The organism is Paraburkholderia sp. BR10937, assembly GCF_040965695.1.
Classification (GTDB): domain Bacteria; phylum Pseudomonadota; class Gammaproteobacteria; order Burkholderiales; family Burkholderiaceae; genus Paraburkholderia.
On sequence record NZ_JBFRCL010000060.1, the window covers coordinates 1 to 52942 of the forward strand.

Annotated in this window: 46 protein-coding genes and 1 pseudogene; 31 read left to right on the forward strand and 16 right to left on the reverse strand. The window is 65.3% G+C overall.

Going from position 1 to position 52942, the window contains the following annotated elements:
- From gspL to gspG, 6 genes are all read right to left on the reverse strand, one after another.
- Positions 1-858: type II secretion system protein GspL (gene gspL, locus AB4Y44_RS34225; RefSeq protein ID WP_368702015.1), on the reverse strand; the 858-nt coding region annotated here is incomplete at its 3' end.
- A gap of 34 nt (positions 859-892) precedes the next feature.
- On the reverse strand, positions 893-2023 hold the full coding sequence (gene gspK / locus AB4Y44_RS34230) for a type II secretion system minor pseudopilin GspK (RefSeq protein WP_368702016.1): 1131 nt from the start codon (positions 2021-2023) through the stop codon (positions 893-895).
- A complete protein-coding gene (locus tag AB4Y44_RS34235) occupies positions 2020-2703 on the reverse strand; it encodes a prepilin-type N-terminal cleavage/methylation domain-containing protein (protein ID WP_342920281.1) in 684 nt (227 codons plus the stop codon). The genes gspK and AB4Y44_RS34235 overlap by 4 nt, the downstream gene beginning before the upstream one ends.
- A complete protein-coding gene (gene gspI, locus AB4Y44_RS34240) occupies positions 2681-3109 on the reverse strand; it encodes a type II secretion system minor pseudopilin GspI (RefSeq protein ID WP_342920282.1) in 429 nt (142 codons plus the stop codon). The genes AB4Y44_RS34235 and gspI overlap by 23 nt, the downstream gene beginning before the upstream one ends.
- A gap of 13 nt (positions 3110-3122) precedes the next feature.
- Positions 3123-3656 (reverse strand): GspH/FimT family pseudopilin, encoded by a 534-nt coding sequence (locus AB4Y44_RS34245; RefSeq protein WP_368702017.1) that lies wholly within the window; start codon positions 3654-3656, stop codon positions 3123-3125.
- 21 nt (positions 3657-3677) lie between these two features.
- The gene (gspG, locus tag AB4Y44_RS34250; RefSeq protein ID WP_342920284.1) at positions 3678-4142 is read right to left on the reverse strand and encodes a type II secretion system major pseudopilin GspG; all 465 of its coding nucleotides are present in this window, start codon (positions 4140-4142) and stop codon (positions 3678-3680) included.
- Positions 4143-4353: 211 nt separating this feature from the next.
- Between gspG and AB4Y44_RS34255 the strand changes: the two genes are divergently transcribed.
- Positions 4354-4767 (forward strand): hypothetical protein, encoded by a 414-nt coding sequence (locus AB4Y44_RS34255; RefSeq protein WP_342920285.1) that lies wholly within the window; start codon positions 4354-4356, stop codon positions 4765-4767.
- Positions 4768-4812: 45 nt separating this feature from the next.
- Here the strand turns inward: AB4Y44_RS34255 and gspF are convergent, their stop codons facing one another.
- The 3 genes from gspF to gspD are packed head-to-tail and all read right to left on the reverse strand — an operon-like array spanning position 4813 to position 9918.
- Positions 4813-6030, reverse strand: a complete 1218-nt coding sequence (gene gspF / locus AB4Y44_RS34260) for a type II secretion system inner membrane protein GspF (RefSeq protein WP_254319335.1) — start codon at positions 6028-6030, stop codon at positions 4813-4815.
- Positions 6031-6088: 58 nt separating this feature from the next.
- The gene (gene gspE, locus AB4Y44_RS34265; protein ID WP_368702018.1) at positions 6089-7585 is read right to left on the reverse strand and encodes a type II secretion system ATPase GspE; all 1497 of its coding nucleotides are present in this window, start codon (positions 7583-7585) and stop codon (positions 6089-6091) included.
- Positions 7582-9918, reverse strand: a complete 2337-nt coding sequence (gspD, locus tag AB4Y44_RS34270; protein ID WP_368702019.1) for a type II secretion system secretin GspD — start codon at positions 9916-9918, stop codon at positions 7582-7584. The genes gspE and gspD overlap by 4 nt, the downstream gene beginning before the upstream one ends.
- 542 nt (positions 9919-10460) lie before the next feature.
- Between gspD and AB4Y44_RS34275 the strand changes: the two genes are divergently transcribed.
- The gene (locus AB4Y44_RS34275; protein ID WP_342920288.1) at positions 10461-10910 is read left to right on the forward strand and encodes a lytic transglycosylase domain-containing protein; all 450 of its coding nucleotides are present in this window, start codon (positions 10461-10463) and stop codon (positions 10908-10910) included.
- 176 nt (positions 10911-11086) lie between these two features.
- The gene (locus tag AB4Y44_RS34280; protein ID WP_368702020.1) at positions 11087-12412 is read left to right on the forward strand and encodes a GTP-binding protein; all 1326 of its coding nucleotides are present in this window, start codon (positions 11087-11089) and stop codon (positions 12410-12412) included.
- Between the two features lie 133 nt (positions 12413-12545).
- On the opposite strand, the gene AB4Y44_RS34285 is transcribed toward AB4Y44_RS34280, so the two are convergent.
- Positions 12546-12824 carry an HU family DNA-binding protein gene (locus AB4Y44_RS34285; protein ID WP_027815965.1) on the reverse strand — a complete coding sequence of 93 codons (279 nt, stop codon included), beginning with the start codon at positions 12822-12824 and terminating at the stop codon, positions 12546-12548.
- A gap of 463 nt (positions 12825-13287) precedes the next feature.
- On the opposite strand from AB4Y44_RS34285, the gene mnmC reads away from it, so the two are divergent.
- The 7 genes from mnmC to AB4Y44_RS34320 all read left to right on the forward strand — a co-directional run bounded on the left by mnmC (position 13288) and on the right by AB4Y44_RS34320 (position 23029).
- Positions 13288-15270 carry a bifunctional tRNA (5-methylaminomethyl-2-thiouridine)(34)-methyltransferase MnmD/FAD-dependent 5-carboxymethylaminomethyl-2-thiouridine(34) oxidoreductase MnmC gene (mnmC, locus tag AB4Y44_RS34290; RefSeq protein WP_368702021.1) on the forward strand — a complete coding sequence of 661 codons (1983 nt, stop codon included), beginning with the start codon at positions 13288-13290 and terminating at the stop codon, positions 15268-15270.
- A 936-nt stretch (positions 15271-16206) separates the two neighbouring features.
- On the forward strand, positions 16207-17412 hold the full coding sequence (locus tag AB4Y44_RS34295; protein ID WP_342920291.1) for a cation:proton antiporter: 1206 nt from the start codon (positions 16207-16209) through the stop codon (positions 17410-17412).
- A gap of 54 nt (positions 17413-17466) precedes the next feature.
- On the forward strand, positions 17467-18582 hold the full coding sequence (locus tag AB4Y44_RS34300) for a YbdK family carboxylate-amine ligase (protein ID WP_368702022.1): 1116 nt from the start codon (positions 17467-17469) through the stop codon (positions 18580-18582).
- A gap of 765 nt (positions 18583-19347) precedes the next feature.
- Complete coding sequence (locus AB4Y44_RS34305; protein ID WP_321907216.1) at positions 19348-19986, forward strand: MarR family winged helix-turn-helix transcriptional regulator; 639 nt, start codon at positions 19348-19350, stop codon at positions 19984-19986.
- Positions 19987-20247: 261 nt separating this feature from the next.
- Complete coding sequence (locus tag AB4Y44_RS34310) at positions 20248-20976, forward strand: glutamine amidotransferase (protein ID WP_368702023.1); 729 nt, start codon at positions 20248-20250, stop codon at positions 20974-20976.
- A gap of 130 nt (positions 20977-21106) precedes the next feature.
- Positions 21107-22219: an NADH:flavin oxidoreductase/NADH oxidase gene (locus AB4Y44_RS34315; protein WP_342920294.1), complete on the forward strand. Its 1113-nt coding sequence runs from the start codon at positions 21107-21109 to the stop codon at positions 22217-22219.
- Positions 22220-22522: 303 nt separating this feature from the next.
- Complete coding sequence (locus tag AB4Y44_RS34320) at positions 22523-23029, forward strand: SET domain-containing protein (RefSeq protein WP_368689511.1); 507 nt, start codon at positions 22523-22525, stop codon at positions 23027-23029.
- A gap of 82 nt (positions 23030-23111) precedes the next feature.
- Here AB4Y44_RS34320 and AB4Y44_RS34325 read toward each other — a convergent pair whose 3' ends face one another.
- Positions 23112-24680: a sensor histidine kinase gene (locus tag AB4Y44_RS34325; protein WP_368702024.1), complete on the reverse strand. Its 1569-nt coding sequence runs from the start codon at positions 24678-24680 to the stop codon at positions 23112-23114.
- A 184-nt stretch (positions 24681-24864) separates the two neighbouring features.
- Positions 24865-25551, reverse strand: coding sequence for a response regulator transcription factor (locus AB4Y44_RS34330; RefSeq protein WP_027815974.1), 687 nt, complete (start codon positions 25549-25551; stop codon positions 24865-24867).
- Between the two features lie 106 nt (positions 25552-25657).
- Between AB4Y44_RS34330 and AB4Y44_RS34335 the strand changes: the two genes are divergently transcribed.
- Positions 25658-25888: a DUF3717 domain-containing protein gene (locus AB4Y44_RS34335; protein ID WP_069264749.1), complete on the forward strand. Its 231-nt coding sequence runs from the start codon at positions 25658-25660 to the stop codon at positions 25886-25888.
- A gap of 103 nt (positions 25889-25991) precedes the next feature.
- Here the strand turns inward: AB4Y44_RS34335 and AB4Y44_RS34340 are convergent.
- Together AB4Y44_RS34340 and phhA are read right to left on the reverse strand one after the other, a co-directional pair.
- Positions 25992-26300: pseudogene (locus tag AB4Y44_RS34340) on the reverse strand (4a-hydroxytetrahydrobiopterin dehydratase); the annotation flags it as partial.
- A 131-nt stretch (positions 26301-26431) separates the two neighbouring features.
- The gene (phhA, locus tag AB4Y44_RS34345; RefSeq protein ID WP_368702025.1) at positions 26432-27325 is read right to left on the reverse strand and encodes a phenylalanine 4-monooxygenase; all 894 of its coding nucleotides are present in this window, start codon (positions 27323-27325) and stop codon (positions 26432-26434) included.
- A 140-nt stretch (positions 27326-27465) separates the two neighbouring features.
- Between phhA and AB4Y44_RS34350 the strand changes: the two genes are divergently transcribed.
- Positions 27466-27957, forward strand: coding sequence for an Lrp/AsnC family transcriptional regulator (locus AB4Y44_RS34350; protein ID WP_028203286.1), 492 nt, complete (start codon positions 27466-27468; stop codon positions 27955-27957).
- 57 nt (positions 27958-28014) lie between these two features.
- On the opposite strand, the gene AB4Y44_RS34355 is transcribed toward AB4Y44_RS34350, so the two are convergent.
- Both AB4Y44_RS34355 and AB4Y44_RS34360 read right to left on the reverse strand, forming a co-directional pair.
- On the reverse strand, positions 28015-28539 hold the full coding sequence (locus AB4Y44_RS34355) for a class IV adenylate cyclase (protein ID WP_069264482.1): 525 nt from the start codon (positions 28537-28539) through the stop codon (positions 28015-28017).
- Between the two features lie 203 nt (positions 28540-28742).
- Positions 28743-29630, reverse strand: a complete 888-nt coding sequence (locus tag AB4Y44_RS34360; RefSeq protein WP_368702026.1) for a LysR family transcriptional regulator — start codon at positions 29628-29630, stop codon at positions 28743-28745.
- 112 nt (positions 29631-29742) lie between these two features.
- Here AB4Y44_RS34360 and AB4Y44_RS34365 point away from each other — a divergent pair, with 112 nt between their 5' ends.
- From AB4Y44_RS34365 to AB4Y44_RS34455, 19 genes are all read left to right on the forward strand, one after another.
- On the forward strand, positions 29743-31266 hold the full coding sequence (locus AB4Y44_RS34365; protein ID WP_342920299.1) for a CoA-acylating methylmalonate-semialdehyde dehydrogenase: 1524 nt from the start codon (positions 29743-29745) through the stop codon (positions 31264-31266).
- Positions 31267-31381: 115 nt separating this feature from the next.
- Positions 31382-33085 (forward strand): GMC family oxidoreductase, encoded by a 1704-nt coding sequence (locus AB4Y44_RS34370; RefSeq protein ID WP_368702027.1) that lies wholly within the window; start codon positions 31382-31384, stop codon positions 33083-33085.
- Positions 33086-33455: 370 nt separating this feature from the next.
- Entirely contained in the window at positions 33456-34235 is a 780-nt protein-coding gene (locus AB4Y44_RS34375; protein ID WP_028203291.1) for an ABC transporter ATP-binding protein, read from the forward strand.
- On the forward strand, positions 34232-35002 hold the full coding sequence (locus tag AB4Y44_RS34380) for an ABC transporter ATP-binding protein (RefSeq protein WP_368702028.1): 771 nt from the start codon (positions 34232-34234) through the stop codon (positions 35000-35002). Before AB4Y44_RS34375 ends, AB4Y44_RS34380 begins: the two co-directional genes overlap by 4 nt.
- Positions 35003-35168: 166 nt before the next feature.
- Positions 35169-36329, forward strand: coding sequence for an ABC transporter substrate-binding protein (locus AB4Y44_RS34385; RefSeq protein ID WP_342920432.1), 1161 nt, complete (start codon positions 35169-35171; stop codon positions 36327-36329).
- A gap of 109 nt (positions 36330-36438) precedes the next feature.
- Entirely contained in the window at positions 36439-37323 is an 885-nt protein-coding gene (locus tag AB4Y44_RS34390) for a branched-chain amino acid ABC transporter permease (protein WP_342920302.1), read from the forward strand.
- Positions 37323-38294, forward strand: coding sequence for a branched-chain amino acid ABC transporter permease (locus AB4Y44_RS34395; RefSeq protein WP_368702036.1), 972 nt, complete (start codon positions 37323-37325; stop codon positions 38292-38294). The genes AB4Y44_RS34390 and AB4Y44_RS34395 overlap by 1 nt, the downstream gene beginning before the upstream one ends.
- A 692-nt stretch (positions 38295-38986) precedes the next feature.
- Positions 38987-40153 (forward strand): ABC transporter substrate-binding protein, encoded by a 1167-nt coding sequence (locus tag AB4Y44_RS34400; protein WP_368702029.1) that lies wholly within the window; start codon positions 38987-38989, stop codon positions 40151-40153.
- 305 nt (positions 40154-40458) lie between these two features.
- A complete protein-coding gene (locus tag AB4Y44_RS34405) occupies positions 40459-41628 on the forward strand; it encodes an ABC transporter substrate-binding protein (RefSeq protein ID WP_368702030.1) in 1170 nt (389 codons plus the stop codon).
- A 246-nt stretch (positions 41629-41874) separates the two neighbouring features.
- Positions 41875-42930: a branched-chain amino acid ABC transporter permease gene (locus tag AB4Y44_RS34410; RefSeq protein WP_368702031.1), complete on the forward strand. Its 1056-nt coding sequence runs from the start codon at positions 41875-41877 to the stop codon at positions 42928-42930.
- A 4-nt stretch (positions 42931-42934) separates the two neighbouring features.
- Positions 42935-44722, forward strand: coding sequence for an ATP-binding cassette domain-containing protein (locus AB4Y44_RS34415; RefSeq protein ID WP_368702032.1), 1788 nt, complete (start codon positions 42935-42937; stop codon positions 44720-44722).
- Positions 44719-45468 carry an ABC transporter ATP-binding protein gene (locus AB4Y44_RS34420; protein ID WP_342920307.1) on the forward strand — a complete coding sequence of 250 codons (750 nt, stop codon included), beginning with the start codon at positions 44719-44721 and terminating at the stop codon, positions 45466-45468. The genes AB4Y44_RS34415 and AB4Y44_RS34420 overlap by 4 nt, the downstream gene beginning before the upstream one ends.
- A gap of 194 nt (positions 45469-45662) precedes the next feature.
- On the forward strand, positions 45663-47630 hold the full coding sequence (gene mnmG, locus AB4Y44_RS34425) for a tRNA uridine-5-carboxymethylaminomethyl(34) synthesis enzyme MnmG (RefSeq protein ID WP_368702033.1): 1968 nt from the start codon (positions 45663-45665) through the stop codon (positions 47628-47630).
- On the forward strand, positions 47627-48325 hold the full coding sequence (gene rsmG, locus AB4Y44_RS34430; protein ID WP_368702034.1) for a 16S rRNA (guanine(527)-N(7))-methyltransferase RsmG: 699 nt from the start codon (positions 47627-47629) through the stop codon (positions 48323-48325). Before mnmG ends, rsmG begins: the two co-directional genes overlap by 4 nt.
- A 97-nt stretch (positions 48326-48422) precedes the next feature.
- Entirely contained in the window at positions 48423-49193 is a 771-nt protein-coding gene (locus AB4Y44_RS34435; protein WP_069264452.1) for a ParA family protein, read from the forward strand.
- An 18-nt stretch (positions 49194-49211) separates the two neighbouring features.
- Complete coding sequence (locus AB4Y44_RS34440; RefSeq protein WP_042265990.1) at positions 49212-50099, forward strand: ParB/RepB/Spo0J family partition protein; 888 nt, start codon at positions 49212-49214, stop codon at positions 50097-50099.
- Positions 50100-50184: 85 nt separating this feature from the next.
- On the forward strand, positions 50185-51300 hold the full coding sequence (locus AB4Y44_RS34445; RefSeq protein ID WP_342920434.1) for an SLC13 family permease: 1116 nt from the start codon (positions 50185-50187) through the stop codon (positions 51298-51300).
- A 297-nt stretch (positions 51301-51597) separates the two neighbouring features.
- A complete protein-coding gene (locus AB4Y44_RS34450) occupies positions 51598-52191 on the forward strand; it encodes an ATP synthase subunit I (RefSeq protein ID WP_342920310.1) in 594 nt (197 codons plus the stop codon).
- A gap of 171 nt (positions 52192-52362) precedes the next feature.
- Positions 52363-52942: FoF1 ATP synthase subunit a (locus tag AB4Y44_RS34455; RefSeq protein WP_368702035.1), on the forward strand; the 580-nt coding region annotated here is incomplete at its 3' end.

The window sequence follows — 52942 nt, forward strand, 5'->3', positions numbered from 1 at the left end:
CGCGAGCGCCTCGAACGTGAGCGTCTGCGCACCCGGCAACGCGGCGGCCAGCGACGCGCGCGCGGCGGCGCTCACGGGCTCGCCCGGCAGATTGGTGAGCACGTAGCCGGAAACCGGCGCGCCGCCGGCGAGCGCCGTGACAGTGGCGGCGACGCTCGCGGCGGGCACCGCGAAGCCCTCGGCGAGGGCGCCGCGCACGATCGCGAGTTCGAGCGCCGCTTGCGCCGTGGCGGCCGCGGGCTCGAGCGCGACGCCGGGCAGCAGCGTGGGCGCGGTCGCGACGACATGGCCGAGCACGCACGCGGTCACGGGTTCGGGCGCGGGCGTGGCGGGAGCCGCGGCTTCAGGCGCTGCGCCCGGCTCTGCCGCCCCGGCAGGTTCCGTCACCGGAACCTCCTGAACCGCTTCCACTGCCTGCGCGGCCGGCAGGCAGCGCGCCACCGGCACGGCGCGCAGATTGCGGTGCCCCGCGGCGGTGAAGCCTTCCAGCAGAAAGCGGAACCAGCCGCGATCGATGGCCGCCACGACCTGGCGGCCGTCGGCCAGGCGCTTGGGATCGAGCGCCAGATGGCAGGTCTGCGCATCCTGGATCAGATGATCCTCGACCACGTTCGGCAGCGCCTGACGCAGCCGCGGCCCCTTGAGCGGCGGCACGGTGGCGGCGAGCGTGAGCAGGTCGCGCGCGGCGATCATCAGGATGGTGGCCGAGGCCTTCGGCAGCAGCCCCAGCGCCGAGCGGCCCGCGCGCTGCGTGTTGCCCGTCTTGTCGAGCAGCACGAACGGCAGCTCCGGCAGCTGCCATTCCTGCGAGTGGACCGCCGGGTCGCGGGGCGGCATGAGAACGATCAGCGTGCTCAAACGCACCTCTTTTCGATGTTGGTCGGGGACGGATTCATGGTTCGTCGCGAACGCGCACGATGCGCGTCGTATGAGTGAGCGGGTCGCGCCAGACTAGCGTCGTGCGGTCCACCTCGGCGCGCTCGTGCTGCACGCGCCCATGGACGAGAAAATAACTCGTGTTGACGTCGATCTGCGTGGTATCGATCGAGGCCTGCTTCACGCCCACGCCTTCGAGCGCGAGCTGCACGTCGCTCACGTTGCGGAAAAACACGCTCTGGCGGCGCGCGACGAGGGCCTGTGCATTCGACAGGCTCATGCCCGTTACGACGGAGGCGATCACCTCGGCGCTCGCCGTGTTCATGTTCACGGGCGTCACCGTGGGCAGGATCGTCACGAACGGGCGCAGCCGCGCGACGGCGTCGGGCGTGAAGCCGGGCACGTCGAGCAGCGAATCGACGCTCGTCATCAGGATCGGGGCGACGCCGCTGTTGCTGTCGGCATCCGAGAGGCCGGGGTTGTCGGTGTAGTTGCCGCCGCCGGTCGAACCGCCGCCTGCGAGCACCTCGGTTTGCGAGGTGCCGCTCGTCGTGGCGGTTTGCGTCTGAAAGCGCGTCGCCGAGTAGGCGAGGCCCGAGCGCAGATACACCGCAGTGTTCTTGGCGAGCTGCTGGTCGATGCCGAGAATCTGCAACAGGCGCGCGAACGCTTCGATCCCGGTCAGGTTCAGCTGCAGCGAGCCCGGCGCGCTGCTCGCCACGAGATCGCGCAGATTGAAGCGCGCCTGGGCGTCTTCGATCGAACCCGAGAGCCAGGTGTCCGCGCCCTGTTGCGCGTGCGCCTCGCCGATCTGGCCGAGAAAGTCGGACAGGCGCGTTCTCGCGAGCGGCACGCCCCACGCGCCGCCGAGATACGTGATGCCCGCCGACGTGTCCGCTTCGGAGCGCAGCACGAGGCGCGTCCAGTCGAGCGAGGCGCGCGCGATCCATTGCGCCTGCGCGAGCAGCCGCTGGTTCTCGATGCGGCGCAGCTGCACCTGCTGGCGCCACAACATGCCCGAGACGAGGATCGCCGACAGCGCCACGACGAGCAGCGCGCTGATGATGGCCGCGCCGCGCCGTGCGCGTGTAGCGCGGCTGGAACGTCGACATCGTCGGGCGGATGTTCGTTGTGTGCGCAACGTCATTCCCCCACCATGAATACGCGGGTCACCGGCCGCTCGAGCGAATGCGAACCCACGCTCACCTGTACGCCCGTCACCGCGCGCGGCAACGGCGCGTTGCCGAGCTGCGGTACCTTGAGATCGTTGTTGTAGCCGCTCACCTGCGAGCGCACGTCCTGCATGTTCGCCGTCCAGCCCGTCTTCGGCACGTACAGGCGCGCGTTGATGACGTCCACGCCGCTCATCATCGGCAACGCGCCCCAGTTGTCGCCTTCGCCGCCGCGCAGCGCGCGCCGCAGCTCACCGAGATTGGCGAGCGGGGGCGACGCATAGCGCACCACCTGGCCGCCCGACACGCGGTAACGCACCACCTGCAGGCGCGGCGCCGCGCCTGGCGGCACCGCGAACGCGCGCACGATCTGCAGCGCGCCGCCGTCGAGCGAGATGGCGACGCCGCCCGCCTCGTCATCGGAGGTCGCTTCGCGCAAGTCGATGCGCATCTGGTCGAACATCTGCGCGAACACACGTTCCTCCGCCATCGAGCGCGTGATGGTTTCGCGCCCGCGCACGATCTCGTCGAGGCCGCGCCAAGAGAGGATCGCCACCACGGCCATGATGGCGATCGCCACGAGCAACTCGATCAGCGTGAAGCCGCGCGCTGACGAGGCGGCGCGCGCGCGGTCACAACGAGCGGTTCGTCTCATTGGCGAGCACCGTGACGAGTTGCGCGAGATTGCCGGAACGGCCGGGCGTCGCCACCGACACCTCCACGCGCCGGAAGACGGGGTTGGGCGTCGTCGCGACATGCTGCGTGCAGGTCAGGCGCAGATTGCCCTGCGAGCAGTCGAACGTGCTCTCGCCGAGGTCCGGCCATGCGTGCGCGAGACGCAGTTGCGCAAGCGTGTTGTCCGCACTCCAGCCCGCGAGCAGGCGATCGTGCAGATCGCCCTCGCTTGCGGCGAGACTGCCGACAGCGCGCAGCGACGCGGCCAGCGCAATCGCAATGATTGCGAGCGCAACCAACACCTCGATCATCGTGAAGCCGCGCTCACGCACCTGACGAGCCGGACGAACCCCGCGAGCGCCGTAGCCGCGCCTTCTTCCACGCATCGAGAGCCGCATCTCAACGCACCTCGAAGCGGCCGGTGCCGGTGCCGACGATCGTCGCGCGGCCCGCTGCCGAGAAGAGCGTGACCTGCACCGGCACGTCCACGGCTTCCGTGCCGAAAATGAGCCGGTTGGCCTGCGTGTCGTCGCTGCCGGGGTAGGTGATCGCCACGCCGGTCACGCCGCCTTCCCAGTTGCGCGGACCGAGCAGATCGTCGCGCAGCGGACGCCAGCCGTCCTCGGTATGAACGTCGAAGCGGAACCCGCCCGCGAGGGGCTGCCATGCAATGGGCCGGGCACGCACCTGCGCCTCGTCGCCCGCCGATTCGAACAGCAGCGCGAGCCGTTGCGCTTCTTCGTTCAGGTCGGTGCGCGGATTGCGCGTGAGCGTGAGCGAAGCGAGCGAGATGAGAATCCCCGCGATCAGCAGCACCACGAGCATTTCGAGCAGCGTGAAGCCCGCCGCGCGCGAACGCATGCCCGCGCGAGAGGCGCGCGCGCTGCGTGGCGATCGGCGATCCCGGCAAGGGACAAGGCTGCTCGGTTGCATGGCTGCGGCGTGGCGGACGACTTACTGCCAGGACCCGACGTCGGCGTCGTTGCCTTCGCCGCCGGGTTTGCCATCGGCGCCGTAGCTGAATACGTCGATCTCGCCGTGCACGCCCGGATTCAGGTACTGGTACGCATTACCCCACGGGTCATTGGGCAGACGCTCCAGATAGCCGCCGTCCTTCCAGTTGTTCGGCACGGGGTCGGTCGTCGGCTTTTGCACGAGCGCCTGCAGCCCCTGGTCCTGGGTCGGATAGCGGCCGTTGTCGAGGCGATAGAGCTTCATCGCCTGCATGATCGTGCCGATGTCCTGGCGCGCGGCGACGCGGCGCGCTTCGTCGGGACGGCTCATGATCTTCGGCACGATCAACGCGGCCAGAATGCCGAGAATCGCGATCACGACCATGATTTCGATGAGCGTGAAGCCGCGTTGGCGGCGCGCGCGCATGACTTCGATTTCGGCACGGCGTTTGGCCCACATGGACATGAGTTCTTTCCTCCCTCGCTAGATATGGTTGCGGTGCACGCCTGTGCGCCGCGCTTCGTCCCGCCTGCAATCGAACCCGCCGCTCGATTCGGCCGGGTCCTCGCACGCATGACGGGTCATTGTAATGTCACACGATGACGCCTTTCCGACGCCTTGCGGGCATGGCAAACGCGTACATCAAAATTTTCATAAACCTTCGTACAATGAGCGCATGAACCCACTGCAAATCCGCCTTCTTTCCCTCGCCGCGTTTGCGGTGTTCTGCGCCACGGCCACGTGGTGGGGAATCACCCTGGCCACGAACCACGCAGCGCCGGTGCAGGCCGCCGCCGCCCGGGCGCCGGTTTCGCTCGACCAGGCCGGCACGCTGTTCGGCGGCAGGCTCGAGCGCAACCCCGTACAGGACATTCACCTCTTCGGCATCCTCTCGCTCGCGCAGGGCGCTGCGGCCATCGTCAGCGTGGGCGGTGAACCGCCGCGGGCGATCTCGCTCGGCGGCCCGATCGACCAGAACTCCAAGCTCTTCGAAGTGCGCCCCCGCTCGATCGTCATCGACCGCCACGGCGCGCACTCCGAAATCTTCCTGCCGCCCAACGCAGCCGGTCCCACCATCTACGTGCGCTGAGTCCCGCGCGCCCGGCTTCCCGCGACTTCGTGCGGTTCGTACGCCTTACTGCACGAGGTTGTTCAACTCGATGATCGGCAGCATCACCGCGAGCACGATCACGAGCACCACGCCCCCCATCGCCAGGATCAGCAGCGGTTCGAGCAGGCTCGTGAGGAACATCGTGCGCCGTTCGAGTTCGCGCGCCTCGCCTTCGGCCGCGCGGTCGAGCATGGTCGTCACGTCGCCGGTCGCCTCGCCCGAGCGGATCAGGTGCACGAGCACGGGCGGAAACGTCTTCGTGTTGCCAAGCGCCCGAGACAGCGAGGTGCCTTCGCGCACACGCACGATGGCTTCGTCGATGTTCGTGCGCATCGCCTTGTTCGAGAGCGTTTCGCCGGCCGCCTGCAGCGCGCGCAGGATCGGCACGCCTGCCGCACTCAGAATGCCGAGCGTGCTCGCGAAGCGCACGGTGTTGTAGCCGCGCACGAGCTTGCCCGCGAGCGGCGCGGTCAACATCCAGCGGTCGAATGCGAGACGCGGGCCGGGCCGGCGCAAGGTCGAGCGCACGATCCACGCCACCACGGCCACGGCGATCAGCACCGCCCACCACCACTGCCGCACGAAGCCCGAGAGCGCCATCATCACGATGGTGAGCAAGGGCAGTTGCTGCTTCGTGCTCGCGAACACGTTGACCACTTGCGGCACCACGTAGCTGAGCAGGAACGTGACGATGCCGAACGCGATGATCGTGACGATCGTCGGGTAGGTGAAGGCGAGCACGATCTTCTGCTTGAGCGCGTTGCGCTGCTCGATGTAGTCGGCCAGACGCGAGAGCACGATGCCGAGCTTGCCGGTGTGCTCGCCCGCGGCCACGAGCGCGCGATAGATATCTGGAAAGTCGCGCGGATGCTGCTCGAGCGCGCTGGCGAGCGAATGTCCGCCCAGCACTTCGGCGCGAATGGCCGCCATCAGCTCGCGGATGTAGTCGCGCTCGGACTGCTCGGTGAGCACGGCAAGCGCTTCGCCGAGCGGCAGGCCCGCAACGAGCAGGCTCGCGAGCTGGCGCGTGAGAATGGCCTGTTCGCGCTGCGAGAGCTTGCGTCCGAGCGCGAGCCGCTGCTGGCGCGCGCCGCGCGTGCGGCTCGCGGCGGGTTCGACCACGAGCGGCGTGAGGCCCTGGCCGCGCAGCAGCGCGCGCGCGCCGCGTGCGCTGTCCGCGTCGAGCACGCCTTTTTGCGGCTTGCCCGTGGCGTCGATGGCTTCAAAGCGAAATGCCGGCATGTTGCTGATCGCCCTCGCTTTTATTGAGCGTCCAACTGGGGGTTCATCGGGCGGCCCATCACGCGCCGCCCGTCACGCGCAGCACTTCCTCGAGCGAGGTCCTGCCCGCCTCGACCCAGCGCTCGCCGTCTTCACGCAGCGTGCGCATACCTTGTGCGCGGCCGGCCTCGAAGATCTCCGCATCGGCGGCGTTGCGGTGGATGAGCGCGCGAATCGGCTCGTCGATGAGCAGCAGCTCGTACACGCCGCGCCGCCCCGAATAGCCCGAATGGCCGCAACGATCGCAGCCCACGGGATGCCAGCGCTTCCTGCCGTCGTCTTCCTCGCGTTCTTCCTTGCACACGGGGCAGAGCTGGCGCACGAGGCGCTGCGCGAGCACGCCGAGCAGGGACGACGCGAGCAGATACGGCTCGACGCCCATGTCGGTCAGACGCGTCACCGCCGAGGCGGCGTCGTTGGTATGGAGCGTGGCGAGCACGAGGTGGCCCGTGAGCGACGCCTGCACGGCGATCTGCGCGGTTTCGAGGTCGCGGATTTCACCGATCATGATGATGTCCGGGTCCTGACGCAGGATCGAACGCAACGCACGCGCAAACGTCATGCCGATGCGCTCGTTCACCTGGGTCTGGCCGATGCCCGAAAGGTCGTACTCGATCGGGTCTTCCACGGTCATGATGTTGGTCGTGGCCGTTTCGAGCCGCGACATCGACGCGTAGAGCGTGGTCGTCTTGCCCGAGCCCGTCGGGCCGGTCACGAGCACGATGCCGTGCGGCTTCGCGATCAGCTGGTCGAACTTGCCGAGCGTGTCGCCGGCCATGCCGAGCGCTTCGAGGTTCAGGCGCTGCGCATCTTTCTCCAGCAGACGCAGCACCGCACGCTCGCCGTGGCCCGTGGGCAGCGTGGAGACGCGCACGTCCACCGGACGCCCGCCCACGCGCAGCGTGATGCGGCCGTCCTGCGGCAGGCGTTTCTCGGCGATGTCGAGCTGCGCCATGATCTTGATACGCGAGATCAGCGCGCCATGCAGCGCCTTCTTCGGGCGCACGACGTCGCGCAGCGTGCCGTCCACGCGAAAGCGCACGACCGATGCATTCTCGAACGGCTCGATATGAATGTCCGATGCCTGCTCGCGCGCGGCCTGCGTGAGCAGGGCGTTGATCATGCGGATGATCGGCGCGTCGTCTTCGGACTCCAGCAGGTCTTCCACTTCGGGAATGTCCTGCATGAGGCGCGAGAGATCGACTTCGCCTTCCACTTCGCCCACCACTTGCGCCGCGCTGCCGTCCTGGCGCGCATAGGCCTGGTTGATGGCCTGCGCGAGTTCGTCGGCCGGCACACGCACGAGCGCGAACGCGCCGAAGTTGCGCGCGACCTCGGCGATGGCAGCCTGCGAGGTGCGCTCGCTGATCCACACTTCGAGGCCTTCGGCGCGCTGCTGGGCGACCAGAATCTGGCCGCTGCGCGCAAAGCCGTACGGCACGAGGCGCGCGGCAAGCGGCGAGGGCGGCTCGCGGTCCGCGCCGCCGGTGGCCGCAGGCGCGTGCGGCGTGCTCACGGCTGCACCCGCGTAGTGGCAGGCGCCGCCTGTTGCACCGGCGTAGTTTCCACCGGCGCCGTTTGCACGGGTGCGGCGGGCTGCATCTGCACGGCGCTTGCCGGGTTCGCGGGCGCCGCGGGCTGCACGCCCAGCGCCTGTTGACGCCGCATCTGGTCGAGATCGAACAGGTTCAGCACGGAGCCGCCCTGGCTCGGGCCGACCGGCATCGGCGGCACGACCGGGTCGTCGCGATCCTTGATCAGGTTGTTGTCGGACTTGTAGGCGCCCGTTACGCCCTGAATATAGTCGTAGCGATTCGACGTGACCGCCTGCGCCGTGTCGCGATCGTTGATGATCACCGGACGCAGGAACACCATCAGGTTGGTCTTCTCGCGCGTCTTGTTTTCCGAGCGGAACAGCTGGCCGATCCACGGGATGTCGCCGAGCAGCGGCACCTTGCTGTTGGCGACCTGGTAGTTGTCCTGCATCAGGCCGCCCAGCACGATGATCTCGCCGTTGTCGGCCAGCACGGTCGACTGGATCGAACGCTTGGTGAACTCGGGGCCGGCCGGGTTGGTCGTCGCGTTGGTCGTGCCCGTCACGATCGCCGAGTCTTCCGTGTACAGCTGCAGCTTCAGGATGCCGCCGTCGGTGATCTGCGGCTTGATGTGCAGCGTCAGGCCCACGTCCACACGATCGTAGGTGTTGAACGCCGTGCTCGCCGTGCCGCTCGTGAGGTTCGAATACGAACCCGTCTGGATCGGCACGTTCGTACCGACGACGATCTTCGCTTCCTGGTTGTCGAGCGTGATGAGGTTAGGCGTGGACAGCACGTTGGCATCTGCCGTTTGCGAGAGCGCCTGCAGCAGCGCGCCGAGACCCCGCACACCGAAGATGTTCTTGATCCAGCCAACATTCAGGCCTTGCTGGAGGGTGGAAGCCCCGAGCGCGCTTGCGAGGCCGCCGGTGCTGGCATCGGCGGCCGCAGCCGCCGTCAGGTTGATGATGCTGTTGCCGCTGCCAGTGGCAAGATTGGTGCCGGCGTACAGATTGCCATTCGCCACCTGCCACTGAATGCCCAGGTTGGCGTTGGTGGTCGAGTTCAGCTCGACGATCAGCGCTTCGATATAGACCTGCGCGCGCCGCGCATCGAGCTGGTTGATCACGGCGCGCAGGTTGCGGTACACCGCGTCCGGGGCCGTGATGATCAGCGAGTTGGTCGCCGCGTCGGCCTGGATCATGCCGCCCGGCTGGTTCTCGTCGCCCTTGTCCTTGTCGCCACCGAGGAACGGGGCTTCGTTGCTGCCGCCGCCGCCGCTGCCGTATGAACTGCCCCCGCCGAGCGAACTGCCCGACGACGTACCGCCGCTGAGCGAGCTCGACGGCAGCGGCGGCGTGCCGGAGGTGCCCGTCGACATGCTGCTGCCGCCGCCGCTGTTGCCGGCCTGGTTGAAGCCGTTCGCGTTGCCCGACGACGATGTATCGTTGCCGCCCTTGCCGAGCATGCCGCGCAGCGTCTTGGCGAGCTGCGTGGCGTCGGCGTTGCGCAGCGGCACGACGTGAATGTTGCCCGGCATGCTGGTCGGCGCGTCGAGCTGCTTCGAGAGCTGGACCGCGGAGGCGAGGCGTTGCGCGTTCGAGGCGCGCAGCATCAGCGAGTTGGTGCGCGGGTCGGCGATGACCGAGACCTTCAGCGACGGGTCCGAGGCGCCGATCGCGCCCGGGTCGAGCATCTTCGCGATTTGCGGCGCGATGTCGAGTGCATTGGCGTTGTGCAGCGGCACCACCTGGACCTGCTGGCCGGCGGCCGAGTCCACACCCGCGATGATCGAGGCGATGCGGCGCACGTTGTCCGCATAGTCGGTCACGATGAGCGTGTTGTTGGCCGGGTAGGCGGCGATGGTGTTGTTCGGCGAGATCAGCGGGCGCAGCACCGGCAGCAGGTTGTTCGCCGACTCGTGCCTGAGCGTGAACACCTGGGTCACCACCTGGTCGCCACGCGCGGTGGGCGCATTGCCCACATAGGTCGGCACGCCCTGCAGCTTGGCGTCGGCTTCCGGCACGACCTTCAGGACGCCGTGATCCTGCACGAGCGCGAAGCCTTGCATGCGCAGCGCCGACTGCAGGGTCTTGAGCGCCTGGTCTTCAGGCACCGGGTTCTCGGAGACGAGATTGAGCTGCCCCTTCACGCGGGGATCGACGATGATCGTTTTGCCGGTGGCGGCGCCAATTGCCTTCGCCACCTGGTCGATGTCGGCGTTGACGAAATTGAGCGTGACCTGCGCATAGGCAAGCTGTGCCGTAATCAGTCCGCTCACGAGCAGCGCCGTGGCGACGCGACGCAAAGCCATACGATTTCTTCTCATGGGTGTCTTATCGAAGCCAGCGGCAGACGCGCGCGGCTATTCGTCCTCGACGTACGGCTGTGGGGCCGACTCGCCTGTGCTTTCCTGACTAGTGCCGGCGCCGGCTCTCCTCAGCCCGGACGTCCGTTAGTCAACAAAAGATGGAACAGTAGCAGTTTTTCATGTCGAATTTGTCACAAAAAATGGGGCTCCGGGGAATTCTTCTAATCGCCGAGCCGCGCCAGCCGGCAATCCCAAGCTGTTTGTAAGCATGCGTGCCTCATGAGCCGGCGTGCGCGGACTTCGATTGGTTCGAAGCGCCGCGTCTTGTCCGAGCAGCCAGCTTGACGCGTCATCGGTGACCGGTATCATACGAGCGGCCCGAAGGATGGCCAACGCACGTTTCCCCCGCCTTTATGTGGGAATTCCCGCATTGCGCGCCAGAAATCAGGCCGGCCAGCGAGAGATTGCGTCATCCTGCAGGCTGCATCGTTCGCCTCTTTGCTTGTCCTTTGCTTGTCCTTTTGTCTGCTTTCGCGCGAGTCGCCATGCCGAACGTCTGGTCCGCTACGCTTGTCGCCGCCGTGGTGCTCGTCACCGCCGCGAGCGTCAGCACGCTCGCGCATGCGGACTGTTTCGACGAGGCCGCGCGCTACCAGAAGGTCAATCCACTGATCCTGCGCGCCATTGCCTGGCAGGAGTCGCACAACCGGCCCGACGCAGTACACAGGAATGCGAACGGTTCGATCGACTACGGCGTCATGCAGATCAATTCCGTGCATCTGCCCGTGCTCTCGCAGTACGGCATTTCGCAAAGCACGCTCATGGAGCCGTGCAAGAACGTCTATATCGCCGCGTGGCATCTGCGCCAGAAGATGAACAAGTACGGCAACACGTGGGCGGCCGTCGGCGCTTACCATTCCGAAACGCCGACGCTGCGCGACCAGTACGCGCAGCAGATCGCCGACATTCTGCGCAAGTGGCATCTCATGCAGTAGCACGCTTGAGCGCCTGTTGAGCGCTCGCCGCGTGCTCGCGCCCTGAATGCGGCGGCACGCGTGCCCTGCGCGGCGCGCGTGCATGGTGCAAAATGCTGGCTGGCGCCGCTCCCTTACGAGGATTTCGATCCTTTCGCGCGGCGCGCCTCCCGACTCACTTTCTGCACCAAACTGCGATGAACCAGCCGCCACTGCCCGTCACCGTGCTCTCGGGTTTTCTGGGCGCGGGCAAGACCACGCTGCTCAACCATATCCTGTCGAACCGCGCAGGCCTGCGCGTGGCGGTGATCGTCAACGACCTCGCCTCGGTGAACATCGACGCCGCGCTCGTGCGTGACGCCTCGGCACTCTCGCGCGTGGAAGAGCGCGTGGTCGAATTGTCGAACGGCTGCATTTGCTGCACGCTGCGCGACGACCTGCTCACCGAGATCCAGCGCCTCGCCGATCCGGCTCGCGCCGGCCAGCGCTTCGACGCCATCGTGATCGAATCGACCGGCGTGGCCGAGCCCATGCCGATCGCGGAAACCTTCACGTTCGCCGGCGACGACGGCATCGCGCTCGATGAATTCGCGCGTCTCGACACGATGGTCACCGTCGTCGACGCATTCAACTTCCTGCGCGACTACGCGAGCGCCGACCAGCTTGCGCAGCGCGGCGTGGCAGCGAGCGAGGAAGACGACCGCGCGATCGTCGAACTGCTCGTCGATCAGGTGGAGTTCTGCGACGTGCTCGTGCTCAACAAGGCCGACCTCGTAAGCGACGACGAACTCGCACGCTTGCAGCACATTCTCGCGCGCATCAATCCGCGCGCGGTGCAGGTGGTGAGCCGCTTCGGCAACGTGCCGCTCGAGGAGGTGATCAACACCGGCCGCTTCGATTTCGATGCGGCATCGAGCGCGCCGGGCTGGCTCGCCTCGCTGCACGAGCATGACCATTGCGAAGACCCGGCGCATTGCCACGATCCGGCGCATGCGCCGCGCAGCGAAGCCGACGAATACGGCATCAGCAACTTCGTGTATCGCGCACGCCGCCCGTTTCATCCCGAGCGCTTCTGGGCGCTGCTCAACCAGGAATGGAAGGGTGTGCTGCGCTCGAAGGGTTTCTTCTGGCTCGCCACGCGCAACGACGTGACGGGCACGCTCTCGCAGGCGGGCGGCGTGTGTCGTCACGGTCCCGCGGGCACGTGGTGGGCGGCGCTGCCGCGCGAGGAATGGCCGCAGGACGCCGAACTCGAAAAGGAAATCGCCGCCGACTGGCAAGGCGATCTCGACGACCCGAGCGTCGGCGATCGCCGTCAGGAGCTGGTGATGATCGGCGTGGATCTCGAGCGCGACGCATGGCGCGCGAAGCTCGATGCATGCCTTCTCACTGATGCGGAATACGCGGCAGGCCCCGAAGCCTGGCTGGGCTACGCCGACCCGTTCCCGTCGTGGGAGCTCGACGACGACGATCACGATCATGATCACGGCGATCACGACGAGATCGTCCACCGTCCCGCCTGACCGGAACGACGCGCTCAACGAACAACGGCGCCGCAAAAATGCGGCGCCGTTTGCTTTTTCGCCAGCGATGCATGCACCTCGCAGGCGAAAAAAAACCCGCCAGGGGCGGGTGTCAACTTAAAGCGGCAATGCCTTAGCGCTTGTTGACGGCGTCCTTGAACGCCTTGCCAGCCGTGAACTTGACGGTCTTGGCAGCGGGAATCTTGATGGTTTCGCCGGTCTTCGGGTTACGGCCCGTACGGGCTGCGCGCTTGCCCGAACCGAAGCTGCCGAAGCCGATCAGCTGAACCGCGTCACCCTTCGACACAGCCTTCTTGACCACTTCGAGGAGCGTGTCCAGCGTCTCGCCGGTTTGTGCCTTGCTAGCGCCCGTCTGTGCTGCGACGGCGTCGATCAGTTCCTGTTTATTCATTGAGAAGTTCCTTTCTGTGTTTAGGTTGACACGAACAGCGCGAACGCGCCGATTATACGGACGCGTGCCGCGCCGTCGAGCAGCGACGGACCCGGAGCACCCCGGCGTTTTCGCGTTGCGGCGACTAGCGTGTGTCTGATGCCGCAACGTCCGTGCTGCCGCTTCCCTGGGCGGCGCTTGCTATGATAGCGCAGCGCAAACCCAATAACGACAAGGGTTTCGAAGATTTCGCGCGGGAAATGCGGGTTTTTTGGAGCTTGTAGACCTTTTTCGGGTATCCACCCCCGCAAATCCCTCCGTCTGCGACGTTTTTCCCGCCGCACGCGTTGCGCCGCGCCAACGCAGCATGCGCGCAAACGCCAGCCCGGCAAGCGTTTGCGGCGACGCGATCCGCCTTCGCCACACGCTTTTTGCAGCCTCGCTGCTTGCCCGTTTTCTCCTCACCTCTGGCTTCGCGTTCCTCATGACCGCCACCCTGACACCCGCCACGCTCGCCTTCCGGGAAGACGGCACACCGTTTTCGCCCATCTATGGCGACGTCTATCACAGCACTGCAGGCGCATTCGCACAGGCTCAAGCCGTCTTTCTGAACGGCAACGCGTTGCCGCAGCGCTGGCAAGACCGGCGGATCTTCACCGTGGTCGAAACCGGCTTCGGCATGGGCGTAAACTTTCTCGCCACGTGGTCGGCATGGCGCGACGACCCGGCGCGCTGCGAACGCCTGCATTTCGTTTCGGTGGAAAAACATCCGTTCGTGCACAACGACCTGCGAAGCGCACTCGACGCAGTCGTTGCGCACGCACGCGAAGCGCCGCTCGCGCGCGAACTCGTGAACGCCTGGCCGATGCTCGTGCCGGGCACGCATCGCCTCGAATTCGAGGGCGGACGCGTCACGCTCACGCTCGTTTTCGGCGATGCGCTCGAGGTCTTTCCCAAAATGTGGATGCGCGCCGATGCGATCTACCTCGACGGCTTCGCCCCGGCGAAGAATCCCGACCTCTGGTCGCCGGCCATTTTCAAGGCGCTGGCGCGTATCGCTGGCGAGGACGCCACCTTCGCGACCTGGAGCAGTTCGGGCGACGTCAAGCGCGCGCTGCAGCAAAACGGCTTCGAATACCACAAGGTGGAAGGCTTCAACGGCAAGTGGGCGATGCTGGTCGGACGCTTCGCGCCGCGCTGGCGCGTGCGCCGCTACGAGCCGCCGCTGCCGCTTGCGCTGCGCGAGCGGCACGCGGTCGTCGTGGGAGCGGGACTCGCCGGCTGCGCACTCGTCGAGCGGCTGGCCGCGCGCGGCTGGCGTGTGACGCTCGTCGAACGCAACGCCGCGCCCGCGCTCGAGGCATCGGGCAATCCGGCCGGCGTATTTCATCCGCTGATTTCACGCGACGACAGCAACGCGTCGCGCATCGCGCGCGCGGGGTTTCTCTATGCGCTGCAACGCTGGGCCGCGCTCGAAGCCGCCGGCCATGCGCCCCGGCGCTCGCACGCCGGCTTGCTCCATCTCGCCACCGACGACGAGTCGCGCGCAGTCGCCGCCGCGCTGGAATCGTTCGGCTATCCCGAAGAATTCGTGCGCGCCGTCACGCGCGAGCAAGCACAGACGCTGGCCGGCGTCGCGCTCAATCAGGGTGGGTGGTTCTATCCGCATGGGGGCGCGATCGACCCGGCAACGCTCTGCCGCGCCCAATGCGCCTTCGCCGCCGCGCTGCCCGGCGCCCAGGTCGAGACACGTTTCGGTGTGCGTATCGGTCACATTGCTCGCGCCGACGAACCGGAATCCGGCGAATGGCAGGTGTACGACGAGGCCGGAGGGCTCATCGCCCAGGCAGCCGCGGTGATCTTCGCCAACGCTCAGGACGCTTCGCGCGCCGCCGCGCTCGCGCATGCGCCCACCCGCATCGTGCGCGGTCAGCTCACGCTCGTCGATCCCAGCCCGCTCGCGAACCTGCGCGTGCCCGTGATCGGCGAGGGCTATGCGGTGCCGCTCGACGGCGGCGTCACGCTCGCTGGCGCCACCTACGAAGTCGACGACGCCAACGACGCGCTGCGCGCCGCCGGCCATGCCGAGAACATCGAACGCGTCGCGCAGATGCTCCCTGAGCTTGCCGCGGCCCAAAGCGCGGGCGAGCGCGATTTCGCGGGCCGCGTGGCGTTCCGCTGCGTCACCAGCGACCGCATGCCGATGCTCGGCCCGCTCGCCGACGAAGACGCCGCCCGCCGCGACGCCCAACGTCTGGCCGGCGCATGGCCGCTCGATCTGCCGCGCGCAAGCGGCCTCTATGGCGCGTATGCGTTTGGCTCGCGCGGGCTCGTCTGGGCGGGGCTGGGGGCGGAGCTGATCGCGTCGCAGCTGGAGGGCGAGCCGTGGCCGCTGGAGCGGGAACTCGCAGACCAGCTGGACCCGGCGCGCTTCCTGCAGCGCGCCTTGCGCCAGCGCAGTCTTTGATCGCCTCACACGGAAAAGCGCCGCCCAGGTTATCCACGCAAATCTGTGGATAACTGCGCGAATTGCCAGCGAATCGAGTGTGGAAGCGGTGTGGACGTAAACGGGGTAACTCGGCACGCCCCGCTCCAGGCCCAAAAGTTACTCTTCGAAGTGCGCATGGACCGCACATGCTTTGCGCGCGGTTGTGCGAGCGCCAACTCGCGGATTCCTTTCGGTAAACCCCGGTTATCCACAGGAAATCCAGGTCCTTGTTAACTTCTACTACGTATACATACGGTAAACAGTAAACCCCAAGCTAGCGCCATCGCTGCCGGCAAAGACGATCCAGCCGGAGCTTGAAAACCCAGACGAAAGCCGGCCGCCGATGCGGTCATTTTTTCCGCATACGTCCGCAAAAGCGCACAATACGGACGCTATTACCGTCTTTGTCGATGCTTTCGAAGGGGTGGGGACAATTGCAAAAAAGCTATGGCACAATCGCCGTTCTTTCCGCGTCAAACGCCGCATCAGACGGTCGACGCATCCAAGGAACGGTTGCCCCTCATCCTGAATCTGAGTGCTCAGGGTAGACGGCAGCGTTCGTTCATCCAACGCGGGCGCAGCCACACCACACGCAACGCGCCCGTACCGGCTGTTCGCCGCACCGTCATGTGCCGGCTGCTTTGTCGCAGCGTTTTGCCACACGGTTTGCCCGGGCTCGCCGCAGGAAGCGCATATTCGCGCCAGCTCGCCCAATCGTCATATCGTCGGGCCAGTCGGCTGCGTCGATTGGCGCAGCGCCAGGCGCAGAGCAAGCAGGCAACGGACGGGGAGTAGAGGTGTCGTTCGCCTCGTGCGGCATGCGGCTTGCCTGTTAGCCAGTCGTATGTCGATCTAACGTCGGACAGCCGGATTCGATCCCACGCAAGATGTTGTTGCCAAGGAGAAGCCACCACGATGAAGTCGGCGTTTTCATTTTTTCCCGCCTGGCCGTTGCAGCTCGACGGTATTTTCTGGGCCGGGCTCGCACTGCTCGCCGCCGGTTTGTGCGGCGAGCTTTGTTATCGGGCGTGGCGCTTGCCGCGGATCTCGGGCTATGGAGTGATCGGGCTCATTGCCGGATCGGCCGGGCTCGGCGTGATCGACGCCGATGTCGGCACGGCCGCGCGGCCGCTGCTCGACGTCGCGCTCGGCCTGCTGCTGTTCGAACTGGGCAGCCGTCTCGACCTGCGCTGGATCCGCCGCAATCCCTGGCTCATCCTGTCGAGTCTTGCCGAGTCCTCGCTCACCTTCGTGCTCGTGCTCGCGGTGCTGCTGTTCCTTTCCGTGCCGACGATGATCGCGCTCGTCGTGTCGGCGATCGCCATGGCGACGTCGCCTGCCATGGTGATCCAGCTCAAGACGGAACTGCGCGCAGAAGGCCAGGTCACGCAGCGCCTGCTCACGCTCACGGCGCTCAACAGCATGTATGCGGTGATCGTCGAAAAGCTCGCCTCGACCTGGCTGCATCAGGAGATGTACGGTAACGTGTTCGCGACGATCCTGCAGCCGCTGTATCTGCTGATCGGCTCGCTGATTCTCGCGTTCGTGCTCGCCCGCGCATGCACGCTGTTTTACCGCCGGCTGAGCCCGCAGGACGAGCACTCGTTCGTCGCGCTCTTCGGCCTCGTGCTGCTGGCGATCGCCATCGCGCACCTGCTGAAGCTCTCGACGATCCTGAGCCTGCTCGCCGCCGGCATCATCGTGAAGAATCTGGAGCCGCGCCCGCAGCTGTGGCCGCAGCATTTCGGCACGGCCGGATGGCTGCTCACGGTGATTCTGTTCGTGCTCACGCTCACCACGTTCGAGTGGCACGACATTCTCGTGGGTGGCGTGGCGGCGGCGGGGCTGATCGTCGCGCGTCTCGCGGCCAAGCTCGTCGGCGTGCTGATATTCGCCAAACCGAGCGGGCTGCACTGGAAGCAGGGGGTGGCGCTCGGCCTCGCCTTGACGCCCATGTCGGCGCTCGCGCTGCTGCTCGTCGAGGACACCTACGAGCTCTATCCGACGTTCGATCCGCGCCTGCGCGCGATCATTCTGTGCTCGATCGTCGTGCTGCAGCTCTTCGGACCCTGGGTGGTCTACCGCGCGCTTGCGCTCGTCGGCGAACGCGGCGAAAAATGAATCCCGCGGCGCGCGCGGCCGGCGGCTTGCGCGCGACGCCCCGAAGGAAACGCCATGTCACTTGAAACGTTTGTCGATTCGAAGCCGTTCACGTTCGGCATCGAACTCGAAATGCAGATCGTCAACACGCACGACTACGATCTGACCAAGGCGGGGAGCGACCTCATGCGCCTCGTCAAAGATCAGGAGATTCCGGGCAATATCACGCCCGAAATCACCGAAAGCATGATCGAACTCTCCACCGGCATCTGCACGAATCACGAGCAGGCCGTGGCCGATCTGCGCAAGATTCGCGACGTGCTCGTCGGCGCGGCCGATCGTCTCAACGTCGGTCTGTGCGGCGGCGGCACGCACGCGTTCCAGCAATGGAGCGACCGGCGCATCGTCGATACGCCGCGCTTTCAGTATCTGTCCGAACTGTACGGCTACCTGGCGAAGCAATTCACGGTGTTCGGCCAGCACGTGCATATCGGCTGCCCGGATGCGGACAGCGCGCTGTTCCTGCTGCACGCCCTTTCGCGCTTCATCCCGCATTTCATCGCTCTCTCGGCGTCGTCGCCGTATGTCCAGGGCGTGGACACCGGATTTCATTCGGCACGACTGAATTCCGTGTTCGCGTTTCCGCTGTCGGGCCGCGCGCCGTTCGTGCTGAGCTGGGAGGAGTTCAAGGAGTACTTCTCGAAGATGGTGCACACGGGCGTTGTCAACAGCATGAAAGACTTCTACTGGGACATCCGCCCGAAACCCGGCTTCGGCACGATCGAGGTGCGCGTGATGGACACGCCGCTTTCGGTGGAGCGCGCCGCCGCGATCGCCTGCTACATCCAGACGCTCGCGCGCCATCTGCTCACCGATCGGCCGATCGCGCCGCTCGAGGACGACTACCTCGTCTACACGTTCAACCGCTTCCAGGCTTGCCGCTTCGGCCTCGCCGGCACCTGCGTGAATCCGCAAACGGGCGAGCGCCGCACGATTTCCGAAGACATTCTCGAAACGCTGGACCGGATCGCGCCGCACGGCGAGGTGCTCGGCTCGACGCGCGCACTCACCGAAATCGGCACGATCGCCCGTGCGCAGAACAACGACGCCACGTGGCTGCGCAGCGTGGTGGCCGAGGAAAAATCGCTGCACGAAGCGGTGCGCCAGCAGTGCCTGCGCTGGCGCGCCTGACGGGAATCGAAAGGGGGAGCCGGCGGACACACAGGACCACTGACCGATTTTTGCGGGGTGCCGGATGCGCCCCGCGCCGGCCAGGCAGGATGCGAGGGCAGCTTTCGGGCTGCCCTTCGTGCTTCCAGGGACCGGAAAACGGGTAAGAAGCTGTTAAGAGCGGGCCAAAAACGGGTCGCGTTGGTTCCGCACGCCACTTTTTTCGCGGTGGACAAAAATTTTTTTACCGGCTTCGAGGTACCTGGGGGTTCTTATTTTTTTGACCTGGGTCCCGACATGGTCCATATTCAAGGACAAATGGCCCAGGCGGTTGTGGGTAACCTTCGTTTTCCCTGCAAACTCAATGGACTACGTAATGATTGGTTAGTCACAATCGGGCAGATTCCAGTTGCGTTCGGGACAGAAATCCGCGATAACCTGCATGGGTCACGGGGCGGCGGCGGCGAGCGGCGCGGAACCTGTGCACAAGGCAATAGCCTGCTTATCAACGGGTTATCCACAATTCGCACTGGATAAGTTAGCTGTGCGATTTGCCGCTCTCGCATAGAATGTCGGTTTTGCTGCACCGGCGTCGGGACTTGAAGGATGTTTCCGGGGCCAGCGGCAAGAAACATGACGGTGCAACGCGTACGATGGCGTACGCGAAGCAGGAATTTTTTGAGATGGTGCGGCGCTCGGGGAACTGGGCGCCGGCGTTCCCACAGGCCGTCGGTCAAAGCGGCGGCTGACGATGCAGCGCAAGCTGCCAATAACCAGCGAAAGACTATGAGCGAAGGCGTATACGGAGAGCAGGCAGCCGGGCGGGTGACCCATAGCCTGCTGCGACTGAGCACGGCAATGCGGAGCCAGGCGTGGGACTGGGCCGAAGGGGCAGGACTCACGCCTACCCAGGGCGAAATTCTCGTGCTGCTGATGCAGCGTAAGGGGCCGATGCGCCTCGGCGAGATCGCGCGTGAAACGGCCCTCACGGCCGCGACCACCAGCGATGCGGTGAGCACGCTCGAAACCAAGGGGCTGGTCGAAAAGCGCCGTGCGCTCGACGACGGCCGCGCACTCGCAGTGCGTCTCACGTCGCGCGGCCGCACGGCGGCGAAAAAGGCCTCGCAGTGGCCCGACTTCCTGTCGAAGGCGGTCGGCACGCTGAAGGCTGACGAGCAGTCCACGCTTTATCGCACGCTGCTCAAGACGGTTTATCTGCTCGAAGCGCAGGAAACCAGCCCGCAGCACCGGATGTGCCTGACCTGCTCGCATTTCGAGCCGAGCAAGAACCCGAAGAAGACGCCGCATCACTGCCAGCTGCTGAACATCGACATGGCTGACACGGATCTGCGTCTCGATTGCTCGGTCTACGAACAGGCCGACGTGACGACCCAGAAGAAAAACTGGAAGATCTTCGCGGTTTAAGGCCGAAGCTGCGCCGCCGCCCCCATGCGGGCGGCGCGCGTCATGCATGTAATGCACGGTAATGCAAAGCAGCGCGCGGTCGTTGGTGTGCCGACGCTGCGTGCTGACTTTGCGTGTATCAAACGCGTGCGTGGCAATTTGTGTAGTTCTCGCAAGTATTGGCCACACGTTTTTTGTCACGACCGCTGGCGCAAACGTTCGCACGCGCCGTGAAAGAGCGGTGACGTGCATGCCGTCCACAGCCGACCCGGGAATTTGCCGATGAATCGCGAAGTATTGGCTGTGCGCCATGTCTATTTCGAGGACCTTGGCAGCTTCGAGCGCGTGCTCGGCGACCGCGGCCGCCCCGTGCGCTACGTCGACGTCGGCTTCGCCCGTGTCGGCGCGCTCAATCCCTTGTCGGCGTCGCTCATGGTCGTGCTCGGCGGCCCGATCAATGCGTGCGACGATGCGCGCTATCCCACACTCGTTCCCCTTGCCGCGATGATCGAAAAGCGCATCGCGGCGGGCCTGCCTACGCTCGGCATCTGCCTCGGCGCGCAGCTCATTGCGCGCGTGCTCGGCGCTCGCGTGTATGCGGGGCCCCAGCCCGAGATCGGCTGGACGCCGCTCACGCTCACCGACGCCGGCCGCGCCTCGCCGCTGCAGCACCTCGACGGCGCGGCGACCTCCATGCTGCACTGGCATGGCGATACCTTCGATCTGCCGCAGGGCGCGGCGCGCCTCGCTTCGACGCAGCTCTGCGAGAACCAGGCGTTTTCGTGGGGCGACAATGTGCTCGGCCTGCAGTGCCATCCCGAAGTGCGCGCCGACCGTTTCGAGCCCTGGCTGATCGGTCACGCCGCGGAAATCGCCGGCGCGGGCGTGGACGTGAACGCGCTGCGCGACGACACGGCGCGCCACGGGCCGCTCCTCGAAGCGCAGGCGAGCCGCATGTTCGGCGAATGGCTCGATGCCGTCGACGCACAGATGGCCGCGCGCCAACCCTGACCCGCGCCTGAACCCGGCTTGATCCACTTCGCGCGGGCGCACGCCGCGCAGGCGTCGTGTGCCTTGTCCAACGCATGAAAAAAGCGCGTGCTATTCTCGGACGCTTCTGCCAACCGTCCGTGGACCTCCCATGAGCAAGCTCTTCACTCCGCTCGAACTGCGTGGCGTGACGCTCCCCAATCGCATCGTCGTTTCGCCGATGTGCCAGTACTCCGCCGAGCGCGGCGAAGCCAACGACTGGCACATGATCCATCTCGGCCACCTCGCGCTTTCGGGCGCGGCGATGCTCTGCATCGAAGCGACGGCCGTCGAGCCGGACGGCCGCATCACGCCGGGCTGTCTCGGCCTGTGGGACGACGTGACCGAAGCCGCGCTCGAGCCCGTGATCGCCGCCATCCGCCGCCATTCGCCTGTCCGCATCGCGATGCAGATCTCGCATGCGGGGCGCAAGGCGTCGAGTCATGTGCCCTGGGAGGGCGGCCAGCTGATTCCGGTCGCCGACGGCGGGTGGCTGCCGCACGCGCCTTCGGCGCTCGCGCACAAGGAAGGCGAGGCGCCGCCGCTCGCACTCGACGTCGCGGGTCTGAATCGCGTGCGCGATGCGTTCGTGGCCACGGCGCGCCGCGCGGCGCGTCTGGGCATCGACGCTCTCGAAATCCACGCGGCGCACGGCTATTTGCTGCACCAGTTTCTCTCGCCGATCGCCAACCAGCGCAGCGACGAGTACGGCGGCTCGCGCGAAAACCGCATGCGCTTTCCGCTCGAAGTGTTCGACGCCGTGCGCGCCGAATTTCCGGCCGATCGCCCGATTGGCGTGCGCGTTTCGGCAACGGACTGGGTCGATGGCGGCTGGACGCCGGAGGACACCGTCGTCTTCGCGCAGGCGCTCAAGGCGCGCGGCGCGGACTGGATCGACGTGTCGTCGGGCGGCGTGTCGCCGCTACAGAAGATTCCGCTCGAACCCGGCTATCAGGTGCCGTTCGCACGCAAGGTGAAGGCCGAAACCGGCATGACGACGATTGCCGTGGGCCTCATCACCGACGCCTTGCAGGCCAACCAGATCGTCGAAGACGGCGAAGCCGACATGATCGCGATGGCGCGCGCGATGCTCTACGATCCGCGCTGGCCGTGGCACGCCGCGGCACAGCTCGGCGCGAGCGTGAGCGCGCCGCCGCAGTACTGGCGCTCGCAACCGCGCGAGCTGAAGAAGCTGTTCGGCGAGACGACGCTCGGCCAGCGCTGAAACACGCTGCACGTGGTAGTTTCTCGCGGCGCATATGGGTTGAACGAAAGAGGCGCGAGCGTGTACGATGCCGTCTGTGGCGCGCCGGGCGTCGCATGAGCGCGGCGCCCAATCGGCGCCGCGTTTGCGTACGGAGCGCGACGAGCCAGGACGCGAGGTTTGATGCAAGGGCCGATGCAAGGCCAGGCAGACCGCCAGGCACGGCTTCATGAGAGAGCCGCAGGCGGCGCGCGGCAGGACATATTCCGCGCCGCCTGTCATGACCGGGACAGTCTCCCCCAGTACTTCACAAGGATTCATTCAATGAGTGAACGCAGGATCGTCGTGCGCCAGTCGGGCGTGCACGGCAAGGGCGTGTTTGCGGCGGTCCCCATTGCGACCGGCGAACGACTGATCGAATACAAGGGCGAGCGCATTTCCTGGAAGGAAGCGTTGCGGCGTCATCCGCATAATCCTGCCGAACCGAATCACACGTTCTACTTCGCGCTCGACGACGGCGACGTGATCGACGGCAAGGTGAAGGGCAACAGCGCGCGCTGGATCAATCATTCGTGCGCGCCGAACTGCGAAGCCGAGGAAATCGACGGACACGTCTATATCCACGCGCTGCGCGATATCCCGGAGGGCGAGGAGCTTTTCTACGACTACGGCCTCGTGATCGACGCGAAGCAGACGAAGAAGCTCAAGCGCGAATACGAATGCCGTTGCGGTGCCCGCAAGTGCCGCGGCACGATGCTCGCGCCGCCCGACGACGACAAGTCTGCGAAGGGTGCGAAAGCGTCGAAAGGCAAGAGCAAAAAGAAGAAGTAAGCGGCGCGGCGCGCGCCGCACCGTATCAAGCACAAGGGCCGCATGAGCGGCCCTTGTCGTTTTCCCGGCACCTGCAGCAGCGTCAGAGATCGACGCTCGCCTGGTGGCTCGGTTTCTTCTCGCGCGGCGGCTCGCCGGCCTCGTCCGAACGCAGATTTGCGGCCTCGAGCGCGGCGGCCTCCTTGCTGTCCTTGCGGTCTTTGGCGTCCTTGCCGCCAGGCGCGCCGCGATGCGCGAGCGGCACGCGCACGATGAAGCGCGCGCCGCCTTCCGGCGCATCTTCGTAATGCACGCTGCCCCGATGCAGCGTCATGATGTCGTGGACGATCGCGAGGCCCAGGCCCGCGCCGCTATCGACACCGCTTTCGCTCTGGCCGTCGCCGCGGAAGAAGCGCTTGAAGAGATCCGCCTGCTGCGAAGCGGGCACGCCGCCGCCGTTGTCTTCCACGACGATCTCGGCCATCGGCATGCCTTCCGCGGAGGACTGCGAAACGGTGACAGTGATGCGCGCGCCTTCGAGACGCACTGGCGGCAAATACTTGAGCGCGTTGTCGAGCAGATTCGCGATGACCTCGTGCAGCAGCACGGGGTTGCCGCGCACCATCAGCGGCGTGTCGTTTTCGGGATCGTCGAGGCGCTGAAAGCCGAGATCGACGTGGCTCGCCAGCGCCCGCGGCACCCACTCGGCGCCCGTCTCGAAGGCGAGCGCGGCCATGTCGATATCGACGAAGCGCGCGGCCTGTTCACCCGGCTCCGCGCGCGCGAGCGAGAGCAGCTGGTTGGACAGACGCACCGCGCGATCGGCGGCCGCCCGCAGCTCGCGCACCGCGTCGGTGACCTTCTGCGGCTCGCGTGCATTCGCGGCCTGCTCGGCGTGCAGCTTCACTGCGGTGAGCGGCGTACGCAGCTGGTGGGCGGCGTCGGCGATGAACTTGCGCTGCGCGTCGAGCGCGGTCTTCAGGCGGCCGAGCAGCGCGTTCAGCGCGCCCGTGAGCGGACGGATCTCGACCGGCACGTAGGTCTCGTCCACCGGTTCGAGCGACGTGTGCGTCTGGCGGTTGAGCGAGTCGGCGAGCGCGGTGAGCGGGTTGAGCTGCTGGTTGACCACGCGCCACACGATGACCCAGCCGGCGAGCAGCAGGAGCAGCAACGGCATCATGATCGCGATGAGAAATTCGGCGGCGATGCGAAAGCGATGATGCACCGGCTGGCCGACTTCCACGACGATCGGATTGCCATGCGGCTGCGGCACGCGCACCTGGGCGACGCGCACGGTCACGCCCTGATAGATCGTTTCGAACACGTACGCGTAGTGCATGCGGCGCACGTTGGTGCCCTGCAGCGGCAGGGTGTGATCGCCCGCGATTTCGGTTTCGCCGTTGCTGATGCGATAGACGAGGTGCTCGACGGGATCGGAAAACATCGCCTGCGCGAGCGGCGGGACGATATTGGGGGCGTCGTCGCCGGCGATCTGGATCTGGCGGGAAATGGCCGTGGCGAGGTCGGCGAGCGAGCGGTCGACCACGTGCTGTGTGTACTGCCAGGCGAGCCAATAGGCGATCAGGCCGCTCATCAGCGCGAGCAGCGAAAGCGGGGCGGCGAGGCGCCGTAGCAGCGTGCGCCGCAGGCTCGTTGCGGCCGGTGAGGACATGATGGCTTCGGGGCGAATGATGAATCGTGGGTGCGGCGGCGTGCGCGGCACGGAACCGATCCATTGTACGCGGGCCGCGGGCGTGGCGGCTGAAGTGCCGGTGAGACGCCAAAGCCGGCGCCATCAAGCGCAAACGGCGGCGGATTGCTCCGCCGCCGCTGGCTGGCCCGGAAAGCGAAGCGGATCAGGCCGCCTGGCGGATTTCCTGCAGCAGATAGCCGAAGCCGCGCACCGTGACGATCTCGACACGGCAGTTCTCGAGCTTCTTGCGCACGCGGTGCACGTAGACTTCGATCGCGGTGTCGCCGAGGTCGCCGCCGAAGTGCGTGAGGTGGTCCTGCAGTTGCGCCTTGCTCACCACGCGGCCGTGACGCAGCAGCAGCATTTCGAGCACGGCGAACTCGCGCGGCGAGAGTTCGAGCGGCTTGTCGTCGTTGAAGATGCGGCGATCGACGCCCGACAGGCGCACGCCGCCGAGCGACACTTCGGGGCGCGGCACGTCGCCGTGCGGGCCGCTGCGGCGCATCACGGCGCGAATGCGCGCTTCGAGCTCGGCCGGTTCGAAAGGCTTGAGCATGTAGTCGTCGGCGCCGGAATTCAGGCCCTGGACGCGGTCGTTCAGTTCGTCGCGCGCGGTGAGCACGATGACGGGCGTATGCCGGTTGCTTTGGCGAAAGCGCGAAAGCAGCGTCATGCCGTCGATGCCCGGCAGCCCCAGATCGAGGATCACAAGCTCATGGCGGTTTTGCGTGAGGGCCTGTTCGGCAAAGATGCCGTCGTGGACCATGTCGACCGTGAAGCCGGCTTGTTCGAGGCTGGACTGGATACCGCGTGCGATAGGGCGGTCGTCTTCGATCAGAAGGAGTCGCATGGGATTCGCTCAAGTACAATGGGTTTTAGCGTTCAGGCACGCAGTTCGCGAAGCGTCGCTTGCTGGCCTCGAGGCACAGCCCGACGGTTGCGCGATCACGATCCACATGTCCGATATTTCAATCACCGAACTCGAAGCCGCGATCAACTTCTGGCGCAACCGCTCGCCTTCGATTGGCGATGAACTCGCGTTGTGCCAGGAGGCGAGTGCGCTCTCCAAGCCTTATGCGCTGCTGATTGTACAGCGTCAGAACACCATATCACCGGAACGTTTAGACCCGATTGCCCGCGCTGCCTGGGAGTCTTACGTATCCATCAAGAATAGCCTTCAAAGCTGAAGGTTTGAAGGCCCGGCACCCTGCATTATGCTTTCACGGCGCGCTGTGCGCTCGTTATGTGCGCTCGCCATGCGCACAGCGTACCCATGGTTAGTACCGCTGCTTATGCGCTGAGCGGCCCCGGCGCGATCGAATCGATGAAGCGCGCGAGTTCGATGTCGCGCGAGGTGAGGCCGTCGGCTTCGTGAGTGGAAAGCGTGATCTCCACACGGTTGTAGACGTTGAACCACTCGGGGTGATGGTTCATTTCCTGCGCCTTGATGGCGACGCGCGCCATGAAGCCGAACGCTTCGTTGAAGTCGGCGAAGCGGAAATGGCGCTGGATCGCATCGCGGCCGGCGACGGCCTGCCAGCCGCGCAGGTCGGCGAGTTCGGATGCGCGCTCTTCGGATGTGAGTCGGTTGATCATCATTGCACCTGTATTGAGCTTGGGGCTGGGCGTGCGCCGTGAGCCGATCAGCCATTTTTTCACGTCTGGGGCACGCGTGCGAGCGCTCGCATCAAGGAACGCGCGCGTGCTGCGGCGCAAAGCGCGCGTGTCGTTCAGACGTCGCCGTCGTCGAGCCAGCCCTCGCGCGTGCCGCGCGTGAGGATCGTGTCGCTGTGCAGCACGTCGCCTGCCGCGTGAGGCTGCGCCGCGATGAGCGCCGCCGGATCAGCCAGACGCGCAGCAATGCCCGCGCCCAGCGCGTCGAAAAGCTGGGCGAACGAATCGATCACGAAGTAGGTCTTCTGGAAGGTGTCGATGCGATAGCGCGTACGCAGCACGCGGTCGAGGTCGAACCCGAGCCGGTTGGGCGCCGCGCTCTCCATGCTGTATAGCGTCTCGCCCTTGCTCGAGACGATGCCGGCGCCGTAGGCCTTCACGCCGTTGGGGGCGCTCGCGTCGCGCATCAGGCCGAACTCCACCGTGTACCAGTAGAGCCGCGCGAGCAACGGCAACGCGCGTTCCTCGAGGGCGAGCGCCGCGCGGCCATAGGCGTGAATCGCATCGGCGAAAGTGGGGTCGGTGAGCAACGGGACATGGCCGAACAGGTCGTGAAAACAGTCGGGTTCCTCCAGATAGTCGAGCTGGTCGGGACGGCGCATCCACCAGGTGACCGGAAAGCGCCGGTTCGCCAGGTGCTCGAAGAAAATGCGCTCGGGCACGAGGCCAGGTACGGCCACGATGCGCCAACCGGTTGCGGCCATCAGGCGCTCGCTCACCTGCGCGAAGGAGGGAACGTGGGCAACATTCAGGCCGATGCGCAACGCACCCTGCATGAAGGCGTCGCAGGCGCGGCCTTCGAGCAGATCGCGCTGGCGCCGGTAGAGCTGGTCCCAGACGGCATGATCGGCCGCGCCGTAGCGCTCGCGGGGCTGGTCAATCGTGAAATCGGGACGGGTGGTGAGACCCGCATCGAACTGCTCCTGCAGTTTCGCGGTGGCGGCGGCCATGTTCGTAACGCTCCACTAAAAAAGCTTGCTGTCATGCAAGTCTAGAGCGGTTGGCGCGCGGCATGTGCGCGTACTTCACGGGATGCGGCTGGCTTATGCAATAATCGAGCGCAATTTGTTATTTAATGCGGATTTCATTCATGCTTGAACTCGACCATTTCGATCTGGCGCTGCTCGACGTACTGCAGCGCTTTGGCCGCGCCACCCATCAGCAGCTTGGCGAGCAGGTGCCGCTTTCGCCCTCGCAGATCGGCAGGCGGCTGCAGCGCCTCGAGGCGTCAGGGGTGATCGACGGCTATCGCGTGGTGCTGCGCCCCGAAAAACTCGGGCTCGGCGTGACCGCGTTCACGAGCCTCAAGCTCAAGCATCACGGGGATTCGATCATCGAGCAGTTCCAGCAGCAGATCGACGTGCTGCCCGAAGTGCTCGAATGCCACGCCGTGGTGGGAGACGCCGATTATTTGCTGCGCATCGTCGCGCCCGATCTGAACGCGCTCTCGACCTTCGTCATGAAGAAGCTCATGCGCGTGCCGGGCGTGGACAGCGTGCGCTCGAACATCGTGCTCACCACGTTCAAGCGCAACGGGCCGCTGCCGCTCGGCCATCTGGAGCCGGGCGCGCCGGCGGCGTGAGTGGCATGGGAGGGAAGGCGTAGCGGGCCGCAAGGGCCCGCTGGCCAATTACAGATGTCAGGCCGCGTTGGCCGTATTGAGCAGATCCACGTAAGCCACGGCGACGAGATCGCTTTCGTCCACGCCGAGCTTCGCGAACACCGCGTGCGCTTCGGCTTCGCCGCCTTGCTCGTCGTCCTCGGGGCCGAGCACCACTTCCAGCTCGACGAAGTCGCCCAGACCATCCACGCGGTCCAGGTGGATGCGCGTGCGGCCCGCCAGATACACGTGGCGTTCCTTCGAGACGATGCCGCGCGTGGTGAGCGCCGTGGCGAGCAGCGAGTGCATGGCCTCGGCATTGGTGACGGGGCTGCGCGTGTAGTACGAGGCCTTTGGGCCGTCGCGGTCGTCGCGCTGATAGAAGATCAGCTCGGGCGGCGTGCCGTCGTCGAACTGGCGCAGCTTCAGGCGGCCGCGCGGTACGTCATAGAAGAAGTCCTGCTGGCGAAAGATCAGCGGCGCTTCGGTGGCGAGCTGGGAAGCGCGGTCGCGCAGGGCGTCGAATTGACGGGCGCGGGCTTTGATTTCGATGTTGCGGGCCATGCAAGGCTCCTGTCGAACGAAGAGAACAAGGGGAACGATGGGAGAGGCTGGAAACGCGCCGCCCAGGGTGAGCACACCCGTGGGCGTGCCGAAAACGCGGAGCGAATTCCCAATCTATCAAAACTTGTGTGACAGCGCTGTTACGCGAGCCAGGCTGCGCTTACGTCAGACATGAACGGCGCACGCGTCTTCATGAGCGCAGCTCATATCGCCCACTGCGTTTCGATCGACTTGAGCGCCGCCGCGATGGTGGGCTCGTCGCGCCGCGCGGCGAGCGTGATGAAGGTGAGTTCCGTGGGCACCGTCACGCCTTCGACGATGGTGAGCCCGTGCGCGTGCGCTTCGGCGAGGGCCGTGGAATCGCGTGCGAGCGTGAGGCCCACGCCCGACTTCACGAGATCGAGCATCGACGGCTCCTGGTCCACCTCGGCTACCTTTACCGGCCTCGCGTGCGCAGCCTCGAACAGCGAGGTGAGCAGGCGATTGTGCGCGGAGGCGGGCGGCGTCCAGATCCACGGCAGCGCGGCGAGTGCGCGCCAGTCGCGCGCATCCTTCACGCGGTCTTTCCAGCCCGCCGGCGCGAGCACGCGGTACTGGAAGCGCGTGAGCGTGATGGCGTGGAAGGTGTCGGGGTCGGGGGCGGGCTGGCCGATGTAGTAGCCCACGTCGAGCTCGCGCGAGCGCACCTGGTCGAGCACCCAGCCCGACATGCCGTGGCGCAGCGCCGTTTCGATCTGCGGCCAGGTTTCGACGAGCTGGCGCAGAAAGCCGCCGAGGCGCAGGAACGCCGGATCGAGAATGGTGCCGATGCGCAAGCGCCCGCGGACCTCGTGCCGCAGTGCAGCAGCGGCGCGCTGCACGTCGCCGGCGGCGGTGAGCGCGCGTTCGGCGTGTGGCAGCAGCGCCTGGCCGTCGCGCGTGAGCGCGAGGCCGTGCGAGGTGCGCGTGAAGAGCGTAACGCCCAGCGCCTCCTGCAGATGCTTGATCTGCAGGCTCACGGCCGGCTGCGTGAGATGCAGATGGGTCGCCGCGCGCGTGAGGTTGCCCTCGCGCGCGACCGTGACAAACGCTCGGAGCAAGGTCAGGTCCATATCCTGATATTAAACCGCCTTATATCGCTGTTGAGCATTAATCATTGGATCGCGCCGACGCCAGGCGATTACGCTAGGCAGATCGAGGCTTCACGACAAAAGAGGCACACTCATGGGCGAGACACATCAGATCGAAGCTGGCGTACGCATGCTGACCCACTTCGTCAACGGCAAGCCGCTGGCTGGAACGAGCGAGCGTCATGGCGACGTCTTCAATCCGGCATTCGGCAGAGTGAGCGCGCGCGTGCCGCTCGCCACCGTGGCGGAAGTCGACGCCGCCGTTGCCGCCGCTCAGGCCGCGTTTCCCGCGTGGGCGGAGATGGCGCCCATCAAGCGCGCGCGCATTCTCTTCAAGTTCAAGGATCTGCTCGACCAGCATCACGACGAACTAGCCGAACTCATTACGCGTGAACACGGCAAGGTGTTCTCCGACGCGAAGGGCGAGGTGATGCGCGGCATCGAGGTGGTCGAGTTCGCGTGCGGCATTCCCAATCTGCTGAAGACCGATTTCACCGACCAGATCGGCGCCGGCATCGACAACTGGAATCTGCGCCAGCCGCTGGGCGTCGTGGCGGGCATCACGCCGTTCAACTTCCCGATGATGGTGCCGTGCTGGATGTTCCCGATCGCGCTCGCCTGCGGCAACACGTTCGTGCTGAAGCCTTCGGAGCGCGATCCTTCCGCTTCGGTGCGGCTTGCCGAACTGCTCAAGGAAGCCGGGCTGCCCGACGGCGTGTTCAACGTCGTGCACGGCGACAAGGTGGCCGTGGACGCGCTGCTCGCGCATCCCGACGTCACCGCGCTGTCGTTCGTCGGCTCGACGCCGATCGCCGAGTACATCTACACGGAAGGCACGAAGCACGGCAAGCGCGTGCAGGCGCTGGGCGGCGCCAAGAATCATCTCGTCGTGATGCCCGACGCCGATCTCGACCAGGCCGTCGATGCGCTGATCGGCGCGGCCTATGGCTCGGCCGGCGAGCGCTGCATGGCGATTTCGGTGGCGGTGGCCGTGGGCCATATCGCCGACGAACTCGTCGAGCGTCTCACGCCGCGCGTGAAGGCGCTGCAGATCGGCAGCGGCATGGACGGCGCCTCGGAAATGGGACCGCTCGTCACGGGCGTGCATCGTGCGAAAGTGCAGGGCTATATCGAGGCGGGCGTGGCGGCGGGCGCGAAGCTCGTCGTCGACGGGCGTGGCCACAAGGTGGACGGTCATGAGGACGGCTTCTTCCTCGGCGGCACGCTGTTCGACGACGTGAAGACCGACATGACGATCTACCGGGAAGAGATCTTCGGTCCGGTGCTGTCGGTCGTGCGCGTGCCCGATTTCGCCAGCGCCGTCGAGTTGATCAACGCGCACGAATTCGCCAACGGCGTGTCGTGCTACACCTCGGACGGCGGTGTCGCGCGCGCCTTCTCGCGCCAGATCAAGGTGGGGATGGTGGGCATCAATGTGCCGATTCCGGTGCCGATGGCGTGGCACTCGTTCGGCGGCTGGAAGCGCTCGCTGTTCGGCGATCATCACGCCTACGGCGAGGAAGGCGTGCGCTTCTACACGCGCTACAAGAGCATCATGCAGCGCTGGCCCGACAGCATCGCCAAGGGCGCGGAATTCACCATGCCCGTGGCGAAGTAAGCGGGCGGGAGCCGGGCGGTTCGACAGGAATCCGAAGCGATCGATGCCGCCCGGCGCAGCAATCGCAGTTCAAAAAATACAACATGAAGAGAGCAGTCATCGCTGGAGACACATCATGCCTGCACCGAGTGAAGCCCAGGCCGCGCGCCGCCTCGAAGGCGAATTCGACTACGTGATCGTCGGGGCGGGCACCGCGGGCTGCGTGCTCGCCAATCGCCTGACCGAAGACGCGGACGTCTCCGTGCTGCTCATCGAGGCGGGCGGCAAGGACGACTATCACTGGATCCACATTCCCGTGGGCTACCTGTACTGCATCGGCAATCCGCGCACGGACTGGCTCTACAAGACCGCGGCCGAAAAAGGCCTCAACGGCCGCTCGCTCTCGTACCCGCGCGGGCGCGTGCTGGGCGGCTCGTCGTCGATCAACGGCATGATCTACATGCGTGGCCAGCGCGAAGACTACGACAACTGGGCGCGCGAAACCGGCGATGCCGGCTGGTCATGGGACAGCGTGCTGCCCGTGTTCCGCCGCAGCGAAGACCATCACGGCGGCGCGAGCGAGTTTCACGGCGCGGGCGGCCAATGGCGCGTGGAGAAGCAGCGCCTGCGCTGGCAGATTCTCGAATCGTTCGCGCACGCCGCGCAGGAGCAGGGCATTGCCGCCACCGACGACTTCAATCGCGGCGACAACAGCGGCGTGGGCTATTTCGAGGTGAACCAGAAGCGCGGCGTGCGCTGGAATGCGTCGAAGGCGTTCCTGCGCGCGGCGATGAAGCGGCCCAACCTCACCGTCGTCACCGGCGCGCTCACGCAGCGCGTGATCTTCGAAGGCAAGCGCTGCGTGGGCGTGGAGTATCGCGGCGACGTCGATTACGTCGCGCGGGCGCGTTGCGAAGTCATCCTGAGCGCGGGAGCGGTGAATTCCCCGCAATTGCTCGAGCTTTCCGGCATCGGCGACGCTGCGCGGCTCGCGCAACTCGGCATTGGCGTCGTGCAGGATCTGCGCGGCGTGGGCGAGAACCTTCAGGACCATCTGCAATTGCGCATGGCGTTTCGCGTGAACGGTGTGCGTACGCTCAACACGGCCTCCGCGCACTGGTGGGGCAAGCTGATGATCGGCATGCAGTACGCGTTGTTCCAGAGCGGACCGATGTCGATGGCGCCCTCGCAGCTCGGCGCGTTCGCGAAATCGGACCCGGGCGATCCCACGCTCACGCGGCCCGACCTCCAGTACCACGTACAGCCGCTTTCGCTCGACCGCTTCGGCGAGCCGCTGCATCGGTTCAACGCGTTCACCGCCTCGGTGTGCAACCTGCGGCCCACCTCGCGCGGCAGTATCCACGCGGTGTCGGCGGACCCGTCGCAGCCGCCTGCAATCGCGCCCAATTATCTGTCGACCGATCGCGACCTGCGCGTTGCGGCCAACGCGATACGGCTCACGCGGCGCATCGCGGCGTCCGGCGCGCTCGCGCGCTACCAGCCGCACGAGATCCTGCCGGGGCTCGCGTTTCAGACCGAGGAGCAGCTGCGCGAGGCGGCCGGCAACGTCGGCACGACGATCTTTCATCCGGTCGGCACCTGCCGCATGGGCCGCGCCGACGACCCCGAGGCCGTAGTCGACGCGCGCCTGCGTGTGCGCGGCGTGGAGGGACTGCGTGTGGTGGACGCCTCGGTCATGCCGACCATTACCTCGGGGAACACGAACTCGCCGACGCTGATGATTGCGGAGCGCGCCGCCGAGATGCTGCGCGCCGACCGCCGCGAGGGCGCGCGTGCGCAAACGGAGGCCGCCGCCGGTGCAACGCTGACGACCGCCTGAGGGCATGGAGCGACGCGCAAGATAGCGTCAGTTTCATGAATATATGGGACGCACGCGGAAGCGCTTCCGCGTGCGTGTTTCTGTACGTCCGTCAGATACGGGTTTGTGGCGATCGTGCGCCTAACCTGCGGGCATCTTTCGTCGAACTGTCGTCAACTATTGGTTGTAATGTTCGCTGTCCTTGTGGCGCTCCCTTAAGTGCAAATCCCAATGATTGCGCTGCATCATTGGCGAGACAATGACGCGAAAGTCGGCAGGCGCGCGTTGCGCGCATCGGGAGGCGCGCCGCCACGTCCGCGCCGGACCTCACCGTGCACCACGAGTCACGGACGGTCTGCAGTGTTACGCCTTACCACGCTCGGAAGGGGACATGATTCTCGGCGACACGATTCTGGAGACGCGCGACCTCACGAAACAGTTCAAGGGCTTCACGGCCGTGAACGGCGTGAACCTGCGCGTGTGCCGCGGCTCGATCCATGCACTGATCGGACCGAACGGCGCAGGCAAGACTACCTGCTTCAATCTCCTCACCAAATTCCTCGTGCCCAGCGCGGGGCGCATCGTCTTCAACGGCATCGACATCACGCATGAGCGGCCCGCGCAGATCGCACGGCGCGGCATCATCCGCTCGTTCCAGATTTCGGCCGTGTTTCCGCACCTCACGGCGCTCCAGAACGTGCGCGTGGGGCTGCAGCGCTCGCTCGGCACCGCCTACCACTTCTGGAAGAGCGAACGCACGCTCGCGGAGCTCAACGACCGCGCGATGGATCTGCTCACGCAGGTGGGCCTCACCGATTTCGCCGATGTGCCCACGGTCGAGCTCGCCTACGGCCGCAAGCGCGCGCTGGAAATCGCCACGACGCTGGCGATGGAGCCCGAGCTGATGCTGCTCGACGAACCGACCCAGGGCATGGGCCACGAAGACGTGGACCGCGTGACGGCGCTCATCAAGAAGGTCTCGAGCGGGCGCACGATCCTCATGGTCGAGCACAACATGAACGTGATTGCCGGCATCTCCGACACCATCACGGTGCTTCAGCGCGGCGAGGTACTCGCCGAAGGCAGCTACGCCGAAGTCTCGAAGAATCCGCTCGTCGCCGAGGCCTATATGGGCAGTGCGGACGCGGCGCTCACGGGGGCGCACGCATGAACACGGTCACCGAACGCGAGGCGACCGCGGCCGCCGGCGCAGCCGAGAGCGCGAAGGCGCTCGAGATTGCGGGGCTGCAGGCGTGGTATGGCGAGTCGCACATCCTGCACGGTGTCGATCTGTCCGTCGGGCGCGGCGAAGTCGTGACACTGCTCGGGCGCAACGGCGCGGGGCGCACGACGACGCTGCGCGCCATCATGGGGCTCACCGGGCGGCGCACGGGCTCGATCCGTATCGGCGGGCGCGAGACCATCCAGATGCCCACCTATCGCATCGCGCACTGCGGCGTGGGGTATTGCCCCGAGGAGCGCGGCATTTTCGCGAGCCTCTCGTGCGAAGAGAATCTGCTCCTGCCGCCGCACATCGGGGCGAAAGGGGCGAAGTTGGCGGAGGGCATGTCGCTCGACGAGATCTACGCGATGTTTCCCAATCTCGCCGAACGGCGCAACAGCCAGGGCACGCGGCTTTCCGGCGGCGAGCAGCAGATGCTGGCCGTGGCGCGCATCCTGCGCACGGGCGCGAACCTGCTGCTGCTCGACGAGATATCCGAAGGTCTCGCGCCGGTGATCGTGCAAACGCTCGCGCGCATGATTCTCACGCTCAAGTCGCGCGGCTACACGATCGTGATGGTCGAGCAGAATTTCCGTTTTGCGGCGCCGCTCGCGGACCGCTTTTACGTGATGGAGCACGGGCGCATCGTCGAGCATTTCGGCACTGCCGAGCTCGAGGGGAAGATGCCGGTGCTGCACGACCTGCTGGGCGTTTAATTTTCGGTTCTGGTTTGCTGCGCGACGCAACCGTGCCGCGCGAATCGCTTTGCCTCCGATGTTCATGGAGTGTTCCTGAATAATTACGCAACCAAGGAAGGAGACTGCAATGAAGAAAACCACGTTCGCGCGGCTCGCGGGCCTTTTTGCCGCCTCGGCAGCTGCGATGGCGCTCAGCGCGGGGAGCGCGCAGGCCGCCGACGACGCGGTGAAGATCGGCTTCATCACGGACATGTCCGGCCTCTACGCTGACGACGACGGCCAGGGCGGCCTCACGGCAATCAAGATGGCGGTCGCGGACTTCGGCGGCAAGGTGCTCGGCAAGCCGATCCAGGTCGAGTACGCCGATCACCAGAACAAAGCCGACATCGCCGCTTCGAAGGCGCGCGAATGGTTCGACCGTGACGGGCTCACCATGCTGCTCGGCGGCACGAACTCGGCAACGGCGCTGGCGATGAACCAGGTCGCGCAAGAGAAGAAGAAGGTGTACTTCAACACGGGCGCCGGCACGGACGCCCTGACGAACGAGCAGTGCACGCCGTACACGGTCCACTACGGCTACGACACGGTCGCGCTCGCGAAGGGCACGGGCCTCGCGGTGCTCAAGCAGGGCGGCAAGAGCTGGTTCTTCCTGACCGCCGACTATGCGTTCGGCAAGTCGCTCGAGAAGAACACCGCGGACGTCGTGAAGGCGAACGGCGGCCAGGTGCTCGGCGAAGTGCGCCATCCGCTGTCGGCGTCGGACTTCTCGTCGTTCCTGCTGCAGGCACAAGCCTCGAAGGCGCAGATCCTCGGCCTCGCGAACGCGGGTGGCGACACGGTCAACGCGATCAAGGCCGCGAAGGAATTCGGCATCAACAAGACGATGAAGACGGCGGCGCTGCTGATGTTCCTGCCCGACGTGCACAGCCTCGGGCTCGACACCACGCAGGGCCTCGTGCTGACGACCGGCTGGTACTGGGACCAGAACGACGACACGCGCAAGTGGGCGCAGCGCTACTACGACCAGACGAAGAAGATGCCGTCCGAACTGCAGGCGGCCGACTATTCGGCGGTGACGACGTATCTGAAGGCGGTGCAGGCGGCCGGCACGACGGATTCCGACAAGGTCATGGAGCAGCTCAAGAAGACCAAGGTCAACGACTTCTATACCAAGGGTGGTTACATCCGTCAGGACGGCGTGCTGATCCACGACATGTATCTCGTCGAGGTGAAGAAGCCGTCCGAGTCGAAGAAGCCGTGGGACTACTACAAGGTGCTGCAGACGATCCCGGGCGAACAGGCCTATACGACGAAGCAGGAGAGCAAGTGCGCGCTGTGGAAGTAAGCGCGCGCGCGTAAATGCTGCAGTCGGATGGCGCGCCCGGCGCCCCGAGGTGGGTGCGCCGGGCGCGGCATGATTGTGTAATCCGTTAATGCGTCAATGGGCGGCTCTCATGACGATTTTTGGCATTCCGCTTCCGGCAATGCTGAGCCAGTTGCTACTCGGGCTCGTGAACGGTTCGTTCTACGCGATCCTGAGCCTCGGTCTCGCGGTGATCTTCGGCATGCTCAACGTGATCAACTTCGCACACGGCGCGTTGTTCATGCTGGGCGCGATGCTCACGTGGATGGGGCTCGCATACTTCGATCTGCCGTACTGGGTGATGCTCGTCGTCGCTCCACTCGTGGTCGGCCTGTTCGGTGTCTTGATCGAGCGCTCCATGCTGCGCTGGCTCTACCGGCTCGATCATCTGTACGGACTCCTGCTCACTTTTGGTCTCACGCTCGTGGTGGAGGGCGTGTTCCGTTCGATCTACGGTTCGTCGGGCCAGCCCTATGATGTGCCCGACCTGCTCGCCGGCGCGACGAATCTCGGCTTCATGTATCTGCCCAACTATCGTGCCTGGGTGGTGGTGGCATCGCTTGCGGTGTGTTTCGCGACCTGGTTCGTGATCGAAAAGACACGTCTCGGCGCGTATCTGCGCGCGGGCACGGAGAACCCCAAGCTCGTCGAGGCGTTCGGCATCAACGTGCCGCTCATGATCACGCTCACCTACGGCTTCGGCGTCGCACTCGCGGCGTTCGCGGGCGTGCTCGCCGCGCCCGTGATCCAGGTGTCGCCGCTCATGGGCCAGCCGATGATCATCACCGTGTTCGCCGTGGTCGTGATCGGCGGCATGGGCTCGATCATGGGCTCGATCCTCACCGGCCTCATGCTCGGCGTGATCGAAGGCTTCACGCGGGTGTTCTGGCCCGAGGCCTCCGCGACCGTGGTGTTCGTGATCATGGCGATCGTGCTGCTGATTCGCCCCGCTGGTCTCTTCGGCAAGGAACGATGATGCAAAGAAAAGCGCTCTATGGTTTGTTGCTGATCGGGTTGATCGTCGCGCCGTTTGCCGGCGCCTATCCGCTCTTCGTGATGAAAGTGCTGTGCTTCGCCCTGTTCGCCGCGGCGTTCAACCTGCTGATCGGCTACACGGGCCTGCTCTCGTTCGGCCACGCGATGTTTCTGGCGGGCGCGGGCTATACGGCCGCCTATGCGATCCAGTCGCTCAATTTCACGCCCGAGGTGGGCGTGCTCGCGGGCACGACAGTGGCCACGGTCCTCGGGCTCGTGGTCGGCATCTTCGCGATTCGCCGGCAGGGCATCTACTTCTCGATGGTCACGCTCGCGCTCGCGCAGATGGTCTACTTCGTGTTCCTGCAGGCCCCGTTCACGCACGGCGAGGACGGTCTGCAAGGCGTGCCGCGCGGCAAGCTGTTCGGCGTGCTTTCGCTCGGTTCCGATCTCACGCTGTACTACGTCGTGCTCGTCGTGATGGTGCTCGCGTTCGGTCTGATCGTGCGCATCGTGCATTCGCCGTTCGGGCAGGTGCTCGTGGCGATCAAGGAGAACGAGCCACGCGCCGTCTCGCTCGGCTACGACACCGACCGCTTCAAGCTTCTGGCGTTCGTGTTGTCGGCGGGGCTCGCGGGTCTGGCCGGTGCGCTCAAGGTGCTGGTGCTCGGCTTCGAAACGCTCGGCGACGCGTACTGGACCATGTCCGGCCTCGTGATCCTCATGACGCTCGTGGGCGGCATGGGCACGCTGTTCGGGCCGCTGCTCGGCGCGACGCTGATCGTCGCGCTGGAGGACCGGCTGGGCGACATCGGCACGGCGATCGCGAGAGGGACGGGTGTCGAGTGGTTCCGCTCACTCGGTGAGTCCACAACGATCGTCACGGGCATCATCTTCATTGCCTGCGTGCTGGCGTTCCGGCGCGGCATTGTCGGCGAGATCGTGGCACGCGTGCGACCCCTGCGCGCGTGACAGCCTGGTGTGCCAGGACTGCTCCGGACTACGATAGAATGGTCGCCCGCCGGCTTGAGCTGGCATAGCCCGCGCAAAGATGTCGCGCTGCGGCATGCCGAAGCGGCCCGCCGTGCGACAAACCTGTGTAGCAATGCCCCATTTCGGTGCCGCACTGCACCACTAGGGTAAATGCTAGTTGCTGCAGAGGGGGGTGAAGTTTAAAGTTGCACCTAGTTCTGATGCACCGAATTTGCAGGTGGAGAACGAGGAGACAACTGAGGCACCAAGTGCCCGGACAAGGAAGCGCTGTTGGATGAGAGTCCAACAGCGCTTTTTATATTTCTGCGCGCGTGTTTTCAACGGCGAGCCGATTATCTTTTATCCGCTGCGAGGCGTTCGACTTACGCACCTTCGCACGCGTCGATTATCCCTTCCCAAATTACGCAATTCAGGCCGCGCGGCCGGCTTCGCCCGCTGCACCGGCGTTTGCGCATTACGCAAAGCGAGCGCGGAATCCTGCTCACTGTAAGCAGATGGAAAGCGCTTGCCATCTGAATACGCAGACCGCTACACTCGCCAATCACCGACCATGCGGTCAGCATTTTTGCGTTGATTTCCCGCAGCCGACTATCGATTTACGTATGAGGTAATCGGCCGCGGTGCGCCACAAATCCGTAGCAATAAAGAAAACGAATATCGAAGGAGTGGAGATGCAGTTGGTTTTGCGTTGGATGGGGGCGGCTTGCGTCGCGACCGGGGTGCTCGCGGCGACGGCCGGCGGGGCGTATGCAGATGTGAAGATCGGAGTGACGCTGTCGGCGACGGGACCGGCTGCTTCGCTCGGGATTCCGGAAAAGAACACGGTTGCGCTGCTGCCGAAGGAAATCGCGGGCCAGAAAGTCGATTACATCGTGCTCGACGACGCCACGGATTCCACCCAGGCGGTGAAGAACGCGCGCAAGCTCACGAGCGAAGATCGCGTCGACGCCTTGATCGGCTCGACTGTCGTGCCCAACTCGCTCGCCATGATCGACGTGGCGGCGGAAACGTCCACGCCGATGATCTCGATGGCCGCCGCGGCCTCGATCGTCGAGCCGATGGATGCCAAACGCTCGTGGGTCTTCAAGACGCCGCAGAACGACGCGCTGATGGCCGGCGCCATCGCGCAGCACATGGCGGCGCACGGTGTGAAGACGGTGGCCTTCATCGGCTTCGCGGACGCGTATGGCGAGAGCTGGTACAAGGAATTCAGCGCAGCCGCTGCCAGGCGGAACATCAAGGTCGTCGCGAACGAACGCTTCGCGCGTAACGATGCCTCGGTCACGGGCCAGGTGCTCAAGATGATCTCGCAGCACCCCGACGCCGTGCTCATCGCTGGCGCAGGCACGCCGGCCGCGCTGCCGCAGAAGACGCTCAAGGAGCGCGGCTATGCGGGCAAGTACTACCAGACCCACGGCGTGGCCAACAACGACTTCCTGCGCGTGTGCGGCAAGGACTGCGACGGCACCTGGCTGCCCGCGGGGCCACTGCTCGTCGCCGATCAATTGCCGGGTGCGAATCCCGTGAAGCAATCGGCGCTTGCCTATAAGGCCGCGTATGAAAAGGCCTATGGGGCAGGCTCGATCTCGACGTTCGGCGGTCACGCGTGGGACGCGGGCCTCTTGCTCCAGCACGCAATTCCGGTCGCGCTGAAAGCCGGTCAGCCGGGCTCGAAGGCCTTCCGCGAAGCGCTGCGTGCCGCGCTCGAGAACTCACGTGACGTGGCCGGCGCGCACGGCATCTTCAACATGAGCGCGACGGACCACGCGGGTCTCGACCAGCGTGCCCGCGTGATGGTGGAGATCGTCGGCGGCAAGTGGAAGCTCGCCGGCGATTGAGCGCCGGTTGAATGACGCACGAAACACGAAGAAGGCACGCTCGATTGAGGTGCCTTTTTTGTTGCCATCGCAACAGATTCGCAGCAGCAGGGAAAGCAGTAAAGGCAGGGCAGCAGGCAGTCGATAAAAGGGGAAAGCGCACCCACGCCTGTGGCGGCTTGTGCGGCGCCGCAGGCAGGGAAAACCATGCATTACACGCGCGATCCCGATTACTACACTCAAAGGCCGGCGCCGATTTACGAACATCGTAGTAATCGGCGCAGGATCAATCGACAACACGCAGACCAAGCGTTTGGAGACGCGCAATGAAAACGAAGAAGTGGGTTTTGAGCTCGATTAGTGCCGGACTCGCAGCGGCGCTGATGGGCACGGCGGGCATCGCCGCCGCGCAGGTGAAGATTGGCGTGACGCTCTCGGCAACGGGGCCGGCCGCGTCACTCGGCATTCCCGAGAAGAACACCATCGCGCTGCTGCCCAAGGAGATCGCAGGCAAGAGCGTGCAGTACATCGTGCTCGACGACGCCTCGGACACGAGCAAGGCCGTGCAGAACACGCACAAGCTGATCGACGAAGACCACGTGGACGCGATCATCGGCTCGTCGGTCACGCCGAACTCGCTCGCCATGCTCGACGTCGTCGCGCAGGGCAAGACGCCGATGATCTCGCTCGCCGCGTCCGCTGCGATCGTCGAACCGGTCGAGGGGAAGCGCCAGTGGGCTTTCAAGACGCCGCAGAACGACAGCCTGATGGCCGACGCGCTCGCGAGCTACATGGAGAAGCAGGGCGTGAAGACGGTGGGCTTCATCGGCTTCACCGACGCCTACGGCGACAGCTGGCTCAAGGAATTCACCAGCGCGGCCGGAAAGCACAACCTCAAGATCGTGGCGAACGAGCGCTATAACCGCACCGACTCGTCGGTGACGGGCCAGGCGCTCAAGCTGATGTCGGCGAACCCCGATGCGATCCTGATCGCAGGTTCCGGCACGCCCGCGGCGCTGCCCGCGACCACGCTCAAGGATCGCGGCTACAAAGGCAAGATCTATCAGACGCACGGCGTGGCGAATAACGACTTCCTGCGCGTCTGCGGCAAGGACTGCGAAGGCGAGCTGCTGCCCGCAGGCCCGATCCTCGTGGCCGACCAGTTGCCCGATTCGAACCCCGTGAAGAAGTCGGCGCTGGCCTACAAGACGGCCTACGAGAAGGCCTATGGCGTCGGCACGGTGGCGACCTTCGGCGGGCATGCGTGGGACGCTGGGCAGCTGCTCCAGCGCGCCATTCCGGTCGCGCTGAAGGCAGGCCAGCCGGGCACCGAGGCGTTCCGCGTGGCGCTGCGCGCCGCGCTCGAAAGCTCGCAGAACGTGGCGGGCGCGCACGGCATCTTCAACATGAGCGCGACGGATCATGCGGGCCTCGACCAGCGCGCTCGCGTGATCGTCGAGATCGTCAACAACAAGTGGAAGCTGCAGAGCGAATAACCTGCGGCGCACGGGAAAGCGCCGCGCGTTTTCCCGTGAAACACACACGCGTGTCACGGCGTCATTCTGGCCGCTGACAATCGAGCACAAGCGAGATCAAGCATGACCGGTGTGCGGCGTCGTCGCTGCGCACCGGCTTTTCACACATGAAGTCCGAACCGTGCCTTTGACGGTTCACGCCAGCATTGCCGTTTTTTCGACGTCGTAGTTTTTCCAGGTTCCAGAAAGTTTCAGGAAGAGGGGAGTATGGATTTATCGATCGCCGCGATCCTCGCGCAGGACGGCATCACCACCGGTGCGATCTATGCGCTGCTAGCGCTCGCCCTGGTGCTGGTGTTCTCCGTCACGCGGGTGATCTTCATTCCGCAGGGCGAATTCGTTTCATATGGCGCGCTCACGCTCGCCGCGCTGCAATCGCAGAAGTTTCCGGCCACCTGCTGGCTGCTCGTCGCGCTCGGCGCGGCGTGCTTCGTGGTCGAGACCGCCGGGCTCGTGCGTCACGCCGAACGGCGGCGCCATGCGGCGCGCACGCTCGTGACGCTTGCCGGCAAGTATCTACTGTTTCCCATCGCGCTCTATGCCGTGACGCGAGGGGTAGCGAGCCAGCCGCTGCCGATGCTCGTCCAGATTGCGCTCACGCTCGCGATCGTGGTGCCGATGGGGCCGTTCATCTATCGCCTCGCGTACGAGCCCATCGCCGAGGCGACCACGCTGCTGCTGCTGATCGTCGCGGTGGCCGTGCACTTCGCGATGGTAGGGCTCGGGCTCGTGATGTTCGGCGCGGAAGGTTCGCGCACGAACGCGTTCTCCGACGCCACGTTCAACATCGGCAGCCTGTCGATCTCGGGCCAAAGCCTTTGGGTGATCGGCACGGCCGCCGTGCTGATCGTCGCGCTGTATCTCTATTTCGATCGCTCGATCTCGGGCAAGGCGCTGCGCGCGACCTCGGTGAACCGTCTCGGCGCGCGGCTCGTCGGCATCGGCACCACGCAGGCCGGACGGCTCGCGTTCACGCTCGCCGCGGGCCTCGGCGCGCTGTGCGGCATTCTCGTCTCGCCGCTCACCACCATCTACTACGACTCGGGCTTCCTGATCGGCCTCAAGGGCTTCGTGGGCGCCATTATCGGCGGCCTGGTGAGCTATCCGCTGGCTGCGGCAGGTTCCGTGCTCGTGGGCCTGCTGGAGTCGTACTCGTCGTTCTGGGCGAGCTCTTACAAGGAAGTGATCGTGTTCACGCTGATCATCCCCGTGCTGCTGTGGCGCTCGCTCTCGACGCCGCACGCCGAAGAGGAAGAGGAGTGACGCGATGAAACGATTCGTCATGCACAACCGCTTCTTCTGGCTGTTCCTCGTGGTGATGTTCGCGTTGCCGGTGCTGCCGCATCCGGTGCACGTGCCCGAGTACTGGATCACGCTGCTCAACTACATCGGCCTGTATTCGATCGTCGCGATCGGGCTCGTGCTGCTCACCGGCATAGGCGGGATGACGAGCTTCGGGCAGGCCGCGTTCGTCGGGCTCGGGGCTTACGCGACTGCTTATCTGACGACGCAGTACGGCGTTTCGCCCTGGTTGGCACTCATCGTCGGCGTGGTGATCACGGGGCTCGTGGCGCTCGTTCTGGGGCTCGTCACGATGCGTCTGTCGGGCCACTTCCTGCCGCTCGGCACGATCGCCTGGGGCCTCGCGCTGTTCTTCCTGTTCGGCAACCTCGACATGCTCGGCAAGTACGACGGCATCAACGGCATTCCCGTGCTGAACGTGCTGGGCATCGACCTCGAATCGGGCCGCCATATCTACTACCTGATCTGGGTCGTGGTGCTTGCGTCCGTGGTGTCCGTTCAGAATCTGCTTAATAGCCGCATGGGGCGCGCGATTCGCGCGCTGCGCGGCGGCGGCATGATGGCCGAGGCCATGGGCGTGAACACCGGCTGGATGCGTGTGGTGATCTTCGTCTATGCGGCCGTGCTCGCAGCCGTTTCGGGCTTCCTGTACGCGCATTTGCAGCGTGCGGTGAACCCGACGCCGTTCGGTCTGAATCACGGCATCGAATATCTCTTCATGGCCGTGGTGGGCGGCGTGGCGCACGTCTGGGGCGCGGTGCTGGGCGCGGCGATCCTCACCGTGCTGCAGGACTGGCTGCAAACGCTGCTGCCGAAGCTGCTCGGCGAGAACGGCAACTTCGAGATCATCGTGTTCGGCATTCTGATGGTGCTGCTGCTGCAATACGCTCGCCGCGGCGTCTGGCCGTTCGTAGCGCGCTTCTTCCCGCGCGGTCCGCGGGCGCATGTGCCCGAGCACGCGGAGGCTTTGCCGCAGCGCAGCAAGCCGGCCACCGGCGAAATGCTGCTGACGGTGAACAAGGCGCGCAAGCAGTTCGGTGGCCTCGTGGCCGTGAACGACGTGAGCTTCGAAGTGAGGGCGGGGCAGATCATCGGCCTGATCGGTCCCAACGGCGCGGGCAAGTCGACGACCTTCAATCTCGTGACCGGCGTGCTTCAGCCGACCAGCGGCGAGATCACGTTCCGCGGCGAGCGCATCGACCGTCTGACTTCACGTGAAATCGTTGCGCGCGGGATTGGCCGCACGTTCCAGCACGTCAAGCTGCTGCCGACGATGACGGTGCTCGAGAACGTCGCCATCGGCGCACACCTGCGGGGTCACGCGGGCGTGCTGCGCAGCGTGGCCAAACTCAATGCCACGGAAGAGGGCAGGCTCATGAGCGAGGCCGCAAAGCAGATCCGTCGCGTGGGCCTCGAACAGCATATGTATGACGAAGCGGGCAGCCTCGCGCTCGGTCAGCAACGCATCCTCGAGATCGCCCGCGCGCTGTGCTGCGATCCGACCTTGCTGCTGCTCGACGAGCCTGCGGCTGGCCTGCGTTACAAGGAAAAGCAACAGTTGGCGGCATTGCTGCGCAAGCTGAGAGAAGACGGGATGAGCGTGCTGCTGGTCGAACACGACATGGATTTCGTGATGAATCTCACCGACCGCCTCGTGGTGATGGAGTTCGGCACGCGTATCGCGGAAGGTTTGCCGGAAGAGGTGCAGAAGGACCCGGCGGTGCTCGAGGCATATCTGGGCGGGGTGGAATGATGACGACTCCCGTACTGGAGGTTTCCGCACTCGCGGTTCGCTACGGCAAGATCGAGGCGCTGCACAAGGCGGCGATCAAGGTGGGCGCGGGGCAGATCGTCTCCGTGATCGGTCCGAACGGCGCGGGCAAGTCCACGCTGCTCAACGCCATCATGGGCGCGCTGCCCGTGACGGGGCACGCGAGCGGCCGCATCGCTTATATGGGCGAAGAGATCGGCGCGCTGCCGATCGAGCGACGGGTGGCGCGCGGCATGTGTCTCGTGCCGGAAAAGCGCGAATTGTTCGCCTCGATGACGGTGGAGGACAACCTCGTGCTCGGCGCATACCGTCGCAAGCGCGCCGGTGAGCGGAATTTCCTCGATCAGCTCGAACCGGTTTTCGCGCTGTTTCCGCGCCTGAAGGAGCGCCGGGCGCAGGCGGCCGGTACGCTCTCGGGCGGCGAGCGCCAGATGCTCGCAGTCGGCCGTGCATTGATGGGCAAGCCCGATCTGCTGATGCTCGACGAGCCGAGTCTGGGTCTCGCACCGCTGATCGTGAAGGAAATCTTCCACATCATCAGCGCGCTGCGGCAAACCGGCGTTGCGACGCTACTCATCGAGCAGAACGCGCGCGCCGCGCTGCAGATTTCCGATTACGGCTACGTGCTGGAAACCGGCGACCTGGCGCTCGAAGGGCCGGCAGGGCAGTTGGCGCAGAACCCGCGCGTGATCGAAACGTATCTCGGGTTGGCCAAGAAGCCGGTCTGACTTCGTCTATCGCTGTAGAAATGAGCGGCGTGTTTCACGTGAAACACGCCGCTTTTTTTTGCTCAACACGGGCCGAGTCCGGGAACAAAATTCGGGTGTGAACGGCCGAAAACCCGAAACCGTTATAATTCGCGCATACCATTTTTTCTGAGAAGGCTCACGCGGTCGTTTCCGTCCGTGCGTGAGGTCCCGCCATGCTTTATCCCACAGAGTTTGACGTAATCGTCGTCGGCGGCGGTCACGCCGGAACCGAGGCTGCGCTTGCCGCCGCCCGCATGGGCGTCAAGACGCTCCTGCTCACGCACAACATCGAAACGCTCGGCCAGATGAGCTGCAATCCGTCGATTGGCGGCATTGGCAAGGGCCATCTGGTGAAGGAGGTCGATGCACTCGGCGGCGCCATGGCCGCTGCGACGGACGAGGGCGGGATCCAGTTCCGCATCCTCAATTCGTCCAAGGGCCCGGCGGTTCGGGCGACGCGAGCGCAGGCCGACCGCATTCTTTATAAGGCGGCGATCCGTCGACGCCTCGAGAATCAGCCGAATCTGTGGCTGTTCCAGCAGGCCGTGGAAGACTTGATGGTCGAAGGCGACCGCGTCGTGGGCGCCGTCACGCAAGTGGGCATCCGCTTCCGCAGCCGGGCAGTCGTGCTGACGGCGGGGACGTTCCTCGACGGCAAGATCCACGTGGGCCTGAACAACTACACGGGCGGCCGCGCTGGCGATCCTGCTGCCGTGACGCTCTCGTCGCGCCTGAAGGAGCTGAAGCTGCCGCAGGGCCGCCTCAAGACGGGTACACCGCCGCGTATCGACGGCCGCACGATCGACTTCTCGGTGCTCGAAGAGCAGCCGGGTGACCTCGATCCGGTGCCGGTGTTCTCGTTTCTCGGCCGCGCGGAGCAGCATCCGCGCCAGATTCCCTGCTGGGTCACGCATACGAATGAGCGCACCCACGACATCATTCGTGGCGGTCTCGACCGCTCGCCGATGTACACGGGCGTGATCGAAGGGGTAGGGCCGCGCTATTGCCCGTCCATCGAGGACAAGATTCATCGCTTCGCGTCCAAGGAATCGCATCAGATCTTCCTCGAACCGGAAGGCCTGACGACGAACGAGTTCTACCCGAACGGCATCTCCACGAGCCTGCCGTTCGATGTGCAGCTCGAACTTGTGCACTCGATGCGCGGCCTCGAGCACGCGCACATCCTGCGTCCGGGCTACGCGATCGAATACGACTACTTCGACCCGCGCGGCCTCAAGGCTTCGCTCGAAACCAAGGTGATCAACGGCCTGTTTTTTGCGGGCCAGATCAACGGCACAACGGGCTATGAAGAAGCGGCCGCACAAGGCTTGCTCGCCGGCATGAACGCAGGCCTGCAGGTGCAGGGCAAGGACGCATGGTGCCCACGCCGCGATCAGGCGTACCTCGGCGTGCTGGTCGATGATCTGGTGACGCGTGGTGTTTCTGAGCCGTATCGCATGTTCACGAGCCGAGCCGAATACCGTTTGAGCCTGCGTGAAGACAACGCGGATATGCGTCTGACGGAGATCGGCCGCAAGCTGGGCGTGATTGATGACGTTCGTTGGGACGCGTTCTGCCGCAAACGCGATGCTGTTTCACGTGAAACAGAGCGTCTGAAGTCGACGTGGGTGAACCCCAAGACGCTTTCGGCCGAAGAAGCGACGGCATTGCTTGGCAAGTCGATCGACCGCGAATACAACCTCGCGGACCTGTTGCGCCGCCCGGGCGTGAGTTACGACGGCGTTTGCGGTCTGCGCGAAGGCGCTTGCGCGCCGGAAGCCCCGCTCGCCGACGACGAGGTTCTGCTCGCCCAGATCAAGGAACAGATCGAAATCGGTATCAAGTATCAGGGCTATATCGATCGCCAGGCCGACGAGATCGAGCGCAATGGCGCGCAGGAAAATACCCGTCTGCCCGAAGGCATCGATTACGCGGAAGTGCGTGGCCTGTCGTTTGAAGCGCGCCAGAAGCTGAATCAGTTCCGCCCGGAGACGATCGGCCAGGCGTCGCGCATTTCGGGCATTACGCCCGCCGCAATCTCGCTGCTGATGGTGCACCTCAAGCGTGGCCTTGGCCGCCGCCGCCAGAATCCGGGCGCTGCTGACGAAAGCGGCACCGACTCGACACCGGTGGCGCAATGACGGGCCGCTCGAGGCAACCCGGTATTGCGGACCGCGACGCGCTGGCTCGTCTGCTGAAAGAAGGCGCAGAGGCGCTTGGAGTCGAACTCAGCGAACGGCAGCACGAGCAGTTGCTCGACTACGTTGCGCTGCTCGCGAAGTGGAACGCCGTGTATAACCTCACGGCAATCCGCGATCCGCGCCAGATGTTGATCCAGCATATTCTCGATTCGCTTTCGATCGTGCCGCATCTGCCGATGCGCGCCGAAGCAACGGTGCTCGATGTCGGCTCCGGCGGCGGCCTGCCCGGCATCGTGCTCGCAATTGTGCGCCCGGACTGGCAGGTCACGCTCAACGATATCGTGCAGAAGAAGTCGGCGTTCCAGTCGCAGGCGAAGGCTGAACTCGGACTCGCGAACCTCTCGGTGGTGACCGGCCGGGTCGAATCGCTGCGTCCCGGCATCGAAGTATCGAAAAAATTCGATTTGATCGTGTCTCGGGCATTCGCGGATCTCGCCGATTTCGTTACACTGGCCCGTCATCTCGTTGCCGACGGCGGCGCGATCTGGGCCATGAAGGGTGTGCACCCCGAAGGCGAGATCGAACGCTTGCCGGCGGGCACCCGGGCGCTGAATACGATTCGCCTGAGCGTGCCGATGCTCGACGCGGAGCGCCACCTGATCGAAGTGTCGGTTGAGCCGGTCGCCGCGGTCTGAACCGGTCCGGCGATGGCCAATCGGCCGAATGGTGTGCGAGGCGGTTCGGTCATAACGTAAGCAAACTTCTTAAGGCAGTAAAAGGGACACACAAAAGATGGCAAAAATCTTCTGCGTTGCGAACCAGAAGGGCGGCGTCGGCAAGACGACGACAACGGTCAATCTCGCCGCGAGCCTCGCATCGCAGGGACAACGTGTCCTTCTCATCGACCTCGACCCGCAGGGGAACGCCACGATGGGCAGCGGCATCGACAAGGCCGCGTGCGAGAACACGGTGTACGAGGTGCTCGTCGACGGTGTCACGGTGAACGCCGCGCGCACGCGGCCGGAGCAGGTCGGCTACGACGTGCTGCCGGCCAACCGCGAACTGGCCGGCGCCGAGGTCGAACTCGTGACGGTCGAGCAGCGCGAGCGGCGCCTGAAGGCCGCGCTCGCCGAAGTCGACGCCGACTACGACTTCGTACTCATCGACTGCCCGCCGGCGCTTTCGCTGCTCACGCTCAATGGCCTGTGCGCCGCCCATGGCGTGGTGATCCCGATGCAGTGCGAATACTTCGCGCTCGAGGGCCTTTCGGATCTCATCAATACGATCAAGCAGGTCCACGCGAACATGAATCGCGACCTGAAGGTGATCGGCCTTCTGCGCGTAATGTTCGACCCGCGCATCACGCTGCAGCAGCAGGTTTCCGAGCAGTTGAAAGAGCACTTCGGCGACAAGGTCTTCGACGCCGTGATCCCGCGCAACGTCCGCCTCGCCGAAGCACCCAGCTACGGCTTGCCGGGTGTGGTGTTCGATCGCGCCTCGCGCGGCGCACAGGCCTACGTGCAGTTCGGCGCGGAAATGATCGAGCGCGTGCGCGCACTCTGACGAGACTGGGGAAGCACGATGAATGCAGTAGCACGGAAGAAGGGGCTGGGCCGGGGGCTGGAAGCATTGCTCGGCGGCAGCGCGGACATCACCGAGGCAGTGAAGATCGACGGTGCGCCCAACACGCTGCCGCTCACGCAGATGCAGGCCGGCAAGTACCAGCCGCGTACACGCATGGACGAGGGCGCGCTTCAGGAACTGGCCGCGAGCATTCGCGCGCAGGGTCTGATGCAGCCGATTCTCGTGCGCCCGGTTGCGACGGGGCGCTACGAAATCATCGCGGGCGAGCGACGCTTCCGTGCGGCGCACATCGCCGGCCTGACCGAAGTGCCGGTGCTCGTGAAGGACGTGCCCGACCAGGCCGCCGCCGCGATGGCGCTGATCGAGAACATCCAGCGCGAGGACCTGAATCCGCTGGAAGAGGCGCAAGGCATCCAGCGCCTGCTCGACGAGTTCAGCTTCACGCACGAGCAGGCGGCCGAGTCGGTGGGACGCTCGCGCAGCGCGGTGTCGAACCTGCTGCGTCTGCTCAACCTCGCGGCGCCCGTGCAGACCATGCTGCTGGCCGGCGATCTCGACATGGGCCACGCCCGCGCGCTGCTCGCCGTGGACGCCGCCACGCAGATCACGCTGGCGAACCAGGTGGTCAACAAGCGGATGTCGGTGCGTGAAACGGAGAAGCTCGTTTCGGCCACGACGAAGGCCGCACCGGCGGTGAAGGCAAAGGCCGCGCACGACGGCGGGCGCGACACGCGCCGCCTCGAAGAGGAACTGTCGGACCTGCTCGCCGCATCGGTGAAGATCAAGCTCGGCCGACGCGGGCGAGGGCAGCTCACGGTCGACTTCGGCGACCTCGACGCGCTCGACGGCATCCTGCTGCGCCTGCGCGGCGAGACGGCAGCGTGATGGGCGCGATGCGCGCCGCCGCGGCAAACGCGCGCGCCGGCGCATAAAGCCGGTGCGCGAATCGGAGCAGGGCGCGCGTGAGCCCTTGAGCCTGCTGCGCCGTATCGGCGCATTCGCCGTTTCGGAGCCGGTGCTCGCGATCCTCGTCGTGGCGTTCGTGGCGTTGCAGATTTACGCGCCTCGCCCCATTGCCTCGCTGCCCGCACTCGTCGACTGGCAAACCGTGATGACCCTCGCGGGCCTGCTCATTCTGACGAAGGGTATCGAATATTCAGGACTGCTGACCTGGCTCGCGCACAAGCTCGTCCACCACATTCACTCGGAACGCGGGCTCGCAATGCTGCTCGTCGCGCTGGCCGCGGTGCTGGCGATGATCGTGACCAACGATGTGGCGCTTTTCGTCGTGGTGCCGCTCGTGATGTCGCTCCACAAGCTCACGCCGCTGCCGCTCAAGCGCCTCGTGATCGTCATCGCGCTTGCCGTGAATGCGGGCTCGGTGCTCACGCCGCTCGGCAACCCGCAGAACCTGTTTCTCTGGCAGGCGAGCGGGGTGTCGTTCGGACGTTTCGTCGTGGGGCTCGCTCCGCTTTGCGCGTTTCTCATGGCGATGCTCATCCTGGTCGCGGCGTTTCTCTTCAGGGCCGCACCGCTCGATCTCTCGAAAGACGCCGCGCCGCAGCGCGTCGATCGCGCGCTGGCGACCGTGGCGGCTTTGCTCTTCGTCGCGTTCGTGCTGCTCGCCGATGCACACCACGCAGGCGTCGCGCTGGCCGCGGTCGCCGCGGGCTTCGTGATCTGGCGCATTCGCATCGTGCTCAAGATCGACTGGCTGCTGCTGCTGATCTTCGTGCTGATGTTCATCGTCCTGCGCAGCGTGGCCGCGCTGCCCGCCATCCATCACGCGCTGACGTCGCTGTCGCTGCAAACGCCGATGCGTGCTTTTGCCGCAGGCGCGGTGCTGTCGCAAGTGATTAGCAATGTTCCGGCCGCCATCGTGCTCGCGGGCTTCACGCACGACTGGCGCGCGCTCGCGTTTGGCGTGAGCGTGGGGGGCTTCGGAGTCGCCATCGGCTCGCTGGCGAATCTCATCGCCGTGCGTCTGTCCGGCCAGCGCGGCGTGTGGCTGCTGTTTCACCTGATCGCCGTGCCGTTCTGGATCGTGGCCTTTTTGGGCGGCGCGCTGCTGCTGCATCTGTTCTGACGGCACCCCGTCCCACATCGTGGCGCATCGCCAGGATTGCGCGCCAGATGGCCTCAAAATTACCTGGTCATCCTGATGATTGCGCCTTGCCTGCTGCGTCCCTTACAGTTACCGGTCACACCTTCGCAGCGCCGTGTTTTCCGCATCATGAAGTCGCATTTCACAGGTGTTATTGAAGGGCCTAAAGTCTTGAATTGCCTGCAACTATCGCTTACAATCGCCCGGATTTATTTGGTTGGCGATGCTGTAAGTGCGCTGTAATAAAACGCGTGCAAGGCGAATTTCCGGAATCAAGCGATGGTGGGTCAGAGGCCAGACGAAGCGCCGCAGGCGCATGAAGGGCCCGATGTACCGCCGGGCGAAGTCGGAGCATCCAGCCGGGGGCAGGATGCAGCGGCAAAAAATTCCGGACGCGGTGTTTCCAAAGCGGATCACAACGCGCGCTGGGATGAGCTGGACGCCAGCCAGCAAGATAACAACGACATCGTTCCGCTCACCCGGGCCGAAGCCGAGCAAATCTTCGGCGCACAGGTGAGTCGCCCATCGCGCGTCACGCCGTTTCGTGTCGTCGCGGCGCAAGTGGTTTTGTCCCTGGTTGCAACGTTGGCGTGGTGGCTGTTTTATAAGCCGCCGGGCAGTGCTGCGTTGTCGGCCTTTTTGGGCGGAGCGATCTGCTGGTTACCCGGTGCGCTGTTCGCGGCGCGCCTGAAGCAGTTGAGCAGGGCCGGCACCGTATTTAACTGGATGCTCGGTGAAGCCTTCAAGATGGGGGCGACGATTGCGATGTTCGTCGCCATCGCGTTCTGGTATCACGACGTGCTGTGGATTCCCCTGCTCGTCACGTACCTGATCGCACTAAAGACATACTGGATCGCGCTCGCGTGGCGCTGACCCACCAACATCGCGCCGCCTCAAGTCAAGGCGTCGAAGCGATGACGGTGGAAGTTAGCTGGCCGATGCGAAGCAGATAAGACACGATCCACGGCGGCGTGTTCCCGCAATACAGTATTGCGGCGGGAACGGCCGAAAACGATTTTCGACAATTTGGGTGGCTCTAACGATATGGCAGCTAGCGAAGGAACGAGCGGACCGGGTCCGTCCGAGTACATTGCTCACCACTTGCAGAACTTTGCGACCTCGCACCAGACGTCGATCGTCGACTTCAGTGTCTGGAACATCGACACGCTGTTCTGGTCGATCCTGTGCGGCGTCGTGACGATCCTCATCCTGCGCCTCGCTGCGCGCAAAGCGACCCCGGGCGTACCGGGCCGCTTCCAGTGCGCCATCGAAATGCTGGTCGAGATGGTCGAGGACCAGTCCAAGTCCATCGTCCATGGCAACCGCGCATTCATCGCACCGCTCGCGCTGACCGTCTTCATCTGGGTCGCGCTCATGAACTCGCTCGACTTCATTCCCGTCGACCTGCCCACGCGCGTCATCGGCTGGCTCGGCCTGTCCGAAGTACTGCCGCACCAGCGCATCGTCCCGACTGCCGACCTCAATGGCACGTTCGGCATCGCGCTCGGCGTGTTCGTGCTGATGATTTACTACAACCTCAAGATCAAGGGTCCTGGCGGCTTCGCACACGAGCTGCTCTCGGCCCCGTTCGGCGCGCATCCGCTCCTGTGGATCCCGAACCTTG

Bases quoted from the DNA above. Each gene is read 5' to 3' on its own strand.
- gspK (WP_368702016.1), bottom strand. From the start codon at position 2,023: ATGACGTTGCGCACACAACGAACATCCGCCCGACGATGTCGACGTTCC.
- AB4Y44_RS34235 (WP_342920281.1), bottom strand. From the start codon at position 2,703: ATGAGACGAACCGCTCGTTGTGACCGCGCGCGCGCCGCCTCGTCAGCG.
- gspI (WP_342920282.1), bottom strand. From the start codon at position 3,109: ATGCGTGGAAGAAGGCGCGGCTACGGCGCTCGCGGGGTTCGTCCGGCT.
- AB4Y44_RS34245 (WP_368702017.1), bottom strand. From the start codon at position 3,656: ATGCAACCGAGCAGCCTTGTCCCTTGCCGGGATCGCCGATCGCCACGC.
- gspG (WP_342920284.1), bottom strand. From the start codon at position 4,142: ATGTCCATGTGGGCCAAACGCCGTGCCGAAATCGAAGTCATGCGCGCG.
- AB4Y44_RS34255 (WP_342920285.1), top strand. From the start codon at position 4,354: ATGAACCCACTGCAAATCCGCCTTCTTTCCCTCGCCGCGTTTGCGGTG.
- gspF (WP_254319335.1), bottom strand. From the start codon at position 6,030: ATGCCGGCATTTCGCTTTGAAGCCATCGACGCCACGGGCAAGCCGCAA.
- gspD (WP_368702019.1), bottom strand. From the start codon at position 9,918: ATGGCTTTGCGTCGCGTCGCCACGGCGCTGCTCGTGAGCGGACTGATT.
- AB4Y44_RS34275 (WP_342920288.1), top strand. From the start codon at position 10,461: ATGCCGAACGTCTGGTCCGCTACGCTTGTCGCCGCCGTGGTGCTCGTC.
- AB4Y44_RS34280 (WP_368702020.1), top strand. From the start codon at position 11,087: ATGAACCAGCCGCCACTGCCCGTCACCGTGCTCTCGGGTTTTCTGGGC.
- AB4Y44_RS34285 (WP_027815965.1), bottom strand. From the start codon at position 12,824: ATGAATAAACAGGAACTGATCGACGCCGTCGCAGCACAGACGGGCGCT.
- mnmC (WP_368702021.1), top strand. From the start codon at position 13,288: ATGACCGCCACCCTGACACCCGCCACGCTCGCCTTCCGGGAAGACGGC.
- AB4Y44_RS34295 (WP_342920291.1), top strand. From the start codon at position 16,207: ATGAAGTCGGCGTTTTCATTTTTTCCCGCCTGGCCGTTGCAGCTCGAC.
- AB4Y44_RS34300 (WP_368702022.1), top strand. From the start codon at position 17,467: ATGTCACTTGAAACGTTTGTCGATTCGAAGCCGTTCACGTTCGGCATC.
- AB4Y44_RS34305 (WP_321907216.1), top strand. From the start codon at position 19,348: ATGAGCGAAGGCGTATACGGAGAGCAGGCAGCCGGGCGGGTGACCCAT.
- AB4Y44_RS34310 (WP_368702023.1), top strand. From the start codon at position 20,248: ATGAATCGCGAAGTATTGGCTGTGCGCCATGTCTATTTCGAGGACCTT.
- AB4Y44_RS34315 (WP_342920294.1), top strand. From the start codon at position 21,107: ATGAGCAAGCTCTTCACTCCGCTCGAACTGCGTGGCGTGACGCTCCCC.
- AB4Y44_RS34320 (WP_368689511.1), top strand. From the start codon at position 22,523: ATGAGTGAACGCAGGATCGTCGTGCGCCAGTCGGGCGTGCACGGCAAG.
- AB4Y44_RS34325 (WP_368702024.1), bottom strand. From the start codon at position 24,680: ATGTCCTCACCGGCCGCAACGAGCCTGCGGCGCACGCTGCTACGGCGC.
- AB4Y44_RS34330 (WP_027815974.1), bottom strand. From the start codon at position 25,551: ATGCGACTCCTTCTGATCGAAGACGACCGCCCTATCGCACGCGGTATC.
- AB4Y44_RS34335 (WP_069264749.1), top strand. From the start codon at position 25,658: ATGTCCGATATTTCAATCACCGAACTCGAAGCCGCGATCAACTTCTGG.
- phhA (WP_368702025.1), bottom strand. From the start codon at position 27,325: ATGGCCGCCGCCACCGCGAAACTGCAGGAGCAGTTCGATGCGGGTCTC.
- AB4Y44_RS34350 (WP_028203286.1), top strand. From the start codon at position 27,466: ATGCTTGAACTCGACCATTTCGATCTGGCGCTGCTCGACGTACTGCAG.
- AB4Y44_RS34355 (WP_069264482.1), bottom strand. From the start codon at position 28,539: ATGGCCCGCAACATCGAAATCAAAGCCCGCGCCCGTCAATTCGACGCC.
- AB4Y44_RS34360 (WP_368702026.1), bottom strand. From the start codon at position 29,630: ATGGACCTGACCTTGCTCCGAGCGTTTGTCACGGTCGCGCGCGAGGGC.
- AB4Y44_RS34365 (WP_342920299.1), top strand. From the start codon at position 29,743: ATGGGCGAGACACATCAGATCGAAGCTGGCGTACGCATGCTGACCCAC.
- AB4Y44_RS34370 (WP_368702027.1), top strand. From the start codon at position 31,382: ATGCCTGCACCGAGTGAAGCCCAGGCCGCGCGCCGCCTCGAAGGCGAA.
- AB4Y44_RS34375 (WP_028203291.1), top strand. From the start codon at position 33,456: ATGATTCTCGGCGACACGATTCTGGAGACGCGCGACCTCACGAAACAG.
- AB4Y44_RS34380 (WP_368702028.1), top strand. From the start codon at position 34,232: ATGAACACGGTCACCGAACGCGAGGCGACCGCGGCCGCCGGCGCAGCC.
- AB4Y44_RS34385 (WP_342920432.1), top strand. From the start codon at position 35,169: ATGGCGCTCAGCGCGGGGAGCGCGCAGGCCGCCGACGACGCGGTGAAG.
- AB4Y44_RS34390 (WP_342920302.1), top strand. From the start codon at position 36,439: ATGACGATTTTTGGCATTCCGCTTCCGGCAATGCTGAGCCAGTTGCTA.
- AB4Y44_RS34395 (WP_368702036.1), top strand. From the start codon at position 37,323: ATGCAAAGAAAAGCGCTCTATGGTTTGTTGCTGATCGGGTTGATCGTC.
- AB4Y44_RS34400 (WP_368702029.1), top strand. From the start codon at position 38,987: ATGCAGTTGGTTTTGCGTTGGATGGGGGCGGCTTGCGTCGCGACCGGG.
- AB4Y44_RS34405 (WP_368702030.1), top strand. From the start codon at position 40,459: ATGAAAACGAAGAAGTGGGTTTTGAGCTCGATTAGTGCCGGACTCGCA.
- AB4Y44_RS34410 (WP_368702031.1), top strand. From the start codon at position 41,875: ATGGATTTATCGATCGCCGCGATCCTCGCGCAGGACGGCATCACCACC.
- AB4Y44_RS34415 (WP_368702032.1), top strand. From the start codon at position 42,935: ATGAAACGATTCGTCATGCACAACCGCTTCTTCTGGCTGTTCCTCGTG.
- AB4Y44_RS34420 (WP_342920307.1), top strand. From the start codon at position 44,719: ATGATGACGACTCCCGTACTGGAGGTTTCCGCACTCGCGGTTCGCTAC.
- mnmG (WP_368702033.1), top strand. From the start codon at position 45,663: ATGCTTTATCCCACAGAGTTTGACGTAATCGTCGTCGGCGGCGGTCAC.
- rsmG (WP_368702034.1), top strand. From the start codon at position 47,627: ATGACGGGCCGCTCGAGGCAACCCGGTATTGCGGACCGCGACGCGCTG.
- AB4Y44_RS34435 (WP_069264452.1), top strand. From the start codon at position 48,423: ATGGCAAAAATCTTCTGCGTTGCGAACCAGAAGGGCGGCGTCGGCAAG.
- AB4Y44_RS34440 (WP_042265990.1), top strand. From the start codon at position 49,212: ATGAATGCAGTAGCACGGAAGAAGGGGCTGGGCCGGGGGCTGGAAGCA.
- AB4Y44_RS34450 (WP_342920310.1), top strand. From the start codon at position 51,598: ATGGTGGGTCAGAGGCCAGACGAAGCGCCGCAGGCGCATGAAGGGCCC.